The 57,226-nt window shown below is 70.2% G+C and carries 51 protein-coding genes and 1 tRNA gene (2 of these 52 only partly in view); 18 read left to right on the forward strand and 34 right to left on the reverse strand.

What is annotated here, in order from left to right; all coding sequences use genetic code 11:
* Positions 1-1,045, reverse strand: partial view of an FAD-binding oxidoreductase gene (locus PV734_RS13600; protein ID WP_319289619.1) — the 5' portion only. The gene continues 362 nt to the left of window position 1, outside the view; 1,045 of the gene's 1,407 nt are visible here — the first part of the coding sequence; the start codon lies at positions 1,043-1,045; its stop codon lies off the left edge, out of view.
* Between the two features lie 92 nt (positions 1,046-1,137).
* On the opposite strand from PV734_RS13600, the gene PV734_RS13605 reads away from it, so the two are divergent.
* A complete protein-coding gene (locus PV734_RS13605) occupies positions 1,138-2,547 on the forward strand; it encodes a tetratricopeptide repeat protein (protein ID WP_319289621.1) in 1,410 nt (469 codons plus the stop codon).
* Positions 2,548-2,564: 17 nt separating this feature from the next.
* Here the strand turns inward: PV734_RS13605 and hppD are convergent, their stop codons facing one another.
* Complete coding sequence (gene hppD, locus PV734_RS13610) at positions 2,565-3,710, reverse strand: 4-hydroxyphenylpyruvate dioxygenase (protein ID WP_319289623.1); 1,146 nt, start codon at positions 3,708-3,710, stop codon at positions 2,565-2,567.
* Between the two features lie 147 nt (positions 3,711-3,857).
* Here hppD and PV734_RS13615 point away from each other — a divergent pair, with 147 nt between their 5' ends.
* From PV734_RS13615 to PV734_RS13625, 3 genes are all read left to right on the forward strand, one after another.
* A complete protein-coding gene (locus tag PV734_RS13615; protein ID WP_319090692.1) occupies positions 3,858-4,334 on the forward strand; it encodes an Lrp/AsnC family transcriptional regulator in 477 nt (158 codons plus the stop codon).
* Between the two features lie 70 nt (positions 4,335-4,404).
* Entirely contained in the window at positions 4,405-4,992 is a 588-nt protein-coding gene (locus tag PV734_RS13620) for an ArsR/SmtB family transcription factor (RefSeq protein ID WP_319090347.1), read from the forward strand.
* A 74-nt stretch (positions 4,993-5,066) separates the two neighbouring features.
* Positions 5,067-5,255, forward strand: a complete 189-nt coding sequence (locus PV734_RS13625; protein ID WP_319090348.1) for a hypothetical protein — start codon at positions 5,067-5,069, stop codon at positions 5,253-5,255.
* A 345-nt stretch (positions 5,256-5,600) separates the two neighbouring features.
* Here the strand turns inward: PV734_RS13625 and PV734_RS13630 are convergent, their stop codons facing one another.
* Positions 5,601-6,647, reverse strand: coding sequence for a LacI family DNA-binding transcriptional regulator (locus PV734_RS13630; RefSeq protein WP_319289625.1), 1,047 nt, complete (start codon positions 6,645-6,647; stop codon positions 5,601-5,603).
* 202 nt (positions 6,648-6,849) lie between these two features.
* On the opposite strand from PV734_RS13630, the gene PV734_RS13635 reads away from it, so the two are divergent.
* Complete coding sequence (locus tag PV734_RS13635) at positions 6,850-8,667, forward strand: RICIN domain-containing protein (RefSeq protein ID WP_319090350.1); 1,818 nt, start codon at positions 6,850-6,852, stop codon at positions 8,665-8,667.
* A gap of 66 nt (positions 8,668-8,733) precedes the next feature.
* Here the strand turns inward: PV734_RS13635 and PV734_RS13640 are convergent, their stop codons facing one another.
* The 6 genes from PV734_RS13640 to PV734_RS13665 all read right to left on the reverse strand — a co-directional run bounded on the left by PV734_RS13640 (position 8,734) and on the right by PV734_RS13665 (position 14,622).
* Positions 8,734-9,525, reverse strand: a complete 792-nt coding sequence (locus PV734_RS13640) for a S16 family serine protease (protein ID WP_319090351.1) — start codon at positions 9,523-9,525, stop codon at positions 8,734-8,736.
* Between the two features lie 100 nt (positions 9,526-9,625).
* Positions 9,626-10,267, reverse strand: a complete 642-nt coding sequence (locus PV734_RS13645; RefSeq protein WP_319090352.1) for an IclR family transcriptional regulator — start codon at positions 10,265-10,267, stop codon at positions 9,626-9,628.
* A gap of 327 nt (positions 10,268-10,594) precedes the next feature.
* On the reverse strand, positions 10,595-12,400 hold the full coding sequence (locus PV734_RS13650) for a DEAD/DEAH box helicase (protein WP_319090353.1): 1,806 nt from the start codon (positions 12,398-12,400) through the stop codon (positions 10,595-10,597).
* A gap of 125 nt (positions 12,401-12,525) precedes the next feature.
* On the reverse strand, positions 12,526-12,915 hold the full coding sequence (locus tag PV734_RS13655; RefSeq protein ID WP_319289627.1) for a type II toxin-antitoxin system death-on-curing family toxin: 390 nt from the start codon (positions 12,913-12,915) through the stop codon (positions 12,526-12,528).
* Entirely contained in the window at positions 12,912-13,112 is a 201-nt protein-coding gene (locus PV734_RS13660; RefSeq protein ID WP_415924200.1) for a CopG family transcriptional regulator, read from the reverse strand. The genes PV734_RS13655 and PV734_RS13660 overlap by 4 nt, the downstream gene beginning before the upstream one ends.
* Before the next feature lie 40 nt (positions 13,113-13,152).
* Positions 13,153-14,622: an MFS transporter gene (locus PV734_RS13665; protein ID WP_319289629.1), complete on the reverse strand. Its 1,470-nt coding sequence runs from the start codon at positions 14,620-14,622 to the stop codon at positions 13,153-13,155.
* A 246-nt stretch (positions 14,623-14,868) separates the two neighbouring features.
* Here PV734_RS13665 and PV734_RS13670 point away from each other — a divergent pair.
* A tRNA-Cys gene (locus tag PV734_RS13670) sits at positions 14,869-14,940 on the forward strand.
* 68 nt (positions 14,941-15,008) lie between these two features.
* Here the strand turns inward: PV734_RS13670 and PV734_RS13675 are convergent.
* Positions 15,009-15,602, reverse strand: coding sequence for a hypothetical protein (locus tag PV734_RS13675; RefSeq protein ID WP_319289630.1), 594 nt, complete (start codon positions 15,600-15,602; stop codon positions 15,009-15,011).
* 342 nt (positions 15,603-15,944) lie between these two features.
* On the opposite strand from PV734_RS13675, the gene PV734_RS13680 reads away from it, so the two are divergent.
* From PV734_RS13680 to PV734_RS13695, 4 genes are all read left to right on the forward strand, one after another.
* The gene (locus PV734_RS13680; RefSeq protein WP_319289631.1) at positions 15,945-16,211 is read left to right on the forward strand and encodes a hypothetical protein; all 267 of its coding nucleotides are present in this window, start codon (positions 15,945-15,947) and stop codon (positions 16,209-16,211) included.
* Positions 16,192-16,710, forward strand: coding sequence for a DUF6879 family protein (locus tag PV734_RS13685; RefSeq protein ID WP_415924201.1), 519 nt, complete (start codon positions 16,192-16,194; stop codon positions 16,708-16,710). Before PV734_RS13680 ends, PV734_RS13685 begins: the two co-directional genes overlap by 20 nt.
* A 12-nt stretch (positions 16,711-16,722) precedes the next feature.
* On the forward strand, positions 16,723-17,571 hold the full coding sequence (locus PV734_RS13690) for a helix-turn-helix transcriptional regulator (protein ID WP_319289633.1): 849 nt from the start codon (positions 16,723-16,725) through the stop codon (positions 17,569-17,571).
* An 89-nt stretch (positions 17,572-17,660) separates the two neighbouring features.
* Complete coding sequence (locus tag PV734_RS13695) at positions 17,661-17,858, forward strand: hypothetical protein (RefSeq protein WP_319289634.1); 198 nt, start codon at positions 17,661-17,663, stop codon at positions 17,856-17,858.
* Between the two features lie 15 nt (positions 17,859-17,873).
* On the opposite strand, the gene PV734_RS13700 is transcribed toward PV734_RS13695, so the two are convergent.
* Positions 17,874-18,104, reverse strand: a complete 231-nt coding sequence (locus PV734_RS13700) for a GntR family transcriptional regulator (RefSeq protein ID WP_319289636.1) — start codon at positions 18,102-18,104, stop codon at positions 17,874-17,876.
* Positions 18,105-18,606: 502 nt separating this feature from the next.
* On the opposite strand from PV734_RS13700, the gene PV734_RS13705 reads away from it, so the two are divergent.
* The 5 genes from PV734_RS13705 (at position 18,607) to PV734_RS13725 (ending at position 21,837) form a co-directional block, all read left to right on the forward strand.
* Positions 18,607-18,834, forward strand: a complete 228-nt coding sequence (locus PV734_RS13705) for a hypothetical protein (RefSeq protein ID WP_319289638.1) — start codon at positions 18,607-18,609, stop codon at positions 18,832-18,834.
* Complete coding sequence (locus PV734_RS13710; RefSeq protein ID WP_319289640.1) at positions 18,831-19,088, forward strand: hypothetical protein; 258 nt, start codon at positions 18,831-18,833, stop codon at positions 19,086-19,088. Before PV734_RS13705 ends, PV734_RS13710 begins: the two co-directional genes overlap by 4 nt.
* A 264-nt stretch (positions 19,089-19,352) precedes the next feature.
* Entirely contained in the window at positions 19,353-20,645 is a 1,293-nt protein-coding gene (locus tag PV734_RS13715) for a hypothetical protein (RefSeq protein WP_319289641.1), read from the forward strand.
* A 92-nt stretch (positions 20,646-20,737) separates the two neighbouring features.
* Positions 20,738-21,151: an SgcJ/EcaC family oxidoreductase gene (locus PV734_RS13720; protein WP_319289643.1), complete on the forward strand. Its 414-nt coding sequence runs from the start codon at positions 20,738-20,740 to the stop codon at positions 21,149-21,151.
* Between the two features lie 152 nt (positions 21,152-21,303).
* Positions 21,304-21,837, forward strand: coding sequence for a VOC family protein (locus PV734_RS13725; RefSeq protein WP_319289645.1), 534 nt, complete (start codon positions 21,304-21,306; stop codon positions 21,835-21,837).
* A gap of 39 nt (positions 21,838-21,876) precedes the next feature.
* Here the strand turns inward: PV734_RS13725 and PV734_RS13730 are convergent, their stop codons facing one another.
* The 11 genes from PV734_RS13730 to PV734_RS13780 form a co-directional block, all read right to left on the reverse strand.
* Complete coding sequence (locus PV734_RS13730; RefSeq protein ID WP_415924202.1) at positions 21,877-22,749, reverse strand: SUKH-4 family immunity protein; 873 nt, start codon at positions 22,747-22,749, stop codon at positions 21,877-21,879.
* Between the two features lie 138 nt (positions 22,750-22,887).
* The gene (locus PV734_RS13735; RefSeq protein ID WP_319090356.1) at positions 22,888-23,031 is read right to left on the reverse strand and encodes a hypothetical protein; all 144 of its coding nucleotides are present in this window, start codon (positions 23,029-23,031) and stop codon (positions 22,888-22,890) included.
* Positions 23,028-25,337 carry a xanthine dehydrogenase family protein molybdopterin-binding subunit gene (locus PV734_RS13740; protein WP_319090357.1) on the reverse strand — a complete coding sequence of 770 codons (2,310 nt, stop codon included), beginning with the start codon at positions 25,335-25,337 and terminating at the stop codon, positions 23,028-23,030. Before PV734_RS13740 ends, PV734_RS13735 begins: the two co-directional genes overlap by 4 nt.
* Complete coding sequence (locus PV734_RS13745) at positions 25,334-27,073, reverse strand: 2Fe-2S iron-sulfur cluster-binding protein (RefSeq protein WP_415924203.1); 1,740 nt, start codon at positions 27,071-27,073, stop codon at positions 25,334-25,336. The genes PV734_RS13740 and PV734_RS13745 overlap by 4 nt, the downstream gene beginning before the upstream one ends.
* Complete coding sequence (locus PV734_RS13750) at positions 27,070-27,963, reverse strand: FAD binding domain-containing protein (protein ID WP_044471667.1); 894 nt, start codon at positions 27,961-27,963, stop codon at positions 27,070-27,072. Before PV734_RS13750 ends, PV734_RS13745 begins: the two co-directional genes overlap by 4 nt.
* Before the next feature lie 291 nt (positions 27,964-28,254).
* Entirely contained in the window at positions 28,255-29,925 is a 1,671-nt protein-coding gene (locus PV734_RS13755; protein WP_319289647.1) for a beta-N-acetylhexosaminidase, read from the reverse strand.
* Position 29,926: 1 nt separating this feature from the next.
* Positions 29,927-30,733: a carbohydrate ABC transporter permease gene (locus PV734_RS13760; protein ID WP_319090695.1), complete on the reverse strand. Its 807-nt coding sequence runs from the start codon at positions 30,731-30,733 to the stop codon at positions 29,927-29,929.
* Positions 30,734-30,810: 77 nt separating this feature from the next.
* Entirely contained in the window at positions 30,811-31,728 is a 918-nt protein-coding gene (locus PV734_RS13765; protein ID WP_319090359.1) for a sugar ABC transporter permease, read from the reverse strand.
* 47 nt (positions 31,729-31,775) lie between these two features.
* Positions 31,776-33,092, reverse strand: a complete 1,317-nt coding sequence (locus tag PV734_RS13770) for an extracellular solute-binding protein (RefSeq protein WP_319289649.1) — start codon at positions 33,090-33,092, stop codon at positions 31,776-31,778.
* A gap of 282 nt (positions 33,093-33,374) precedes the next feature.
* Positions 33,375-33,671: a DUF3039 domain-containing protein gene (locus tag PV734_RS13775; protein ID WP_319090361.1), complete on the reverse strand. Its 297-nt coding sequence runs from the start codon at positions 33,669-33,671 to the stop codon at positions 33,375-33,377.
* Between the two features lie 29 nt (positions 33,672-33,700).
* A complete protein-coding gene (locus tag PV734_RS13780) occupies positions 33,701-34,276 on the reverse strand; it encodes a YqgE/AlgH family protein (RefSeq protein ID WP_319289651.1) in 576 nt (191 codons plus the stop codon).
* Positions 34,277-34,579: 303 nt separating this feature from the next.
* Here PV734_RS13780 and murA point away from each other — a divergent pair, with 303 nt between their 5' ends.
* Positions 34,580-35,926: a UDP-N-acetylglucosamine 1-carboxyvinyltransferase gene (gene murA / locus PV734_RS13785; protein ID WP_319090696.1), complete on the forward strand. Its 1,347-nt coding sequence runs from the start codon at positions 34,580-34,582 to the stop codon at positions 35,924-35,926.
* Positions 35,927-36,236: 310 nt separating this feature from the next.
* Here murA and PV734_RS13790 read toward each other — a convergent pair whose 3' ends face one another.
* The 8 genes from PV734_RS13790 to PV734_RS13825 all read right to left on the reverse strand — a co-directional run bounded on the left by PV734_RS13790 (position 36,237) and on the right by PV734_RS13825 (position 46,692).
* On the reverse strand, positions 36,237-36,518 hold the full coding sequence (locus tag PV734_RS13790) for an HU family DNA-binding protein (RefSeq protein ID WP_006374476.1): 282 nt from the start codon (positions 36,516-36,518) through the stop codon (positions 36,237-36,239).
* A 358-nt stretch (positions 36,519-36,876) separates the two neighbouring features.
* The gene (locus PV734_RS13795) at positions 36,877-38,292 is read right to left on the reverse strand and encodes an NAD-dependent malic enzyme (RefSeq protein WP_319090363.1); all 1,416 of its coding nucleotides are present in this window, start codon (positions 38,290-38,292) and stop codon (positions 36,877-36,879) included.
* Between the two features lie 361 nt (positions 38,293-38,653).
* Positions 38,654-40,975 (reverse strand): HelD family protein, encoded by a 2,322-nt coding sequence (locus PV734_RS13800; protein WP_319289652.1) that lies wholly within the window; start codon positions 40,973-40,975, stop codon positions 38,654-38,656.
* A 179-nt stretch (positions 40,976-41,154) separates the two neighbouring features.
* A complete protein-coding gene (locus PV734_RS13805) occupies positions 41,155-41,937 on the reverse strand; it encodes a zf-HC2 domain-containing protein (protein ID WP_319090365.1) in 783 nt (260 codons plus the stop codon).
* A gap of 47 nt (positions 41,938-41,984) precedes the next feature.
* Positions 41,985-42,506 (reverse strand): sigma-70 family RNA polymerase sigma factor, encoded by a 522-nt coding sequence (locus tag PV734_RS13810; protein ID WP_044471680.1) that lies wholly within the window; start codon positions 42,504-42,506, stop codon positions 41,985-41,987.
* 359 nt (positions 42,507-42,865) lie between these two features.
* Positions 42,866-43,465, reverse strand: a complete 600-nt coding sequence (locus PV734_RS13815) for a CGNR zinc finger domain-containing protein (protein ID WP_319090366.1) — start codon at positions 43,463-43,465, stop codon at positions 42,866-42,868.
* 548 nt (positions 43,466-44,013) lie between these two features.
* Positions 44,014-45,186, reverse strand: a complete 1,173-nt coding sequence (locus PV734_RS13820) for a uroporphyrinogen-III synthase (RefSeq protein WP_319289653.1) — start codon at positions 45,184-45,186, stop codon at positions 44,014-44,016.
* 123 nt (positions 45,187-45,309) lie between these two features.
* Positions 45,310-46,692 carry a nitrate/nitrite transporter gene (locus tag PV734_RS13825; protein ID WP_319090368.1) on the reverse strand — a complete coding sequence of 461 codons (1,383 nt, stop codon included), beginning with the start codon at positions 46,690-46,692 and terminating at the stop codon, positions 45,310-45,312.
* 559 nt (positions 46,693-47,251) lie between these two features.
* On the opposite strand from PV734_RS13825, the gene PV734_RS13830 reads away from it, so the two are divergent.
* Together PV734_RS13830 and PV734_RS13835 are read left to right on the forward strand one after the other, a co-directional pair.
* On the forward strand, positions 47,252-51,013 hold the full coding sequence (locus tag PV734_RS13830; RefSeq protein WP_319289655.1) for a hypothetical protein: 3,762 nt from the start codon (positions 47,252-47,254) through the stop codon (positions 51,011-51,013).
* Entirely contained in the window at positions 51,003-51,422 is a 420-nt protein-coding gene (locus PV734_RS13835) for a hypothetical protein (protein ID WP_319289657.1), read from the forward strand. Before PV734_RS13830 ends, PV734_RS13835 begins: the two co-directional genes overlap by 11 nt.
* Positions 51,423-51,526: 104 nt before the next feature.
* On the opposite strand, the gene PV734_RS13840 is transcribed toward PV734_RS13835, so the two are convergent.
* The 4 genes from PV734_RS13840 to PV734_RS13855 form a co-directional block, all read right to left on the reverse strand.
* The gene (locus PV734_RS13840; protein WP_319289658.1) at positions 51,527-52,798 is read right to left on the reverse strand and encodes an acyltransferase; all 1,272 of its coding nucleotides are present in this window, start codon (positions 52,796-52,798) and stop codon (positions 51,527-51,529) included.
* A complete protein-coding gene (locus tag PV734_RS13845; protein WP_319289659.1) occupies positions 52,795-54,993 on the reverse strand; it encodes a polysaccharide deacetylase family protein in 2,199 nt (732 codons plus the stop codon). The genes PV734_RS13840 and PV734_RS13845 overlap by 4 nt, the downstream gene beginning before the upstream one ends.
* Before the next feature lie 246 nt (positions 54,994-55,239).
* The gene (locus tag PV734_RS13850) at positions 55,240-56,199 is read right to left on the reverse strand and encodes a hypothetical protein (RefSeq protein ID WP_319289660.1); all 960 of its coding nucleotides are present in this window, start codon (positions 56,197-56,199) and stop codon (positions 55,240-55,242) included.
* 305 nt (positions 56,200-56,504) lie between these two features.
* Positions 56,505-57,226, reverse strand: the 3' portion of a protein-coding gene (locus tag PV734_RS13855) for a LysR family transcriptional regulator (protein ID WP_319090374.1). It continues 250 nt past the right edge of the window; 722 of the gene's 972 nt are visible here — the last part of the coding sequence; the start codon falls outside the window, past its right edge; its stop codon occupies positions 56,505-56,507.

Genomic DNA, 57,226 nt, shown 5'->3' on the forward strand with positions numbered 1-57,226 from the left:
TCATCGTCGTGCCCTTGACCGCTTCGAGCGCGACGAGGCACAACCGCCTTGCCTGGAGGAGCAGTTCGGACTCGGCGGCGTCGTCGGCGGGAACCACCTGCGTGGCCCCGGCCGCCTCGCAGATCACACCGACGGCGGCCAGGTCGGCGGCGGGCTCGTGGGTGTCGAAGGCGCAGAGCAGCAGGGCCTCGGTGGTCTCCGGGAGCCCCATGTTCGCCAGGTCGTTGACGGCCTTGACCGTCGTACGGTCCATCAGTTCGAGGAGGGACGGGACGTGACCGCCCTCCATGATCCGGCACACCGCGTCGCAGGCGGCGGCAGCCGAGGCGAACTCGGCGGCCAGTACGAGCTGTTGGGGCGGCTGCGGCCTGAGCGCCAGCACCGCCCGTACGACGATGCCGAGCGAGCCCTCCGAGCCCACGAACAGCCGGGTGAGGTCGTAGCCGGCGACACCCTTCGCGGTCCGCCGCCCGGTGGACATGAGCCGCCCGTCGGCCAGCACCACGTCCAGCCCCAGAACGTACTCGGCGGTGACGCCGTACTTCACGCAGCACAGCCCGCCGGACGCGGTGCCGATGTTGCCGCCGATCGTGCACATCTCCCAGCTGGAGGGGTCCGGGGGGTAGTACAGGCCGTGTTCGTTGACCGCGCGGGAGAGCGTGGCGTTGACGACGCCGGGCTCGACGACGGCGATGCGGTCGACCGGGTTGATCTCCAGGATGCGGTCCATCTTCACGAGCGACAGCACGACGCAGCCCTCGGAGGCGTTGGCCGCGCCCGACAGTCCGGTACGGGCACCCTGGGGAACGACCGGGACGCGCAGTTCGGTGGCGACGCGCATGACGTGCTGGACCTGTTCGACGGTACGTGGCAGGACCACGACGGCCGGGGTGCCCGCCTCGCAGAAGCTCGCCATGTCGTTGGCGTAGGCGGCGGTGACGTCCGGATCGGTGAGCACGGCCTCGGCCGGCAGCTCCGCGAGCAGCCGGTCCGTGAGGTTGCCCTGGGCTTCGTCGGGTGCGGCTTGGATACGGCTCATGATCACAGCGTCGCATCCGGGGCCATCGGTGTGAACCCCGGCCGCGAGGCGCTTTCGGTACGGGAATCCGGTCGTCGTATTGACGCACAGTGAGCGCCATGGAGATGGAGAGAGTCCGTGGCCGTGGTCGTGTACGTGTCCTCCCGCGCCCGTTGATCGCCGCACTCGCGGGGTGTGCGGTACTCGGCGGCGCCCTGATGACGCTGCCCCCGGACCGTCCGTCCGCAGTGTCCGCGCCGGGTCCGGCGGGCCGGGCGGAACGGGCGGTGACCGGCGGGGTGCCCGCGGCGCTGCCCGACCTGCGGGTGCTCATCGGCGACCGCGAGGCGTACGTCCGCACGCACGCGCGAGACGGACAGGCCTGGGCGCAGCTCGGCTCGGCCTATGTGGAGCGCGGGCTGCGGACGTCGGACGCCGCCGACTTCCCGAGGGCGGAACGGGCGCTGCGTACGTCGATGAGGGTGCGCCCGGGCGGGAATGCGGAGGGGCTCGTGGGCCTGGCCGCGCTGGCGAACGCGCGCCGTGACTTCCCGGCCGCCCGGAAGTGGGGCGAGGAGGCGCTGCGCCAGTCGCCGAAGCGCTGGACGTCGTACCCGGCGCTGCTGGACGCGTACACGGGCCTCGGCGACTACAAGGAGGTCCGGGGGACGCTGGAGCGGCTGCGGGGCCTGCGTTCGGGGGCGACGACGTCGGCGGTGCTGGCGCGGACGGCGGGCGTGTACCGGGACCAGGGCCGCCGCGAGGACGCGCAGGCCGCCCTGGCCGACGCGGCGGCGCGGGCCACGAGCCCGGCCGAGGAGGCCGAATGGCAGTACCGGGCGGGCGAGTTGGCCTGGGAACGCGGCGAACCAGCCGACGCGCTACGGCATTTCAGGGCGGCCGTGCGTCTCGATCCCGGGCTGGGTTCCGCCCGGGCGGGCGAGGGGCGGGCGTTGGCCGCCCTGGACCGGCCGACGGAGGCTCTCGTCGCCTACCGGGCGGCCCTCGCCGAGCAGCCGTCGCCGCAATACGCGCTGGAGCTGGGCGAGTTGTACGACTCGCTGGGCCGGCCGGAGGAGGCGCGGGCGCAGTACGCGGTACTGCGGGCGCGGGTCGCGAAGGAGCGACTGGGCGGTGTCGACGGGGAGTTGCTGCTCGGCCGGTTCGAGGCGGATCACGGGGACGCGGAGTCGGCGGTACGGCGGCTGCGGGCGGAGTGGGCGCGGCAGCCGGGGCTCGACGTCTCGGACGCGCTGGGCTGGGCGTTGCACCGGGCGGGGAGGAGCGAGTTGGCGCTCGGCTGGGCCCGGCGGGTGACGGACAAGGAGCACGGCGGCGAGGTGCGCAGCGCGCTGTACGCGTACCACCGGGGCATGATCGAGCGGGAGTTGGGACTGACAGGCCCCGCGCGTCGGCATCTGGCGGAGGCGTTGCGGATCAACCCGTACTTCTCGCCGGTCGGTGCGCCGGTAGCGAGGGAGACACTGACGGCGCTGGGCGAGCCCGAGGCGTCGGGCCCGCCCAACTGACCACCGACAGCCGCTGGTTACAGGTTGCCGCGCTTGTCCTGTTCCCGTTCGATCGCCTCGAAGAGGGCTTTGAAGTTGCCCTTGCCGAAGCCCATGGAACCGTGCCGTTCGATGATCTCGAAGAAGACGGTCGGACGGTCCTGGACCGGCTTGGTGAAGATCTGCAGCAGATAGCCGTCCTCGTCGCGGTCGACGAGGATCTTCAGCTCGCGGAGGGTCTCGACGGGGACGCGGGTGTCGCCGGCCCACTCCCCCAGGGTGTCGTAGTACGAATCGGGTGTGTCGAGGAACTGGACCCCGGCCGCCCGCATGGTCCGTACGGTCTCGACGATGTCGCCCGAGTTGAGGGCGATGTGCTGGACGCCCGCGCCGCCGTAGAACTCCAGGTACTCGTCGATCTGGGACTTCTTCTTGGCGATGGCCGGCTCGTTGATGGGGAACTTGACCTTGAGGGTGCCGTCGGCGACGACCTTCGACATCAGCGCGCTGTACTCGGTGGCGATGTCGTCGCCCACGAACTCCTTCATGTTCGTGAAGCCCATGACCTTGTTGTAGAAGCCGACCCATTCGTTCATGTGGCCGAGTTCGACGTTGCCCACGCAGTGGTCGATCGCCTGGAAGGTGCGCCGGGCGGGCGGTTCGACGAGCGGGGCGGCGGCGGCGAACCCCGGGAGGTACGGGCCGTCGTAGCCCGTGCGTTCGACGAGGGTGTGGCGGGTCTGGCCGTAGGTGGCGATCACGGCGAGGACGACCGTGCCGTGCTCGTCCTTCAGCTCGTACGGCTCGGCCAGCGAGCGGGCGCCGTGTTCGACGGCGTACGCGTGCGCGGCGCGGGCGTCCGGGACCTCGATGGCGAGGTCGACGACGCCGTCGCCGTGCTCGGCGACATGGCCGGCCAGGAAGTGGCCCCAGGTGGTGGCGGGCTTGACGACCGAGGTGAACACGAACCGGGCGGAGCCGTTCTCCAGGACGTACGACGCGGTCTCGCGGCTGCCCGTCTCCGGTCCGGAGTAGGCGACGAGCCGCATGCCGAAGGCCGTGGAGTAGTAGTGCGCCGCCTGTTTGGCGTTGCCCACGGCGAAGACGACGGCGTCCATTCCCTTGACCGGGAAGGGATCTGCCTGCCGGGCGGTGTCGGGAGTGTGGTGTGTGGTCTGCGTCATGGGTGAAGGGTCGCGCCGGGTTTGCAAGGTGCGCAATAGTTTGCGTGCCGACTGGGCATTTTGTTCAGGAGAGTGCGGGTGCGGGCGGTCTTTCTGTACAGGATGACCATCCGCACCGAGGACACGAGAGGGCTCAGGGAGGCCGCTGTGGCGATCGACGAGCTGGACGGGCGGATCATCGTGCTGCTGGCGCGGGAGCCTCGGATCGGCGTACTGGAGATGTCCCGGCGGCTCGGAGTGGCCCGGGGGACGGCGCAGGCGCGCCTCGACCGGCTCCAGTCGAACGGCGTGATCCGGGGGTTCGGGCCCCAGGTTGACCCGGCGGCCCTCGGCTACCCGGTCACCGCCTTCGCGACGCTCCAGATCCGACAGGGGCAGGGGCAGGACGTACGGGCCCACCTGGCGTCCGTGCCGGAGGTGCTGGAGCTGCTCACGACCACCGGCAACGGGGACATGCTGTGCCGGCTGGTGGCCCGCTCGAACGCCGATCTCCAGCGGGTGATCGACCGGGTCGTCGGTTTCGACGGCATCGTCCGGGCGGCCACGGCGATCGTGATGGAGAACCCGGTTCCGCTGCGGATCATCCCGCTGGTGGAGCAGGCGGCGGCGGAGCACGGCGACTGACGGGAGTTCCAAAGAAGTAGTTGCAAAGAAACCCTTGCAAGACTTTCTTTGCAACGCTATCTTTGTACTCATGCCGGAGCAGCCCGAAGAACTCACACCCCACGTACTCGACGCCCGCTCACTGCGCGGTCTCGCCCATCCCCTGCGGATGCAGCTCCTGACCGCGCTCCGCCGCGGCGGTCCCGCGACCGCCTCTCAACTGGCCGCGAAACTGGGCGAGTCGAGCGGGGCGACCAGCTACCACCTGCGTCAGCTCGCCGCGCACGGCTTCGTCGAGGACGCGCCCGAGCACGGCAAGGGGCGGGAGCGCTGGTGGCGGGCCGCCCACGAAGGTGTGCAGTTCGACGACGCCCTGCTCAAGGACCCCGACCCGGCCGTCCGCGGTGCCGCCGACCTGTTCATCCACGAGGTCGCGAACAGCCACACCCGGGAGATCTCGACCTGGCTCGGCAACCCGAACGACTGGTCGGACGCGTGGAAGCGCTCCTCCGACATGAGCGACATGACGCTACGGCTGACGCCCGAGGCGGCCCTCGAACTGATCCACCGGATGCACGAGCTCGTCGACAGCTACCGCGCCCAGGCCCCGGCCGAAGGCACCCCGGAGGCCGAGACGGTCCGCGTCCACACCCACGTCTTCCCGACCCACACGAGCTGACCCGACCCGCCCTGCCCTGACTCGCGCCAACTCGCACCGCACCGACTCACCCCGACCTGAGAGGCTGAAGCCCGATGAACCCCGAGTCCTACGTCGCCCCGCACACCCTCCACGCCGCCGACCTCCGCGCAGAGGCGGACGCCCACCGTCTCGCCCTCGCCGCCAAGCGCCCCCCGCGCGACCTGCGCACCCGCATCGGCTGGACCCTCGTAGAGGTCGGCCTGCGCCTGACCTCCACCCCGCCGAAGCCGCAGCTCGCCTGAAACGGGGGCCTGACCGAGACCAGAGCCGAACGATCCAGGGCCTGACCGAAACCCTGGCGCGACCGCAACCTGGGCCCATCCGACCCAAGCCCGTCTGACCCAGGGCCGACCGACCCAGGCTCCACCGAAACCGGGGCCCGACCCACCAACGGCCCGACTAGAACCGGGGCGTGACCGACACCAGGGCCGCCCGGTCCAGGGCCTACCGGTACCGGGGCTCGACCGACCCACGGCCCGACCAAAACCAGGGCCCACCGATACCGGGACCCAACCGGTCCAAGCCCCACCGAAACCGGGACCGACCGATACCGGGACCCAACCGGTCCAGGACCCGACCGAAAAAACCTAGCCCCTCCCCGGCGGAGGCCCGCTGGACTCCCGTACCACCAGCGGCGGATCCACCTCGTGCAGGACGCGTTCCGTCGAGCCGGGGTTCGTGATCTCGTCGACCAGGAAGTCGATGCCCTCGGTCGCCACCGAGTCGAAGTCCTGCGCCACCGTGGTCAGCGCGGGCCGCTGGAAGCGGGCGGCGGGAATGTCGTCCATCCCGACGACGCTCACCTCGTCCGGGACCCGGCGCCCCCGCTCGTGCAACGCCCTGACCAGGCCGATCGCCATGTCGTCGTTCGCCACGAAGACTGCGGTCATCGCCTCGTCGTCCGCCAGCCGCAGGCCCGCCTCGTAACCGCTCGCGCACGACCAGTCCCCCGCGACGGGCTCGGCCACCGGGAGGCCCGCCTCGGTCAGCGCCGAGCGCCAGCCGTCCGCGCGGTCACGGGACGCCCACCACTGACCCGGCCCCGACACATGCCGGATCTCGGTGTGCCCCAGGTCGATGAGGTGCCGGGTCGCCACATACCCACTGCGGTCCGACTTCTCCGCCGAGCGGATCCGCCGAGCGGCGACCAGACCGGGAAAGCGGCCGATGGTCAGGATGGGGACGTCCAGCCAGACCTTGACGGGGCTCCCCTCGTCGATCGCCTCCGACAGCACGATGCCGTCGACGCCCTGTTCCAGCAGGCTGTCGATGGCCTCGGCGATGCTGTGCTCGTCGTCCTCGGTGGTGTGGGCGACGCTGACCGAGTAGCCGAGCCGGCGCGCCGAGCGCTCTATCGCGACGAGCATGGTCATGGGTCCGTAGAGACGGGCCCCGAGGGAGATCACGCCGAGCCTGCGGCTCCGGCCCGAAGTGAGGCTGCGCGCCGCGCCGTTGGGGCGGTACCCGAGTTGCTGGGCCGCCCGCAGAACACGCTCCCGGAGCTCCTCACGGACGTACGGCTCGTTGTTCATGACCCGCGAGACCGTCTTCTGGGAGACGCCGGCGAGCCGTGCGACATCGGTGCTCGTCGCAGGCGGCCGGGAGACTCCGTCACGACCCTGGGTGCCCGCCACCGAAGCTCCCTCTCGTCAGGACTGCGCTGTCAGAAAACCGTCGAGAACAGTGTGCGTCCCGACCCTCGGAATCGTCAATCGAAGCCGTAATCCGCAGGAAACAGCTGTGACACAAGTATTGACGGCGGCTTGATCCGGGCCACAGAATCCGGCCTGACTACGCAGTCAAGTGTGCAGTCGGGGCCCAGTGATCGGAGCGGTGATGCGGAGAACGCAGAGTAGAGGAAAGCTGGCGAAGGCGCTGGGGAGTCTCGTCGCGGCGGGTGCGCTGCTGGCGGTGCCCATGGCCACCGCGCAGGCCTACAACCCGACCGGCGGAATCCTCTACCAGCTCGGCGGCGAGCCGTGTCTGAAGGGCCGGGGCAACTGCGCGGTCTACCCGAAGTCGGCGGAACTGCCCGGCGGGCGGCTGGTCGCGTCGTTCGAGAAGTCCACCGTCGTGACGAAGTCGGGAAGCGCCGACGGCCAGACCCTCCCGGTCTACAAGAGCGACGACGACGGTACGAGCTGGCAGCCGCTGTCCGAGGTCAAGGCTCCGGCGTACCTCTCCACGGACCCCAGGTACGCCAAGTACACGAGCAACTGGACCAACCCGTATCTCTACGTCCTTCCGCAGAAGGTCGGGGCGCTCAAGAAGGGCACCCTGCTGCTGGCCAGTGTGGTGTCGGGCGACGACTACTACTACAAGGAGCACAAGGCCGCCGACCCGAGCTGGACGCCGAACAACGACGGTGACCGCAAGGACCTCGCGATCGCCCTGTACTCCAGCGTCGACGAGGGCAGGAGCTGGAAGGTCGTCAACGTCATCGCGAGCGCCGGCTGGCAGGGCGGGAGCGCGGGCGCGGTCGGCCGGAACATCGCGGCGGCGAACACGAACAATCAGGTGGACCCCCTCTGGGAGCCGTACCTGATGGTCTACGACGGCAAGCTGGTCTGCTTCTACTCCGACGAGAACGACTACACGGGCTTCGACCCGGTCACCGGCGTCCCGACCCTCGACCCCGCCAACGACACGGCCACCGACTCGCACGGCCAGATCCTCGCCCACAGGACGTGGGACGGCAGCGGCACCGCGTGGAGTGCCCCGGTCGTCGACGTCGCCGGGTCCAGGCAGGACATGGGCGGTGGCAAGACGGAGATCGGTGGTGGACGACCGGGCATGACCAACGTCGTCGCCACGTCGGACGGGAGATGGCTGCTCACGTTCGAGTACTGGGGCGGCGGGGCCAACACCCGGTATGTGATCGCCGACAGCCCGCTGAAGTTCTTCCGCGGGAGCCAGACCGGCATGTCCGTCGGCACGCTGCCGGTCGTCGCCGGTTCCCGGCCCCTCTCGCAGGGCGGCAGCCCGGTCCTCATCCGGATCCCCGACGGACGCCTGGTCTACAACGCCTCGAACAGCGGCGACGTGTGGGTCAACGAGAGCGGGCGCAGCGACGGGGCGTGGACGGAGTACCAGACGACCTCTCCGGCCGGCTACAGCCGCAACCTCCAGTACGTCGACTCCACCGGACGCGTCGCGATCCTCAACAACCAGGGCACCTCCACGATCGCCTACGCCGAGGTCGACCTGGGCTACACGTCCGGCACCTACTACCAGTTGGTGAACCGGAGGACCGGTCAGGTGATCGGCACCGGGAACAAGAGCAACGACGCCAACCTCGGCAACGGGAACGTGCCCGACGTGGCCCTTGAGGACGCCGGGGCGGCGGCGAATCCCGACACCCAGTTCTGGCACGTGGTGACCGAGCCGAACGGCGGTACGACGCTGCTGAACAGGTCGGGCGGTCGTGCGGCGGCCATCTGGACCGGCAACGCCACGGTCGGCCAGCGCATCGGCCAGTGGGTCGACGACAGCTCCACGGGCAGCTGGAACCTGGTCGACGCGGCCGACGGCTACTACCGGCTCCAGTCGGTCAAGAACCCGAACGTCTACCTGACCGGGGCATCCACCGACGCCCCGCTGACCCTGCAGAACGCGACGACGGACGGCTCCCAGGACTGGAAGCTGGTCAAGTGACGTGACCTGAGGCGAGGTGGGGTGAGACGGGGGTCAGGGTGAGTCGGGGCGAGGGGATGTGCGGGGCTAACAGCTCGGCACATCCCCTCGCCCTGTCTCCAGTGCCACCAGCGCCCCGACCGCGCCCTTGAGGGTCGTCACCGGGATCAGTCGCAGTCCCTCGGGAAGCTCCGACTCCGCGTCCGAGCACTCGGCCTTCGGCACCAGGAAGACGGTGGCCCCGTCGCGCCGCGCGGCCTGCGTCTTCAACGCGACGCCCCCCACCGCGCCGACCGTCCCGTCCGCGTCGATCGTCCCCGTACCGGCGACGGTCCGACCGCCGGTGAGGTCTCCGCCCTTGCCGTCGCCGTCCAGCTTGTCGACGATGCCGAGGGAGAAGAGGAGCCCGGCGCTGGGGCCGCCGACGTCGGCGAGCTTCAGGGTGACCTTGATCTTTCCGGAGTCCTCGTCCAGGTACTTCAGGGCCGCCTCGGCCGCCGCGTCCTGCGACTGCTTCATCTCGGCGGTGTTGTGCTCCTCGATCTCCTTGGTGCTGTTCCCGCTCGGGTAGACCGAGTCACGCGGCATCACGGCCTGGTCGGTACGGAACCAGCCGTCGAGTACGTCACCGAGGCTCACGTGGGTGTCCGGGCCGGTCGCCTCGATGGTCGTCATCCGCAGCTCGCCGCGGGGCTCGCGGGGTGTCCCGCCGGTGATCGTGATGATCGGGTCGCCCTTGTTCTCGCCCAGGACGTTCGCCGTCAGGCCGGGCTGCGCCAGGGTGAACGGCAACGGCGCGAACACGGCCGTGGCGAGCAGGGCCACGACGGGCAGGGCACAGACGGCGACGGCCCAGGGGCGCGTGAGGCGAGAGAGCACGAGGTCAATCTAACGCGGGGACCTTTTCCGGCCGGGGGCGGCTGCCCTGGCCCACGCGGGCGGAAGGCCCGCTGAAGGAGGCCCGCTGGGGATCTGCCGGTCAGCGCAGCGCCTCGGACACTTCCCGGGCCGCGTCCATGACCCGCGGCCCCACCCGCTCGGGCACGGCGTCGGCGAGCATCACGACCCCGACGCTCCCCTCGACGCCGGTCACGCCGATCAGCGGGGCCGCGGCCCCGCTCGCGCCGGCCTCCAGCTCGCCGTGCGTCAGGGTGTATCCGGGGTCGATGGGAGGCTGCTGCCGGGCGGCGAGGATGGCCTTGCCGGCCGCGCCGCGCTCCAGGGGGTGGCGGAAACCGGCCCGGTAGGCCACGTGGTAGTCGGTCCAGGTCGGCTCGACGACGGCGACGGCGAGCGCCTCCGTCCCGTCGACCAGGGTCAGGTGGGCGGTGGCGCCTATGTCCTCGGCCAGCGATCTGAGCGCGGGCAGCGCGGCCTCCCGTACGAGGGGATGCACGTGGCTGCCGAGTCGCAGCACCCCCAGCCCGACGCGGGCCCGGCCGCCCAGATCACGCCGTACGAGCGCGTGCTGTTCCAGGGTGGCCAGCAGGCGGTACACGACGGTCCGGTTCACGCCGAGCCGGGTCGACAGTTCGGTGACCGTCAGACCGTGGTCGGTTTCGGCGAGCAGCTTGAGGACGCGCAGTCCCCGGTCGAGCGTCTGGGAGGTCTCCGCGGTCACGACGCCCACTCCTTACGTGGTGAGGTCGGCAGCTCCCTGGCGGCGGATGCGTCGCCGGTCCCGTGGGCGACGCGCGTCAGAGGCGGCCGATCGGCGGCGGCCCGGGCTCTCCCGGGCGCTGTCGCTTCACGACTGCGCTCCGCGGCGTCGCTGCCACGGGGCGTGTGCGTTGCGGGGACAGTAGCGAAGGCGGTTCGCTCAGCGGAAGGCTACGTCCAGAATCCGGTCACTCCGCGGTACGGACTGCCGCCCTTCCTCCCGATATGCACGGCGTGTGCACAGCCGCACACGCCCCTCACCGGACACCCCGGGGAGCCGGTGCGGCCGTCACCGCATCCGGGTGGCCCACTCCTGCACTTTGGTGATGCGCTGTCGCAACTGTCCCGCGGTCGCCTCCGCGCTCGGCGGCCCGCCGCAGGCGCGGCGCAGCTCGGTGTGGATCACCCCGTGCGGCTTGCCCGTCTGGTGGACGTACGCGCCGACCATGGTGTTGAGCTGCTTGCGCAGCTCCAGCATCTCCTTGTGGGAGACCACGGGCCGCCGCTCGGCGGGCAGTTCGAGGAGGTCGGCCTCGTCGTCGGGCTTCTTGCGGCTGTGCGCGATCTGCCGGGCCTGCCGCTTCTGCAGCAGCAACTGCACCTGGTCGGGCTCCAGCAGCCCCGGGATCCCGAGGTAGTCCTGCTCCTCCTCGCTGCCCGGGTGTGCCTGCATGCCGAACTCGGCGCCGTCGTAGAGCACCCGGTCGAAGACGGCGTCGGACTCCAGCGCCTCGAAGGAGAACTGCTCCTGCTCGCCGGTGTCCTCGTCCTCCTCCCGGTTCGCCTCCTCCATCTCCTTCTCGGATTCGGCGTACGGGTCCTCCTCGCCCTCCTTCTTGGGCTTGTCGAGGGCGTGGTCGCGCTCGACCTCCATCTCGTTGGCGAAGGTGAGGAGGTCGGGGACGGTCGGCAGGAACACGGAGGCCGTCTCGCCGCGCCGCCGGGAGCGCACGAAGCGCCCGACGGCCTGGGCGAAGAAGAGGGGGGTGGAGATGGTCGTGGCGTACACCCCGACGGCGAGCCGAGGCACGTCCACCCCCTCGGACACCATGCGGACGGCGACCATCCAGCGGGAGTCGTTGTTGGCGAACTCGTCGATGCGGTTGGAGGCGCCGGTGTCGTCGGAGAGGACGACGGTGGCCCTGGTTCCCGTGATGTCGCGGATCAGCTTGGCGTAGGCGCGGGCGGACTCCTGGTCGGAGGCGATGACGAGCGCCCCGGCGTCCGGGATGCCCTTGCGCACCTCGGTCAGCCGTTTGTCGGCGGCACGCAGCACGCTGGGCATCCACTCGCCGCGCGGGTCGAGGGCCGTACGCCAGGCCTGCGAGACGGCGTCCTTGGTCATCGGCTCACCGAGCCGGGCGGCGATTTCATCCCCCGCCTTCGTCCGCCACCGCATCTGCCCGCTGTAGGAGAGGAAGATGACGGGCCGCACGACGTGGTCGGCCAGCGCGTTCCCGTAGCCGTAGGTGTAGTCGGCGGAGGACCGCCGGATCCCGTCGTTCCCTTCCTCGTACGTGACGAAGGGGATGGGGTTGGTGTCGGAGCGGAACGGCGTACCGGTGAGCGCGAGACGCCGCGTGGCGGGCTCGAAGGCCTCCAGACAGGCCTCGCCCCAGGATTTCGAGTCCCCCGCGTGATGGATCTCGTCGAGGATGACGAGCGTCTTGCGCTGCTCGCAGCGATTGCGGTGCAGCATGGGCCGCACACCGACACCGGCGTACGTCACGGCGACGCCCTGGTACTCCTTGCTGAGCGGCCCGGCGCTGTACTCGGGGTCGAGCTTGATCCCTATCCGCGCCGCCGCCTCGGCCCACTGCTTCTTCAGGTGCTCGGTGGGCGCGACGACGGTCACCTGCTGCACGACATGGTGGTGCAGCAGCCAGGAGGCGAGCGTCAGCGCGAACGTCGTCTTGCCGGCGCCGGGGGTGGCGACGGCGAGGAAGTCACGCGGCTGCTCCTTGAGATACCTCTCCATCGCCCCCTGCTGCCAGGCACGCAGCTTGCTGGCGGTACCCCAGGGGGCACGGCCGGGGAAGGCGGGCGAGAGGTGATGATTGGCTGCGGTACCGGCGGAAGCGGCGGTGGTAGTCACGGTCTCCGGGGTGGTCGAACGGGAGCCGAGGGCTCGGGCTACGTATGACAACCGGGCCACCCTACCGGCGGCCCGGGGCTGTCAACGTGCGTACGACGCGGGGGGACCCGGGGATGGGACTCAGCTCACACCGACGGCTCGGCCAGATCTCGCAGGACCTCGGAGATGGCCTTGACCTCGTCCACGCTGCCGCTCGCCACCGCGATCACCAGACGCTCGGCGGCGTCGATGTCCGGCCGCAGCTGTACGTCGTTCAGCGCCAGGAAGACGACGCAGGAGGTCCACGCGGTGCGCCTGTTTCCGATATCGAAGGGGCGGTCGACCAGGAGCGACTGCAGGAAGGCTGCCGCCTTGTCGAACAGGCCGGTGTAGGCCTCCTGCCCGAGCGGTGAGGCCGAGGGCCGATGCGCGGCTGCCGCCACCAGACCCACGTCCCGAACGACAAAGCGCCGGTCCTCGACAGCGAAGCCCGCGATGCCCAGAACGTCCTCACCCGACAGATAGACGTACGTCACTTGAGCCGCTCCAGCAGTTCAGCCCACTTGACGGTCTGCTCCTTGGCTGTCCTACGAACCAGCGCCTCGTGAGCGGTTCTGGCCAAGTAGTCGTCCACAGCCCGCAGCACGATGGCGTGCATGCTCACGCCTTCCTCCTCGGCACGCAGCTTCAGAGCTTCCGTCTGATCGTCGCGGAGACGCAGGTTCATAGCCACGACGAAAAGGTACCGCCCAATAGGGTTAGACCAGCACCAATCAGGCAGAAGTTACGCGCACCCGCGTAGTAACCCAGGCCCCCACCAACGCCACCCCCGCCATCGGCAGAAACACGACGACGAAGGCGCCCGGATGGGAGCCGCCCGCCGACACGGCGGAGGCGTGAGCAGCCACCGACCCCCCGCCCAGCGCAGCGAACGCCGCACCCCCGCCGGACAGCAGCACCACGTTGGAGAGCCCGTCGGAGATCTGCAGCGAGGCGGAGTTGGCACCGGCCTCCTCGGGCGCGGAGAGCTGGAGCAGCAGCACGCTGGTACTGGCGATGACGAGCCCCATCCCGAAGCACCCGAACGCCCACACCACCGCGAGGGTCCACACCGGCACGGCGTCGATCAGCACGGCGGGCGCCGCGGCGATGGAGAGAGCGACCACCACCATCCCGTACGTCATCAGCCGCTCCCGGTACGGCTCCATCCGTGCCCGCGCCTGCACCCACGACCCCACGGCCCACGTCACCCCGCCCGCCGCGAGCGAGAACCCGGCCATCGTCGGCGACAGCCCCCGCTGCGTGACGAGCATCAGGGGGATGAAGGACTCGGCGGCGATGAAAGACCCCGCGGCCACTCCACGCAACAGGACGACGGACGGCAGCCCGCGCGCGGCCCGATAGGTCCCCCGGGGAAGCAGCCCGCGCACGGCGGGCACGAGCAACGAGACTCCGAGGAGCCCTGGAACGACCGAGACCCACCGCAGATCCTGGGCGGCGTACTGAAGCAGCCCGGCGCCGAACGAGATCCCGAAGGCCAGCCGAATCCGGCGCCGGTCCCCCCGCTCGTCCCGCGCCCCCGCCTTCACGGCCCCGCCGGCCAGCCGCCGTATCTGAGGCAGTGCGAGGGCGAGCGGAAAAACCACAAGCACTGGTATCCCCACGAACACCCACCGCCAGCCGAGCTGCTCGGTGACGGCACCGGCGGCAAGCGGCCCGACGACGGAGGGCACCACCCAACTGGCGGCGAACGCGGCCATGATGGACGCCCGCAACCGCTCCGGATAGGCCCGCCCGACGACGACGTACAGGGAGACGATCACCAGCCCACCCCCGAGCCCCTGCACGGCCCGCCCGGCGATGAACAGCCACATGACCCCGGCGGTCCCGGACAGCAGCAACCCGGCGGCGAAGGCGGCGATCCCTGTGGTCAACGGCCCGAGCGGCCCCTTCCGATCCGACCACTGCCCGGCAAGCACCATCCCGAAGAGACTGGTCGTGAAGTACCCGGAGAAGGCGAACGCGTACAGCGACACCCCGTCCAGCTCCCGCGCCGCCACGGGCATGGCCGTCCCCACGGCCGTCGCCTCGAAGGCGATCAGCAGCACGACGGACACGATCCCGATACTGAGCGCCCGATAGGGACGCCCCAGCACCCCCTCACCGGGTACGGCGGCCGGAGCGGTGCCCGTGTCGGCAGGGTCGGTGGCGACGCCGGTGTCACCCGGTTCCAGGGAGGTCATGCAGGCCAGCGTAAGGGTCGTCACCGACATTGACCCCTGTCGGAGGTAGGGGCCCGTCTGCGACCTTGGTCGTACTCCCGCAGGCGCCGACCCCACCCCTGTTCATGAACGGCGTATGGCAGTCCCATTGCAGGACGCCCGGTTCGCTTGATCCCCCGGGTTCCCCGCCCCTACGGTCAAGTCACGAAGTTCGGAACGGACAAGGTAACGGCCACAAGGACCGCTCCTCAGCTCCGCTTCCAGCATGGCCGTGTGCCCGAGTGGTTCAGGGATTCGCCTGCAAAGCGAATTACGCGGGTTCGATTCCCGCCACGGCCTCAAGTGCGTGACCAGGCAAAACGAAAGGGCGGCACCCTGGAAGGGTGCCGCCCTTTTGCTCCTCCGGTTCAGTCGGGGAGCGAAAGGGCATCGTTGCCCTGCAACGACGCGCTCACAGCATCAATCAGGTCGCTGTGTGCGCCTCCGAGTGCGTACCTCTGCTGCTCCTCGCGAGACCGCCACTCAGCCCTTGTTTCTTCGGTCGCCGTCGTGATGCCGTCGGCCCACTCCTGGATCTCCTCGTTGTACTGCTCGATCAAGCGCCAGAACTCACGTGCCGCCTGATGTACCCGAACAGGTCCGAGGAGACGGAGGGGAAAGTAGGCCCTCCGAATCTCGTTCATGCTTGAGTTGTAGGCGCTCCAGACATCCGGTGATGCCTCGATCTCCAGGTCGAACATGCGCGTGACGTTGGATGCGGCAATAGTGAACCTGTCATACGCCTCAAGCATGAGGACCGCCGCGCGCTTTCTTTCATCCCGCAACCAGTGGTCGTGCTGGGCCCGTTCCTGGGTTCGTGCCTGTTCAATCGTCGCGCGCGCCGTGGTCTCTGCCCCCATACGCGCCCCACGGACCGCAGCCAGTCCGCCCATAGCTGCTCCGCCAAGTGCACCGACCAGCCCGACGCCCGCCGTCACCAACGCCACAAGTCCTTCGCCCATGACGGCAGGATGTCGCGGCCAGGCACCGGATGTGCACAGGTTTCGGCAGGTTGGGCCGCACGTCTCATATCAAGGAACTGCGGCCTTCAGCGGCCCCTTACCGGGCCGCACGCGCTTCCCAGCGGCCCCATCGTCATCGTCCGGTCGGGCCGTCTTCGGGCTTCCAGATCAAGCCGTCCAGCTGCTTCGCGATGTCCGTCCGCACGGCGTCAACCATGTGTGGAACGACCATCACCACATTCCGCATCCGCTGCGCCGTCAGCTGTGCGCTCTTGACGACCCTCAGCCATGCGGGCGACGCTCGTGCACACCCGTGCAACCCCCTCGGTGAAGGAGCGCGCAATGGCCCTACAGTTCCTGGGGATCTGGCCCAACACCCCGGACGACGGCTCGCCAACCATCTGGCTGGACGACACGACGGGGGACCTGATCATCCAGTCGTGGAAGGCAGATGCGGCAACCATCCAGCAGGCGGCGGAAGTTGGCTCGGTCCCCGGGCACTCGACCGACGTGCCCGACCACGAGACCGTGATCCGTCTCCCTGCCAACATGCTCCAGTTCATCCCGCGCCCGGACAGTGAGGTCAACGGTGGCAACAGCAGTACGTGAGGAGCTGGCGAAAGCTCAGCGCTCCGCGATGCACCTGGAGATGCGGGACAGCTACATGCGGGACGACCCGGAGTTCATCCGCTGGCAGGAAGGGCACCGCTACGACCCGGACGACCGCGAGTCGTGGTGGCGGTCATGGCTGGACATCGTCGCCGAGACGACCAGCCGGGGTGTGGTCATGCGTCGGCTGCGCGTCGTCTCCGAGCCGTTGAGTGACTACGTCCGATACGAGTACGACGGTACGTTCACCAACGTGGCAGCGGGTGAGGATGTGCGCTGGCTGCCTCGCTCTCGCGCCCGTGGCCTTCTGCTGCCCGCGCTGGACGGCTGGGTCATGGACGAACAGACCGTGATCCTGCACCACTTCAGTGGGGACGGTCAGTGGACTGACCCACGCATGGAAGTCCTCTCGGATCCCACGTTGGCCAAGCAGTACGCGGCGGCGTACGAAGCGGCCTGGGAACGAGCCATCCCGCACGAGGAGTACCGGCCGGTCTGATCCACACCCACCATGGCACTTTCCGCATCATCAAGTGTCCAGCAGGCCCGGCAGGTTCTCGCCGATCGTCTCGGTGAGATCCGCCGGGATGCCGGGCTCACCGGGCGCGACATCGCCCGTATCTGTGGCTGGCACGCCTCCAAGTCGTCGCGCATCGAGAACGCCCGTACGCCTCCCTCGGCCGACGACATCCGGGCATGGTGCGCAGCGTGCGGCGTGGAGGATCAGGCGGAAGACCTGGTTGCCTCCCTCCGCGCGGTCGAGGGCACATGGATCGAGTGGCGGCGCATGGAACGCGCGGGCCTGCGCCAAGCCCAGGAAGCCAGGTTGCCGCTGTACGAGCGCACCCGCCGGTTCCGCTCCTACTCGTCGTGGCTCGTGCCAGGCATGATCCAGACGCATGCGTACACCACGGCAGCGCTGCGAGCGATCCAGCAGAGGCGCGGCCTCGTAGACGATGTGGAGGATGCCGTGGAGGCCCGCATGGAGCGTCAGCGGGTTCTCTACGAGGCGGGACGACAGTTCGCGTTCCTGGTCGAGGAGTCGGTCCTACGATCCGGCATCGGCGGGTCAGAGGTCATGGTCGGGCAGCTCGGCCATCTGATCACCATCGGCTCACTTCCCAACGTGAGCATGGGAGTTGTGCCGATGCGGCCAGATCGTGCCCGCTGGCCTGTAGAGGGCTTCTGGCTGTACGACGCGGCACAGGTCAACGTCGAGTTGGTCTCGGGTTACCTGACGATCACGCAACCGAGCGAAGTATCCATGTACGCCGAAACGTTCGCCGAGCTGGCTGAGTTGGCCGTCTACGGAGCGGACGCCCGCGCCTTGATAACAGGGGCCATGAACTCTCTCGGGTGAACCCCCGTGCAATCTCGTAGAACCTGCTTCCAGTTGGGGCCGCCGCGTTCCTAGCGTTGTCGCGATACGGACGACGCGAAGGGGTCGGCATGACCGAACCAAAGCGATACCCGAGCGCACCGGTGGTTCTGCCGGACCGCACGGAGCGACTGGAGCCCACTCCCGTTGAAGGCTGCGCCGGATGCCTGGAGTTGGCGAAGGTACGGAGCCGGGCAAAAGCCAGCGGTGACGGCACCACGGTGACCGACTGCAACGTCCTCTTGGCCAGGCATCCCGACGGCCACTGATGACGACCGCTCCGCCTACTCGTCATCCTTCACGAACGAGCCTTGCCCGAGCACGGTGTAGAGCCGCCCTTCCTCACGAAGAGCGGCCACGGCTTTCTGCACCGTGGACGGTGCTACATCCATCTCGGCGGCCAGCTCGTTCACGGCGGGGAAGCGTTCGCCGGACGGGTACTGCCCAGCGTCGAGGCGGCGGCGCAGTTCCGTCGCCACCTGGGGCCATACCGGCTTGCTGCGGTCAAGATCCATGGTTCTCAGCGTCCGCGTATTTGCGAGATCACGCGACCGCGTATACTCGTATACGCGTATTCTCAATGTCGCAAAACCTTGACAGCACGACCAGCAGCACCCCAAAGGAAGACCCCGGCGGCGGAGGCAACCGTCCCGGGGCATGGCCGATCACACAAGGAGTGATTGACGTGCGAAGCCTACTGGCAGTCCTTCTCTCGTGGCTCATGCCATCGACCGGCAAGCGCCGCGCCCCTCTCGCGCCGACACAGCACCCACTCACGGACGAGCCAGCACAGACGCTGGTTGTGGTGTGCCCTGCTCCCCGCCCGACCGGGCCGCCCCTGTCGGCCCAGGGTCAAGATCGCTTCGGCGTGATTGTGGCCGACAGCTCATCGCTCGTCCGGACCTACGTGATCCAGCACGAGCAGGAGCGAGAGCGCCAGCGGCAGAGGGATCGGCGCACCGCTCTCGCCGCTCTCACTCTGGCAACCATCGGTATCCACTTCCACGGAGCGACGGTATGAACGACGCCGAACTTCCCCAGCCGGGCGCCCTGGTACGAGACACGGTCAGGAACCGTGTCGGCGAGTTCATGGGCAAGGTTGGCCCCTACTTCATGCTGCGCCCGCTCGGCGGCGGTCTTGAATGGGAGGCAGACCCTCGCGCCACCGAGTCGTTGGCCCCGGAAGAGGCGCTGTCGGTGAAGGTCAAAGTGGCCAACGCGCAGAGCTCTGGAGCCGTGCTGTGACCCGAGCCATGTACCGCTTCGTTGACCACACGATCAGTCACACACCCGAGGGTGGGTACGCCTTCGAGATCTTCTGTACCGCGCACGAGTGCGGTGAGGACTCCGGCCCGCAGGGTGAGCAGAACGACGCCCAGGACTGGGCCCTCCGCCACACGGGACGGACGGGTCACGACCGCTTCCGCCGCGTCGTCACCGACCACGCGAGGGTGACGCGAGCCGACCAAGGTGAGCGCATCCCTGGCCGCACGGCGTAGCAACACCGGACGGCACGCACGAGGTTGGATGTGGGACATCTGCCGTTCCACACCACCCCGCGTGCACGAGAGCGCCCGGCAACCCATAGGGAGTGCCGGGTCCCTCTGTGGCGGTCGATTCCCGCCGCAGGCCTCCGCTTGTCCGACTCAGGTCGAGCAGCGGACTCGAACGCGGCGCCCGACTAGGTTGGGCGCATGACAAGCCTCGACCATCCGCGACTGTCCGGGCTCGCAAGGAACCCAGCAGCCCCTCAGGACGTCCTGGTGCGTCTGGCCGCGCACAAGGCCGGCCGAGGTGGGATGCCACAGCGTCGGGGGCGGCTGGAGGACGCGGTTGTCGAGGCTCTGCTGGCCCACGGCGACGACGGGACCGCCGTACACCTTCACGGGGACCGGATCTCTCCGGCGATGCGCCGAAGGATCGCGGAGCATACCGATCCGGCGATCCGTGACGCGCACATGAACTTCGTCCATGACACGGTGGATCGCGGTGGGCGGATCAGTATCGAAGGTCTGGAAGAAGCCTACGGTCGGCCTCGGACCGCCCTGGTCGGCGCGCCCGATGCGAAACTGCGCGCCGCAGTCGCGCGGGCCTGGGACAGCCGGCCCCTCGCCGTGCAGGTGGGACTGCTCGCCGATCCGGACCCAGAGGTCCGTGCGGCCGCCACCGTACAGAGGCAGCCGGGTGTTCCTCCGGAATGGAGGGACCGGTGCTTCGCTGATCCTGCTACGCGGGTCAACGTGGCGTTCCATACGCCGCTCACACTGGACCAGTTCGCACAGCTCTTGCGGAGCGACGACGAGGACGTCCATCAGTCCGTCGCCGCCAACCCGCATCTGTCGGCGGAGATGGTCGTCCGACTGCTGGACATCGACAACCCGTACGTGCGGGTCGCGGTGGCGCAAAGTCGCCACGTGGACGCCGAAACCCGTGACCGGCTGTACGCGCTCGTAGAAGCCGAACGCGCGGGCGGAAGTACTGCGGCCGACATTGCCCTGACGTGGAACTTCAGCGAACCGACATGGTTCTATGACGCCCCTCTCGACGAGCGAATGACATACCTGGACTGCGAGTACCCGATATTCCGGCGGATGTTGGCCTCCTGCCGTGACCTTCCTGCCGCCGCATGGCATCGGCTGGACAACGACCCTGATCTCGCGGTTCGCCGTGCCGCCGCCCGTCGGCCGGACACGCCCTCGGACGTCCTGGAACGGCTGCTCCGCGGCCATGGCGACGTGTCCCACATCCGGCCTCGACTCGTCGACCACCCCAACTTCCCCCGTCACACGCTGCGCACGTTCGTCGACGAACCGCTTCCGAACGCGCGCTACCTCGCCCTGCAAGACCCGGAACTACCCGTGCCGGCCCTTCAGCGACTCGCCACGTCGACCGAGCCCTTCCTGCGCCGTGGTGTCGCCCGTCACCCCAACATCACGGAATCGCTGCTGGACCAGCTGCTGTCGGACCCGGACCCTCAAGTCGCCGACGATGCCGCTGCCAACTCCGCTTTGCGGCAGGCCCGGATGTATCGAATCCTCACCGCTGCCGGCCTGTGACGCCAAAAGCAGCCCGCGAACCCATGTGCTCAACGGCCAGTGATCCACCGTCTCTTGACCTCAACCGTGCTTGAGCCAGCACCGTGGTTCGCATGACCACAGAATTCACGGCGCACGCAGCAGACACCGAAGCCATCCACGCCATCGAGCAGGTCGTAGCCACCGTCGAGCACTCACAGCGGTACAAGGACCCCGATGAGTTCCTCGCCCTCTTCCACCCCGACGCGGTCTGGACGACGAGCGGCGGCAAGGTACTCATAGGACTCGACGCGATCTCGGAGTTCACCCGCAAGGTCCTCCCTGCGGCGGACTGGGACGGCAAGGTCACCTACGAGGTGGTCCATGTGTTCTTCATTCGCCCGGACGTCGCGGCGGTCAAGGTTCGTCAGCTCTACCTGGCCCCGGGCGACCAGAGCGAGGGCGCCCCGCTGTATGTGATGTCCAAGCAGGACGACGGCCGCTGGTTGCTGACCGCCTGCCAGAACACGGGGGTCGACGCCGACTGATCGGTTCCAGGGGTCGGCTGTACGCATGGGACGAGGGCGCGGCAGAGCCAGTTGGCCTTGGCGAGACCTCCGATCGACCGTCTAGGACAGAACAAGGCCTATATCTCTCCTAGCGTCCTCGCCCACAGTCCGACATCCATGAGAGGTATCCCATGCCACAGCAGACCAGCCCCACCCCGGACGGCTACACCACCGTCGCGCCCTGGGTCGTCACCGACGACACCGGGGCGTTCCTCGACTTCGTCACCCAGGCGTTCGACGGCGAGGAGTTGGGACGGGTGCTGACGGAGCACGGCTCCGTCGGACACGGTGAGATCCGGGTCGGCGACACCGTCGTCCTGGCCTTCGACCGGAGTGCCGACTGGCCCGTCATGCCGAGTCTGCTGCGTGTGTTCGTCGCCGACGCGGACAAGGCGTTCTCACAGGCCCTGGCCGCCGGTGGCAAGGTCGTCACCGCTGTGGCGACCCACGCCTTCGGCCAGCGCGGGGGCCGCGTCAAGGACCCGTTCGGCAATATCTGGTGGGTGGTCAGCCGCGTCGAGGAAGTCTCCGAGGAGGAGATGTGGAAGCGGCTGCGGGACCCTGTGTACGCCGAGGCCATGCGCTTGTCCCAGGAGACGTTCGACGCCGAGCTCAGCGGTCGCCGGCACGGGCGCAGCAGTACGCCCGTGAGGCCAACCGGCTGACCTGAGAGGCGGGTTCGCGGCCGCGAGCACCACCCCACCTCAGAGCACCCGCCCCGCCTCCCCGTCGAAGTCGATCGTCTTCGCCCGGTGCATCAGCCACAAGGTGAAGGCGAGGGTCGAGACGTCCGTGTTCAGGCGGTGCACGGTGGCATCTGCCTCGTCCCAGACGAGGACCGCGCCCGTTCTCCCGTCCAGCACCAGGCTGTTGCCCTCGGACAGGTGCCCCAGGCGGATCAAGTCCCCCGCATCCGAAGGGGGTTCGGTGGCCGTCTCCTCGTCCGCGCAGTACTCCGCGAGGGTCGGCAGCGGTATGTCGGTGTCCGGGTCGAAGTGGGCACCGTCCTCCGGGAGTCCCGTGCCGCTCAGGAAGCGACGGGTCGGCTCATGGGTGAGCGGGGCCGGGAAGTCGACGTCCTCGAAGCGGGCCACCTTGGCGTGGCCGAACTCCTGCTCAAGGAGCCGGGCGGGCAGGTCGAGGGCGAGGCCCGACTCCGCGCCGGAGGCGGCGATCCGGGCCAGCGGGCGGATCAGGGCGGCCATCTTCCAGTACGGCAGCACATCGCCGCCGGAGCCCTGGGCGAACACCATCAGCAGGCGCCGGGAGGTCTCCGCCAGCGTCCGCGGGCCGAAGCTGTCGGCGGAGAAGGCCAGTTGACCTCGCGCGGTCGCCATCTCCTCGGTCGCCGCCGCGAACCGCCGCAGGACTTCCAGCGGGGAACCCGGCAAGCGCCGGTCCAGCGGGGCGGGGCGGTCGGGTGCCGGGTCCGCCACCGTACGCAGGGCTCCGGTACGCACCGCACCGCTTCGTACGGCCTCGGTGCGCAGTGCGCCGAACCTCACCTGGCCCCTGCCGGCCGGCAGGCCCACGCGCGTCAGCGGCTCGCCCCTGGACAGAGTGATCGTCGTGCTCATGGTTTCCCCCGCGCATGGTTGCTCACGGTCCCCCGGACGCGACGTCGAAAACGTCCGCTGCCCGGCAGGCCCTCCCACTGCCCAGAACACTACGCGGCACCACTGACAACAGCCTCTGACCTGCGATCAAACCCGGTCTCAGCCGAAGTACACGCCGCCCACGACCACGACGACCGCCGCCACCAGGAACAGCAGCACCCACGCCAGCACCTTGCCGGGCGTCGGCCCCGGCTCGTAGCGCGGCTCCCCTTCCGGAGAGGGTGTCGGCGTCGGATTCGTCACGGTGTCGTCACCACCGCTGCCTGCGGACGGATCGGCAGGCGGTTCACCGGGCGGCCCGTCGCCGCGCGTACCGCCGACGCGATGGCCGCCGGGGACGTCACCACCGGTACCGCGCTCGCCGCCTTCGCGCCGAAGGGGGCGACCACGTCCCGCTCCTCGACCAGCTTGACGATGCGGATGTCCGGGACGTCCAGCGCGGTCGGCAGGGCGTAGCCCGTGAGGTCGGGGTGGCGGATCAGCCCGCGCGCGGAGCGCAGGTTCTCGGTGAGGGCGATGCCCACGCCCTGGGTGACGCCCGCCTCGATACGGGCCGCCAGTTGCGCCGGGTTGAGGACGCGGCCGACGTCCTGGGCGAGCGCCAGTTCCACGACGCGTACCGAGCCGAGTTCGATGTCGACGTCCACCACCGCGCGGATCGCGCAGAAGGCGAGGCCCACGTAGGCGTCGCCCTGGCCCGCCTCGTCGAGGGGTTCCGTGGGGTGCGGGCGGCACTGTGCCGTGGCCCACAGTTCCTTGCCGTCCAGCGCCTCCGTCACCGTGGTCGACAGGACACCGTCGTAGGAGGTGATCTTGCCGTCGGTGATCTGGAGCAGCTCCGTGGACATGCCGAACTTGTGCGCCAGGGGCTGGAGGAGCTGGGTGCGGACCATTTTCGCGGCCCGTTCCACCGCGCCGCCCGACACCCAGGTGTGACGGCCCCGGGCGCCCGGGCCGGCCGGGGGCTGGTCGGTGTCGACGGGAGCCACCTGGACCTCGTCGATGCCCAGCGTCTCCTGGACGATCTGGCGGGCCAGGGTGGTGAAGCCCTGGCCTGTCTCCACGGCGGCGCACAGGACCGTGGCGATGCCGTCGTGGACCTTGACGGTGGCCGTCGAGACCTCGTCCGCGCCCTCGGCGCCGAGCATGTGGACCATGCCCAGGCCGTAGCCGACGCCCCTGCGGACCGCGCCCGGTTCACCCGCGCCCTCGGGGCCGCCCGGGAGCAGCCACTCGTCCTCGGGGGTGTCCTTGGGGAGCGCCGGGAGCGGGAAGTCCCGTACCGCCTGGAGGAGTTCGGCGACAGGGGCGGGGCAGGTGACGGACTGGCCGGTCGGGAGTACGTCTCCGGTGGCCATCGCGTTGCGCAGGCGCAGCTCGGCCGGGTCGGCGCCCAGTTTCTTCGCCAGCTTGTCCATCTGGGCCTCGTAGGCCGCGCAGACCTGCATGGCGCCCTCGCCGCGCACATGGCCCGAGGGGGGGTTGTTGGTGCGCACCGCCCAGCCCTCGATGAAGGCGTTGGGGACGACGTACGGGCCGCAGGCGAAGGACACGGCCGCCGCGAGGGCCTCCCCGGAGGTGTCCGCGTACGCGCCCGCGTCGAGCAGGATCTGTGCCTCGACCTTGACGAGCTTGCCGTCGGTGTCCGCGTGGTGGCGGTAGCGCAGGAGGGTGGGGTGTCTGTGGACGTGGCCCAGGAAGGACTCCTCGCGGGTCGCCGTCAGTTTCACCGGGCAGCCCGTTTTGAGCGCCAGCAGGCCGAGCGGGAGCTGGAAGCCCTGGTCCTCGCGGTCGGCGGTGGCGCCGGGGACTCCCGTGACGACCACTTTCACCCGCTCCGGTTCGAGGCCGTAGCAGGCGGCGGCGGCGTCGCGGTCCGCGTGCGGGTCCGTGGAGGCGAGGTACAGCTCCACACCGCCGTCCGGGCGCGGTACCGCGAGGCCCGCCTCGGCGCCGATGGGGGCCGGGTCCTGGCGGCCGATCCGGTAGAGGCCCTCCACGACGATCTCGCCGATCGCGTCCGGGTCGCCGTGCCGCAGCGGGATGTGCCGGATCAGGTTGCCGTCGGGGTGCAGCGCTTCGGCCTCGAAGGCCTGCTCGGGGTCGGTCACCGGGTCGAGTACTTCGTACTCGACGATGACGGCCGCCGCCGCCATGCGCGCGGTGTCCGGGTGGTCGGCCGCGACCGCGGCGATGGGTTCCCCGTGATGGCGTACGACCTCCGAGGCGAACATCGGGCGGTCGGCTCTGCCGCGGCCGTGCAGTTCGGCCCCGGGCACGTCCTCGTGCGTCACGACGGCCCGTACGCCGGGCATCTCGCGCGCGTGGGTCGTGTCGATGGAGAGGATGCGCGCGTGCGGGTGCGGTGAGCGCAGTACGGCGGCCCACAGCAGGCCCTCGGCCCACAGGTCGGCCGCGTACGGGAACGTGCCCTCCGTCTTGGCGCGCGCGTCGGCGGCCGGAAGGGACACGCCGAGGCCGTGCGGGAGTGCCTCCGCGTCGGGGGCGGACTCCGCGGCCGTGGTGGCGGTGGCGGCTTCGTTGCTCACGTCTCGCCTCCGTCCTGGCCGTGAGCCTGGTCGTACGCGTGGGCGTCGTGGTTCCGGGCGGGTTCGAAGCCGGGGGCGTCGAACGCGGAGGGGTTGACCCCGCCTCCGCCCGGTCCGGCCTGGTGCGGGATGCGGGCCTCGCCGTCGTCCCCGTCGGCTTCGGCGGCGTGCGCCTCGCGTTCGGCGACGACCTCGCGGACGGCCTCCAGGACGCCCCGGTAGCCGGAGCAGCGGCACAGGTTGCCGCACAGGGCCTGGCGCGTCTCCAGGTCGGTCGGGGCGGGGTTGCCCTCCAGGAGGTCGTGCACGGTCATCGCCATCCCGGGGATGCAGAAACCGCACTGCACGGCACCGCACTTGGCGAGCGCCCGCTGCACGTCCGAGGGGCGGCCCTCGGTGGCGAGGCCCTCCACGGTGCGCACCTCGCTGCCGGCGGCGGTGACCGCGGGCACCAGGCAGGAGGCGACGAGCCGTCCGTCCACCTGGACGTTGCAGGCCCCGCACTCGCCCTGGGAGCAGCCGTCCTTGGCGCCGGCGAGGCCGAGGCGCTCGCGCAGTACGTAGAGCAGCGACTCGCCGATCCAGGCGTCGGTGACGGGCCGGTCGGAGCCGTTGACGCGCAGCACGTAGGAGGCGAGGGGGTGTTCCTCGCCGGGAAGTCCGGGGGCCGCGTCGGCTCCGTCGGGCTCCGTGGCGGGCTCTGTGACGGGCTTTTCGTCGGTCGCCGTGGCACCGGATGCCTCGGTGTCCGCGTCCGGCTCGCCCGCCACGGCCTCCTCAGCGGCCTCCGGCGAGCTTTCCGGCCCGGGAGCAGGCGCGAGCTCCACGGCGGCTTCTGCGGGGCCGTCAGGCGCTTCAGCGGGGTCGTGCGGGACCTCGGCGGGGCCATGATCCTCGTCGACGGCCGCGTGACCGGCGTCGGCACCTGCGTGATCGTCTTCGGTGCCGGCGTGACCGGATGCGTCGACCGGGCGACCGATCCCGTCCGTCGTACGACCGGGGCCGTCCGTTCGGCGCTCCGTGTCGTGCCCGGTTTCGGGCGCGTACGTCGTCCCCGCGCCCATCGTGCCGTCGGATCCCGGCTCGGTGTCGAGTCCGGCCGCCCAGGGCTGGCCCGCCCCCTCCGTGGCCCAGGGCGCGGGCGCGCCGCCGGGGAGCGTGGCGGGCGGCGTGCCGCCCCACTGCTCGACCAGTGCCGAGGTGCTGAACTCGCCCGATTCGTCCGGAAGGTCACCCCCGGCGACGGGGATCCGCCACTCTCCGGTGACCTCGCGGCCCGCGACTCCGGGAGCCGCGGCGTCCGGCGCACCGGCTCCCTGGTCGAAGGCCCACTGGCCGGTGGAACTCTGGTCGTAGCTGAACCCGTCCTGCCGCGCGGCCTCCTGGGGCACGGCGTTCGGGTCCGGCCACTGGGGGTGCGCGGGTGGCGGGCCCCACGCGCCGGGCGCGCCCGGGGAGCCGTCCTCGGCCCCGGGCGCCACAGCGATCTGCGGGGGTACGTAGCCGTGGCCGGGCGCGGCGAGCGGGCTGTCCACGGAGGCCAGGAACGCGTCGATGCCCCCTTCGGGGAGCTTCACGAAGGCGGTGGCACCGTCGTCGTAGTCACCCTGGGGCAGCGGGTCCCAGCGGCCCCCGCCCCGGGGAGCGCCTTCCGCGCGCTGATCCCCGGGCTGCTCCCGCTGTTGACTCCCGCGCCGGTCGCCGTACTGGTCGTCGCCGTACTGGTCGTCGGTCACGACAGTGCCCTCCCCAGTGCTCGTCGGGCCAGCGCTGCGACGGTGCGCCGCAGATGCAGGACCGCGGGCGGAAGCGGTGGTACGGAGCCGTCCTCGGCCGGAACCGGGTCGGGAATGCAGGCCGCCGCGACGTACTCGCCGAAGGCACCCAGTGCCTCCGGGACGATCGTGCGGTTGTTGTCCCAGTCGATGAGCCGGGCGACCCACTGCTCGGCGTCCAGGGGCCGCAGCGGCATCGGCGCTATGGCGCCGACGGCGCACCTGACTCCGCGCCGGGCGGGGTCGAGGACGAGTGCGACGGACGCGAGGGCGCGGCCGGGGCCGGTGCGTCCGGTGGCCTTCAGGAAGACCTGGGGCGCGTGCAGCAGGGGCACGCGCACGAAGCCGATGAGTTCACCGGCCCGCAACAGTTCGACGCCCGCCAGCAGGTGCGACACCGGGATCTCCCGACGGGCGCCACCGGGGCCCGCGATGATCAGCGTCGCCTCCAGGGCGGCCAGTACGGGAAGCGCGTCCCCCGTGGGGGCGGCCGTCGCGATGTTGCCGCCGAGGGTGCCGGCGTTACGGATCTGCGGCGGGCCCGCGGCACGCGCGGAGGCGGCCAGGGCCGGGATCAGGGCGGCGAAGTCGGGGCGGCCCATCCGCGCGTGGGTGAGTCCGGCGCCGAGCAGGGCGTGGCCGTCCTGGTACTGCCAGCCGCGGATCTCGCTGATCCGGCCGAGGCCGACGAGCGCGGCCGGCCTGAGCTGTCCGGAGTTGACGGTGGCCATGAGGTCGGTACCGCCCGCCACGGGGACGGCCGTCGGCATGGCGGCGAGCGCCGCGACGGCCTCGTCCAACGAGGCGGGCAGCGTCACGGCCTGCGCCGCCTGCGGTGCGTGCGTGGTCAAACCGGCTGCCCCTTCCCGCTGCCCCACCTGGTCCCACCTGTGTTGCCGTACGGTACGTGCTGACAGGGCGGACGTGGCAACTCTGGCACATTCTCGCGAGACCCGAACGCGGGGGTCCGCCAGGAGGCATTAGCCCCTCCCGTCAGAGGGATGGTCCGTTTTCGCACGGCATCACCGATCAGTTCCGATTGTGCTCTTCGATGCCCGTTGTGTGCGTTTCTCCTCTCAGGGGGACGGGTTTTCGAAGTCCCGGTGCCCCGCGTACGGCGACACACCGCTTCCCCGGCCGCCTCACACGTTCGGGGGCGTTCCCTCGATCGGGCGTCCGAGAACGCCGGGCCGCTGTTGCCACGGACGCGGCCCGGTCGGCGGCCGGTAACCGACGCCGAGGGCGTCAAGTCGCCCGTAATGGGCGGTCATCCGGCGTTCGAAGTCGGCGAAGTCCCGTTCGGCGGGCGCGGGCAGGGCGCTCCAGGCGACCTCGGCGAAGGCGGCCAGCCGAGGAAAGGCCTGGTAGTCCACGCGCCCCGCGTCCTCCATCACCTCGGTCCACAGGTTGGCCTGGGTGCCCAGGACGTGGAGCGCCTCCTGGGGGCCCAACTCCGGGGGAACCGGCTCGAAACGGAAGACATCCTCAAGTGTGCGGACGTACCCGATGGGGACGGGTTCGTCGGGGCCGTCGTGCTGACGGTGGTCCAAGTACACCTGCTGCTCGGGGCACATGACGACGTCGTGACCCGCGCGCGCGGCGGTGATGCCGCCCGCGTATCCGCGCCAGGAGGAGACGGCTGCGCCCGGTGCGAGACCGCCCTCCAGGATCTCGTCCCAGCCGATGAGCCGACGCCCGCGCGCGGTGAGCCACTTGTCGAGGTGTCCGATGAACCACGACTGCAACGCGTCCTCGCCCGCGAGGCCGAGTTCACGGACCCGGGCCTGCGCGGTGGGCGACTGCCGCCACTGGTCCTTGGGGCACTCGTCGCCGCCGACGTGGACGAACTCCCCCGGGAACAGTCCGAGGACTTCCTCGAAGACGCCCTCGAAGAAGCGCAGGGTGTTGTCAGTGGGGGCGAGTACGTTTTTGTTGATGCCCCAGGTGTCCCAGACGGAGAGGGAGGTCGTGTCGATGACGTCCGTGTTGCCGAGTTCCGGATACGCGGCGATCGCGGCCTGCGAGTGCCCCGGTACGTCGATTTCGGGGACCACGCGGATATGCCGCTCGGCGGCGTAGGCGACGATCTCGCGGATGTCGTCCTGGGTGTAGTAGCCCCCGTGCGGCTTCTCCTCCCACAGCGGTGAGGCGCGGTGGCCGAATTTGGTCCGGGCCCGCCAGGAACCGACCTCCGTCAGCCTCGGGTACCTCTTGATCTCGACGCGCCATCCCTGGTCGTCCGTCAGATGGAAGTGGAGGACGTTGAGTTTGTGCGCCGCCATCAGGTCCAGGTAGCGCAGGACGCCTTCCTTGGGCATGAAGTGCCGGGCGACGTCGAGCATGAGTCCGCGCCAGCGGAAGCGGGGGGTGTCCTCGACGAATGTGCCGGGGACGAGCCACTGCCGGCCGGGGGTGACCGGAGCACGCCGGTAGGCGTCGGGGCCGAGCAGTTGACGGAGTGTCTGCGCGCCCCAGAACACACCGGCCGGTCCACCGCCGTGGATGGTGATGTCGTCCCCGCTGACGTACAGCTTGTAGCCCTCCGGGCCGAGATGGCCGGCGTCCTCGGGCAGAACCCGCAGCCTGACGGTCTCGCCGTCGTCCCCCGCGCCGGGTGGCAGCGCGAGCCCGGTCGCCGCCCCGAGGACGTTACGCAGCCAGCGGGCCGTCGCCTCGGTGCCGGGCCCGGCGTCGATCACCGTGTTCTCGTCGAACACGAAGCCGCCCGCGGAACGGACGTCCCGCACGGTCCCGGGCGCCGGAATCACTTCAGCCCGATCAGTCGGATCAGCCAGCTCAGTCACGTCAGTCACGTCAGTCCTTAACCGCTCCACCGAGCCCCGACACCAGTCGGCGCTGCACGAGTACGAAGAAGACCAGCACCGGAATCGTCATGACCGTGGAGGCTGCCATCACGCCTCCCCAGTCCGGGTCGTCGGGCTTGTAGAAGACCAGCAGGGCCATCGGCAGCGTCGACTGGGAGGTGTCACTGATGATGAACGACTTGGCGAACAGGAAGTCGTTCCAGGCCGAGATGAACGAGAACACGCTGGTGGCAACCAGCCCCGGGAAGACCAGTGGGAAAAGGATCTGCCACAGGAATCGCGACCGGCTCGCCCCGTCGATGTAGGCGGCCTCCTCCAGCGCCTCCGGAACCGCCTTCACGAAACCCCGCAGCATCCAGATCGCGAAGGGCAGGGAGAAGGCGATGTGGGGCAGGATCAGGGCGCCCAGAGTGTTCAACTGCCCGAAATCCCGCATGAGGAAGAACAGCGGGATGGTGAGCGCCTCCACGGGCACCATCTGGGCCACCAGGAACATGATCAGCAGGGTGGTCCGGAAACGGAACCGGAATCGGGTCACGGCGGTCGCCGCGAGAAAGGCGATCAGCGCCGAGACGACGACCACGGAGCAGGCGACCACCAGGCTGTTGAGAAAGTACCGGCCGAATTCCTGCTGCCCGAAGACCCGCCGGAAGGAGTCCAGGGAAGGGTCCGTCGTCCAGGGTCTCGGCTCGGTCGACTCGATCTCGCCGGCCGGTTTGAAGGCGCTGAGCACCATCCAGTAGAGGGGGAAGGCGACGACGGCCGCGATCAACAGCGCCGACGCCTCGGCGGCCAGCCGCCAGGGCCGCCGTACGAAGCGGTGAACACCCCGGACCCCTCGACCGCCCCCACCCTGGACAACGTTGCCGTGCGTCACAGTTCCTCCCCCTGCCTGCGCAGCAGCCGCAGGTACACGAGGGTCACTGCGAGCAGGATCAGCAGCATCACGATCCCGATCGCCGAGCCGAGGCTGTACTGGGAGGAGGCGAAGGCCTGTTGGTAGGCGTAGACGTTGAGGGTGAGGTTCTGGCCGGCGATGCCGCCCCCGTTCGTCATCACGTAGATCTGGGTGAAGACCTTGAAGTCCCAGATGACCGACTGGATGGTGACGACCACCAGGATGGGCCGGAGCATCGGCGCCAGCACCGAACGCCAGACGCGCAGTTGGGAGGCGCCGTCCAGGGCCGCGGCCTCCAGCACCTCGGCCGGTACGGCGCGGATGCCGGCGTACACCGTGACCATCACGAACGGGAAGGAGCACCACACCACTTCGAGCAGGACGAGGAGGAAGGCGCTGAGCCGTCCGTACGTCCATGAGTGGTCGCCGAGGCCCAACACCCGGTTGACCGGGCCGAAGTCGGGGTCGAAGAGCAGCAGCCAGACCGTGGAGCCGGTGACCGCGGGGGTCGCCCACGCGCCGAGCGCCGCCAGCATCAACGCGAGGCGGGGCAGGGCGCGAACGCGGGTGAGCAGGACGGCGAGGGCGCAGCCGACGGAGAGCGTGGAGACCACACAGGCCGCCGCGAAGACGACCGTCGCCAGCAGCACCTGCCAGAACTGGGAGTCCGAGAAGATCTCCCGGTAGTTGCCGAACCCCTCGAAGGTGGTCGGCGCACCACCGCTGACCTGCGCCTGGGTGTAGTGGAAGAAGGAGATCAGCCCGAGCTGATAGACGGGGTAGAGGAGCAGCCCGCCAAGGACCACCAGAGCGGGCGCGAGATAGAGCCAAGGGGCGCTGGACCCACCCAAGGGGCGCGAGGAACTGCGCGACAAGCCACCGACCACCCGCACCCGCCAACGCGCCCCAGCCCCCGACCCACCAGGCGCTGTCACCCGCCTCACCCGGCGGAGCCAAACACGTCGTCCATCTTCTTCGCCGCCTCCGCCGAGGCCGCCGCGACATCCTTCTTGCCGCTGACGATCTCCTGGAACATCGTCGGCAGGACCAGCGAGGAGTCGATCTGGGACCAGGCGGGCGACGCCGGCACGAACTTGGTGCCCGCGGCGAGGGTCTTCACGAAGGGCGCGACGTACGGCTGCTTCCTCGCGACCGCGTCGCGTGTGTCGGCGAACGTCGGCAGGAAGCCCATGGCGTCGAAGAGTTCGGACTGTGTCCGCTTCGAGGCGAGCTGTTCCATCAGGGCCACGGCGAGCGTGCGGTGCGAAGTGCTGTTCAGCACACCGAGGTTGTTCCCGCCCGCGAACGCCGGTGCCACCGAGCCGGCCGTGACGCCCGGCAGCGGTACGACCGCGTAGTCACCCTTGACCTTGCCCGCCTCGACGGCCGTGTGGTTGAAGTCGCCGCCGATCGCCATGCCGGCCTTGCCCGCGGCGAACGCGGTGATGGTGTCGTTGCCGCCCATGCCGGCGCACTTGGCGGCCGGGCAGTTGTCGTCGCCGAAGAGGGAGGTGTAGGCCTTGATGCCCTTCTGGGCGGCGGTGCTGTCGATGGCGGAGGCGTACGAACCGCCCCGGCCCGTGGCGAGTTCGCCGCCGTTGGCCCAGATGAAGGGCATCGCGCCGTAGGTGAAGGCGCCGCCGACCGCGAGTCCGTACAGGTCGGGCTTCGCCGCCCGGATCGCGTGCGCGGTGGTCGTCAACTCGGCCATGGTCTTCGGGACCTTGAGGCCGAGTTCCCTGAAGATGTCGGTGCGGTAGTACAGGGCGCGGACGCCCACGAAGAAGGGGGCGCCGTAGACCTTGCCGTCGACGGTGACGGACTGACGGGCGGTCGGGTCGGTGTCCTTCGCCTCGCCCCAGGCCGCGAACTCCTTGCTCACGTCGAGGAGTCCGCCGTCGGCGACGTAACCGGCGGTGTCCGTGTTGCCGTACTCGATGACGTCGGGGGCGCTCTTCGGGTCGTTGAAGGCGGCCTTGATGCGCTGGGCGCGGGTCTCGACGGGGATGTACTCGACCTTGACGTCAGCGCCCTTGTGGGCCTTCTCGAAGGCGTCGACGACCGACGTGACGACCTTCTCCTTCGGGGTGTTGCCGACCTCCTGGAAGAGCCACACGCGCAGGGTGCCGGTCTGCTCGTCCTTGCCGGAGGAGGTGTTGTCGGCGGCCTGGGGGGCACAAGCGGTCGCGGTGAGCCCGGCGAGGGTGAGGGCGGCCACGGAGGCGGCCAGTCGGGCAGATCTGACAGAGAGGTTCATCTGACGTTTCCTCCGGTGAAAGCGTTGCAACATACGCAATGGATGTTTCGCTCTGCACAACACCACGGAGGCTAGAGACTTCGGGGACACGGCCACAAGAGGTCTTGACCACCTCTCCACCACTCTGTGACCGGGCGACGCGTTCCGTGCAACGACAGACAGCACAAAGGTCCCCAGGGCGCGCCAAAACGCACCCTGAGGACCTCGGACCACCACGCGACCGAACCACCGGCCTACAGACCTGTCGAGCAGCCGACCTATCGAACGGCCGCCGGTACGGCCCTAGTTCTTGCCGTCGCCCTTGCCCTCGTCGCCGCCGGCGCCCATGGACTCGTAGATCTCCTTGCACATGGGACAGACCGGGTACTTCTTCGGGTCGCGCCCCGGTACCCACACCTTGCCGCACAGCGCCACGACGGGAGTCCCGTCGAGGGCGCTCGCCATGATCTTGTCCTTCTGGACGTAGTGGGCGAAGCGCTCGTGGTCGCCGTCGCCGTGCGAGGTCTGCGGCGCGGGCTCGACGAGGGTCCCCGTACCAGTCCCGCGCTGGGGCTGGGTCTCAGGCTCAAGAGTGCTCATAAACGCAAGGGTACTGAAGGTCACACCCGTCAGTTGAGCGAAGGGTCGTCCGCGTAGGTGGCGACCATCGCCAGCTCGCTGCGCTGGCGTCTGAGAACCTCGCGCCACAGGCGTTCCGGCGCCGGTGAGGAGACGTCTCCGGGCTCCGACTCGACGACGTACCAGGCGCCGTCCGCCAGCTCGTCCTCCAGCTGTCCGGGACCCCAGCCCGAGTACCCGGCGAAGATACGCAGCGACCCGAGTGCCTTCGCGAGCAGCTCCGGCGGCGCTTCCAGGTCGACGACGCCGATCGCGCCGTGCACGCGCCGCCAGCCGAGCGGGGTTCGCTCGCCGGATCCGCCGCCGCCGGGGATGACCGCGACACCGAGCGCCGAGTCGAGGGAGACCGGGCCGCCCTGGAAGACGACCCCCGGTTCACCCGCGAGTTCGGCCCAGCCCTCCAGGATGTCGCCGACGTCCACCGGCGTCGGGCGGTTGAGGACTACGCCGACGGAACCCTTCTCGTCGTGGTCGAGAAGAAGCACCACCGCGCGGTCGAAGTTCGGGTCCGCCAGGGCGGGCGTTGCCACGAGCAGTCGCCCTGTGAGCGAGGACACCTCGGTCATGCCAGACATGATCTCGCATCTTCCCTCCGCGCGGGGAGCCAATCGGGGTACCGGGAGCAAGGCAGGTCAGGGGGTACGGAAGCGGGACGGGGCGCGCGCCCACACCGGTGACCGCATGTGCCCGGCGGCGAACGGTTCGTGTTGTGGCAAACCTATGACACGGCTGAGCGGCGCTTGGGCTTACGGAAGGGGGGTGTGCGGCGATTACCCTTGCTCTTCGGCTCCGGCGCGTGCCTGTACGACCGCGTCCTGCACGACGGGCCCGCCAACACCCCCCGCCCAACTCACCGGAACGCGAGATACATGACGGTCAACGGCACAGACGACGTACTGATTGTCCACGGCGGCACCCCGCTGGAGGGCGAGATCCGTGTCCGCGGTGCGAAGAACCTCGTACCGAAGGCCATGGTCGCCGCCCTGCTGGGCAGCGGGCCAAGTCGACTGCGCAACGTCCCCGACATCCGTGACGTCCGGGTCGTACGAGGGCTGCTGCAGCTGCACGGGGTGACGGTCCGTCCGGGCGAGGAGCCCGGCGAGCTGATCATGGACCCGTCGCACGTGGAGAGCGCCAACGTCGCCGACATCGACGCGCACGCGGGTTCGAGCCGGATCCCGATCCTGCTCTGCGGCCCCCTTCTGCATCGCCTCGGACACGCGTTCATCCCGGGTCTCGGCGGCTGCGACATCGGCGGCCGGCCGATCGACTTCCACTTCGAGGTGCTGCGGAAGTTCGGCGCGACGATCGAGAAGCGCGCGGACGGGCAGTACCTGGAGGCTCCGCAGCGGCTGCGCGGTACGAAGATCCAGCTGCCGTACCCGTCCGTGGGCGCGACCGAGCAGGTGCTGCTGACGGCCGTACTGGCGGAGGGCGTCACCGAGCTGTCCAACGCGGCCGTGGAGCCCGAGATCGAGGACCTCATCTGCGTACTGCAGAAGATGGGCGCGATCATCGCCATGGACACGGACCGCACCATCCGTGTCACCGGGGTCGACAAGCTCGACGGCTACAACCACGCGGCTCTCCCGGACCGCCTGGAGGCCGCGTCGTGGGCGTCGGCGGCGCTGGCGACCGAGGGCAACATCTATGTCCGCGGCGCCCAGCAGCGGTCGATGATGACGTTCCTGAACACCTACCGGAAGGTGGGCGGTGCCTTCGAGATCGACGACGAGGGCATCCGCTTCTGGCACCCCGGCGGCCAGTTGAAGTCGATCGCCCTGGAGACGGACGTACACCCCGGATTCCAGACGGACTGGCAGCAGCCGCTGGTCGTCGCGTTGACGCAGGCCACCGGCCTGTCCATCGTCCACGAGACGGTGTACGAGTCGCGCCTCGGCTTCACCTCCGCGCTCAACCAGATGGGTGCGCACATCCAGCTCTACCGCGAGTGCCTCGGCGGCTCGCACTGCCGCTTCGGCCAGCGCAACTTCCTCCACTCGGCGGTCGTGTCGGGCCCCACGCGCCTCCAGGGCGCCGACCTGGTCATCCCGGACCTCCGGGGCGGCTTCTCGTACCTCATCGCCGCCCTGGCCGCCCAGGGGACGTCCAGGGTGCACGGCATCGACCTGATCAACCGGGGCTACGAGAACTTCATGGAGAAGCTCGTCGAACTGGGCGCGAAGGTGGAGCTGCCGGGCAAGGCCCTCGGATAGCCGTCCTCCCGCTCCTCCCACCCCCGCCCTGGCCCGCTCCGGGTCTCGGCTGGGGGTCCGGGGGTCATCCCCCGGGAAGGCACAGCATGGAGAAGCTCGTCGAACTGGGCGCGAAGGTGGAGCTGCCGGGCAAGGCCCTCGGATAACCGCAGCGGTCGCACGAACGCCGATGGGGCGGTCACCCGGACTCGGGTGACCGCCCCATCGGCGTCAGCTGAAGCGCCCCGAAGGGGCGCGGGGAACTGCGCGACCAGCCACTACGGGCCGGCAGTCGCCCGTGGCACCAAGCCACAACGGCGAACAGGCGCCCTTACTTGCCCTTGGCTGCTTCCTTGAGCTTGGAGCCCGCGGAAACCTTGACGCTGTAGCCGGCGGGGATGTCGATCGGGTCGCCGGTCTGCGGGTTGCGCGCGGTGCGAGCGGCACGGTGGGTGCGCTCGAAGGTCAGGAAGCCGGGGATGGTGACCTTCTCGTCGCCCTTGGCGACGATCTCACCGACGGTCTCGGCGAACGCGGCCAGAACGGCGTCGGCGTCCTTGCGGGTGACCTCGGCGCGGTCGGCCAGAGCGGCCACCAGCTCACTGCGGTTCATGTTGTTACTCCCGTGTTCTTCTTGCTGTTGAGGCGTGCCCCGCGGTGGAACCGCATGGGGGGCACAGCGAAGCCGATGCTGCCAGGGTCCTCGGTGGGTCCCCGGACCCGGGTCCGCCGTCGGACCCTCACGCCCGAAGACGCATCCTGCCCCCACCTGCGGCGGGAAAGCCAATCCGGCACCCCTGGGAGTCACACGAACACCCTTGGGAGTCGGACGGAAAGCGTCAGCGGCCGGGGCCGACAGGCTGAACCTGGCCGCCACCCTAGAGGCGCCCGGGGGCCTGGCGCCCCCGACGCGCCGGTACGGGGGCCCGTGGCAACCGTCACACATGGGGCGCGTCGCCCCGTGCGGGCCCCTACTCGGTGGCGGCCGCCGCCTTCGCGGCGTCCCGCACCGCGCCGGCCACCGCGCCCGCGACCTTGTCGTTGAAGACGCTCGGCACGATGTAGTTCGGGTTCAGCTCGTCCTCGGAGACGACGTTCGCGAGTGCGGTCGCCGCCGCGAGCATCATCTCGGTGTTGACCGTGCGGGACTGCGCGTCCAGGAGACCGCGGAAGACACCCGGGAAGACCAGCACGTTGTTGATCTGGTTCGGGAAGTCCGAGCGGCCGGTGGCCACGACCGCGGCCGTCTGGCGGGCGATGGCCGGGTCGACCTCGGGGTCGGGATTCGCGAGCGCGAACACGATCGAGCCGTCGGCCATCGCGGCCACGTCGTCGCCGTCGAGGACGTTCGGGGCCGAGACGCCGATGAAGACGTCGGCGCCGCGCACGGCCTCCTTGAGGGTGCCGGTGAGGCCGTCGAGGTTGGTGTTGTCGGCGATCCAGCGCAGCGGGGAGTCGGGCGCGGCGTTCACCAGGTCCGCGCGGCCCGCGTGGACGACGCCCTGGATGTCGGCGACGACCGCCTGCTTGACGCCGGCGGCGATCAGCAGCTTGAGGATGGCCGTACCGGCCGCGCCGGCGCCGGACATGACGACCCGGATGTCACCGATCGACTTGTTCGTGACGCGCAGGGCGTTGGTGAGGGCGGCCAGGACGACGATCGCGGTGCCGTGCTGGTCGTCGTGGAAGACAGGGATGTCGAGGGCCTCGCGCAGCCGGGCCTCGATCTCGAAGCAGCGCGGCGCCGAGATGTCCTCCAGGTTGATGCCGGCGAAGCCCGGGGCGATCGCCTTGACGATCGCGACGATCTCGTCCGTGTCCTGGGTGTCCAGGCACAGCGGCCAGGCGTCGATGTCGGCGAAGCGCTTGAAGAGGGCCGCCTTGCCCTCCATGACCGGCATGGCGGCCATCGGGCCGATGTTGCCGAGGCCCAGCACCGCCGAGCCGTCCGTCACGACCGCGACGGTGTTGCGCTTGATGGTGAGGCGGCGGGCGTCCTCGGGGTTCTCGGCGATCGCCATGCACACGCGGGCCACGCCCGGGGTGTAGATCATCGAGAGGTCGTCACGGTTGCGGATCGGATGCTTGGACTGCATCTCGATCTTGCCGCCGAGGTGCATGAGGAACGTACGGTCGGAGACCTTGCCGAGGCTGACGCCCTCGATGCCGCGGAGCTTCTGCACGATCTCGTCGGCGTGCGCGGTCGAGGTCGCCGCGATCGTGACGTCGATCCGGAGCAGTTCGTGGCCGGAAGCGGTGACGTCGAGGCCGGTCACCGAGCCTCCGGAGGACTCCACGGCGGTGGTGATCTGGGAGACCGCGGTTCCGCTCGCGGGCACCTCCAACCGGACCGTGATCGAGTAGGAGACGCTGGGCGCCGTTGCCATGGCCGACTTCCTTCTGCTTTCACCCTGATGCTTGGTTTGCCGTCCGATCGTCGCACCTACCGCGGAGTAGCTGGTAGCGGGGCCTCGATTGCGAACGTTTTGTTCTCAATAAGTTCTTCGACACGAACGTCAACACGAACGTCAACACAAAGAGGCCCACGCCACGTGGTGGCATGGACCTCTTGATGTTCAGTGGCACCGACCCGCCATGCTCGCCTCGCGGCAAGTGGTCGCTCGTAGCGACGAAGGTTGGGCCCGGGGGCTTGGATCGAGCCGGTGCCACGTCAACGGTAACAAACGATCCCCGTAAGGCAATTCCCTACGGGCTCTGTCTTTGCCGGTCGCGGTGTCGGTGTCGGCCTCAGTCTCGGAGAAGGTCCGGCACCCCTTGCGCGTCGGGCTCGTCGCGGTCGGCCGAGACGACCGTGAGCTGCTGGGTGGCCCGGGTCAGGGCGACGTAGAGAACCCGCAGGCCGGCGGGGCTCTCGTCGGCGATCTCCGCCGGGGAGACGACCACTGTGGCGTCGTACTCCAGGCCCTTGGCCTCCAGGCTGCCGAGGGCCACCACGCGGTCTCCGAGGCCCGCCAGCCAGCGCGCCGCCTCCTCGCGGCGGTTCATGGCCACGACGACGCCGACCGTGCCGTCCACGAGGTCCAGGAGGCGGGCGGCCTCCTCGCGGGTCGACTGGGCCAGCGAGTCCCGTACAGCCACGAAACGAGGTTCCACGCCCGTCGAGCGCACCGCCCTCGGGGATTCCGAGCCCGGCATGGCGAGGGCGAGGACCTTGGCCGCCAGTTCGGCGATCTCGGCCGGGTTGCGGTAGTTGACGGTGAGGGTGAAGCGGCGGCGCGGGCGGGTGCCCAGAGCCTCGTCACGGGCCTGGGCCGCCTCGTCGGGGTCGGACCAGGAGGACTGGGCCGGGTCGCCGACGACCGTCCAGGTGGCGTGCCGGCCGCGCCGGCCGACCATGCGCCACTGCATCGGGGTGAGGTCCTGGGCCTCGTCGACGATGACGTGGGCGTACTCGGTGCGCTCCTGGGCGAGTCGCTCGGCGCGTTCGCGCTGCGTCTCCTCCCGTACCGGCATCAGCTCCTCAAGGCCGCTGAGCTGGTCCAGGGGGTCCCGGTCGCGCTTCTTTCGAGGGCGGGCCGGGGTGCCGAGGATCGCGTTGAGCTCGTCCAGCATGGCCACGTCGTGGACCGAGAGGCCGTCGCGCTTGAGGGCGCGGGCGACCCGGCGGACCTCGCCCGGGTTCAGGATGCGGCGGGCCCAGCGGCCGAGGCGGCGTTCGTCGGACATGGCGGCGAGGACCGACGCGGGGGTCAGTTCCGGCCACCAGGCGTCCAGGAACGCGATGAAGTCGTCCTCGGTCGTGACGTCCTCGTCGAAGGAGGAGCGCAGTTCCGCGGCCAGTTCCGGGTCCGTGTGGCGGCTCTGCGAACCCGAGCGGGCCCACAGGGCGTCCAGGAGCAGTTTGCGGGCGCGGGGACGCAGCAGGTTGACGGGGGCCGTGCCGCTGAGCGCCGACTCGCGGATGCGGGCCAGCTCGGGAGCTTCGAGTTCGATACGGCGTCCGAAGACGACGACCCTCAGACGGCTGGTGTCCGTCGGCGACTCGTACTGCTCCAGGGCGCCCCGCGCGGCCTTCCGGAGCACCGCGAGCATGCGGTACGAACCCTTGGCGCGGGCCACGGCCGGGGCGTCGTACAGGGTGGCCTCGGCGCCGTCGACGAGGGAGCCGATGGCCCGGATGGCGACCTGGCCCTCCTCGCCGAGGGAGGGCAGGACACCCTCGGTGTACGCCACGAGCAGGGGCGTGGGCGAGACGATCAGAATGCCGCCCGCGTACCGGCGCCGGTCCTGGTAGAGGAGGTAGGCGGCGCGGTGCAGGGCGACGGCCGTCTTGCCGGTGCCCGGGCCTCCCTCGACATACGTCACGGAGGCGGCGGGGGCGCGGATCACCAGGTCCTGTTCGGCCTGGATGGACGACACGATGTCCCGCATGGTGTGGCTGCGGGCCTGGCCGAGGGCCGCCATCAGGGCGCCGTCGCCGATCACCGCGAGCTCCTGGCCGTCCAGGGACGCCGTCAGCTCGGGGCGCATCAGGTCGTCCTCGACGCCGAGGACCCGTCGGCCCTTGGAGCGGATGACACGGCGCCTGACCACCCGGCCCGGGTCGACCGGGGTCGAGCGGTAGAAGGGCGCGGCGGCCGGGGCGCGCCAGTCGATGACGAGGGGCGAGTAGCTCTCGTCGAGGACGCCGATACGGCCGATGTGGAGGGTCTCGGCGATGTCGGCGGTGCCGTCGGGGCGTACGGCCCCCTCCGCGGGCTCCACGGCCGTGTAGGCCCCGTCCGGGCCCTTCTTGCCGTCCATGCCGGCCAGCAGGTCGATACGGCCGAAGAGGAAGTCCTCGAACTCGTTGTTCAGCCTGTTGAGGTGGATACCGGCGCGGAACACCTGGGCGTCCCGTTCGGCGAGCGCGCCGGGGGTGCCGACCTGGCCGCGTTTGGCGGCGTCGTGCATGAGGAACTCGGCCTCGTCGATCTTCTCCTCGAGACGCCGGTACACCCGGTCCAGGTGTTCCTGTTCGACGCTGATCTCGCGGTCGCGGACGGAGTCCTGTACTGAGGAGTCCTCGACCGGTACGAGCGCCGTTTCCTGCTGAGCCTGAGCGGCCACCGGGCCCCCTTCTTACATGCTGGGCAGCCGTCAACCGTACGCGAAAAAGAGGCCGTCATGCTACGCGACCGCCCCAGGACACCGTACGAGTCTTCGTACGAGGTGTCCTGGGGCGGTCGCTGAGCGGCTGTGGGGCTGCCGAGGGAGTGCCTCGGCAGTGGTGGGGACGGGAGACGGGATCAGGCGTCGACCTCGACGAGCTGCTTGCCGGCGGAGGTGACGACCTCGAAGTGGTCGATCTCGTCGGCGCCGAACGCGGTTCCGCCGTGGATGTAGAGCGGGTTGCGGGCCGTTTCCGTCGTGGCGTCCTTGATCCCGTAGCCGGGCGTCGGGACGGACCAGTTGGACATGGTCTCGCGCGAGCCGTCCTTGCCGACGACGATCAGGGAGCACTTCAGCGGCCCCTTGACGCCGCCCAGCTCCAGGACCGCGCTGACACCCCAGGCCTTCGGCTCCATCGCCACGGTCGCGGTGACCTTGGTGGTGGGGTCGGTGGCGGAGACCTTGTCGCTCATGAGACCGAAGGCCTCCTTGGCGGAGCCGGTGCTCTTCGGCGTGGCCGTCGGCGAGGGGCTCGCCACGCTGGACGTGTCGTTGCTCGTCGTCGCGAACACCGCGGTCGGGCCGCCGATGATGAGGGCCGCCGCGGCGGCCACCATGTAGAAGCTGCGCCGACGCCTGCTCGCTCGCCGGTTCGCGACCTCGTCGACCAGCCGCGTGGCGAGCTGTGGACTCGGACGGGCGGAGAGCGACTCGCCGATGGCGGGCGTTCCCTGGGCACCGGGCAGGTCCGCGAGGGCGGCCAGCATCGGTTCCATCCCGGCCAGCTCGTCGAGCTGCTGGGCGCACCACTCGCAGCCCGCGAGGTGTGCCTCGAAGGCCGTGGCCTCCGCGTCGTCGAGGATGCCCAGGGCGTAGGCGCCCACGGTCTCGTGTTCGTTCGGGCCCTGGGAACCCTGCATTCCTCGCATGGAACCAGGACTACCCGCTCCGAAACCCCCGTAAATGCTCATGCCGTCACCCCCCGCTCCTCAAGTGCGAGTTTCATCGAACGCAAGGCGTAGAAGACACGTGAGCGCACCGTTCCGCTGGGTATGCCCAGCGTTTCGGCGGCTTCGTTCACCGTACGCCCCTTGAAATAGGTCTCGACCAGGACCTCCCGGTGGGCGGGGGTCAGGTCGTCGAGCGCGTCCGACAACGTCATCAGCCACAACGCCTTGTCGATCTCGTCCTCCGCGGGGATGACCTCCAGCGGCGACGGGTCCACCTCCTGCGGCCGGGCCTGCCGGCTGCGGTGCCCGTCGATGACGATGCGCCGGGCGACCGTCACCAGCCAGGGGCGTACCGAACCGGTTGCTCGATTGAGCTGACCGGCGTTCTTCCAGGCACGGATAAGCGTTTCCTGCACGACGTCCTCGGCTCGCTGCCGATCACCGGCGACCAGCCGGAGGACGTACGCCAGAAGGGGCCCTGCGTGCTCTCGGTACAGCGCACGCATCAGGTCCTCGTCGGGCTCCGAGGGCTGGGACATGCGATGTCGGGCCCTCGGTCCTTGTTCATTGGCCACGACGGAATCCTTACGCACGCCCACCTCCGCTGTCCCGGGTTCCCCCGGTCGGTCGCTCCCCCCGAGGTACGGAAGGGGACCGTGGGATGTTCAACGCGCGACCACAACTTTCTTTATCCGCCCCCGACGTGAGGGACAAGGGAGCACATTCCTGCCGCAAGTGCTTTACATTTCCGCCACATTGGCAAGTTCGGGGCGATGCCCGCAACCAATAGACGGGAAACACACGTGTAACCAACGTCACTGGAACCCGCGAGAGTTGATAGGCCCGATTCCGCACCACTTGCCCGCTATGGGTGATGTATGGAAGGGTCGGGGACGGTCTACGCACGTGCCAGGGCGACTCGCCGCCGATGTCTCGCGACCCGCTCGCGGTTGCCGCAGATCTCGCTGGAGCACCATCTGCGCCGTCGGCCCCGGGACGTGTCGAGGTAGACGATCGGGCAGCTGTCCCCCTCGCACTGGCGCAGACAGGCGCGCGCCAGGGGGTCGGTGAGCAGGTCCACGGCGTCCCGGGCGACCGCCCCGAGCAGGGCCGCGCAGTCGGGCGGCCCGTGCAACTCCCGTACGAGCGTGCCGTCGTCGCCACGGACCGCGCGCGGGGCCGGGGGCGCCGGGCGGGCCAGCTCGTTGACGCGGGCCAGGACGTGGTCGAGGCGGCGGGGGTCGGCGGCCGGTGGACTGTGCACCAACCGGCCGATCAGGTCCCGCAGTTCACGGAAGCGCGCCGCCCAGGAGACGTCGGCGTGCCGCAGGGGCGTGCCCGCCGGGACCAGTCCGGACGCGGCGATCCAGGCGCGGAGCGGTTCCGCTGCGCCGAGCCGTTCGCATGGGTGGGTGGTGGCCAGCAGGTCCAGGCAGATCCGCCCGGCGTCGAAACGCAGCTCGTACGAGGCTGTGGCCACGGTTGTCTCCGATGCCATGTGCCTGTCACCGCCTAGGAGTCGCCACCGTGCGAGGCGGAGTGGATGCCGATGAGCGCCGGTGGGATGCCAGTGAGGGGGTATGGGGAACCGTTCCCTCTACCTACAGTGCCTGCCCACCCTCCCGGCCGGAACCCCCCGTACGGGACGCTCCGCGGGATGGGCGGTTCGTTTGGGCGCGGGTTGGTTACGGGGCTCGCTCTGCGGGGCGCGGGGTTCGTTCGGCGCGAGCCGGTGGGGGCGCTGGGGCGATACGCGGTTCGTCCGCGCACGGGCGCGTGGGGGCTCGCTCCGCAGGGCACACCGAATCGTTCGGCGCCAGTCGACGGGGGCTCGCTCCGCAGCGCGTGTGGTTCGTTCGGTGCGGGTCTGTGGGGGCTGGGCGCGCAGTTCCTCGCGCCCCTGTGGGGCGGCCGGAGACCGGCCTGGGGGCTCGGGGCGGTCGGGGGCCGGGCTCGGGTGGGCCCGGAGTGGGGCGTGGGGCGGTCGGGCCGTCGGTGAACGGCCCCGGGCCACCCGGCCCCTTGCCCCCGCCCCGAGCGGAGCGACTACGCGTCGGCGTACTTGGCGTCGGCGGCCGGGTCCAGGGCGAGGCGGTAGCCGCGTTTGACTACCGTCTGGATCAGTTTGGGGGCGCCGAGGGCGGTGCGGAGACGGGCCATCGCCGTCTCCACCGCGTGCTCGTCGCGGCCGGCGCCCGGCAGTGCGCGCAGCAGGTCGGCGCGGGCGACGACCCAGCCGGGCCGCCGGGACAGCGCGCGCATCAGGGACATGCCGGCCGGCGGTACGGGGCGCAGGGCGCCGTCGACGAGGACGGCGTGCCCGCGGATCTCGACCCGGTGCCCGGCGATGGGCAACGCCCGCGCGCGGGACGGGAGTTCCTGGCAGAGGAGCTGTACGAGGGGGCCGAGCCGGAAGCGTTCGGGGGACACCGTGTCGACGCCGTGGGCCTGGAGCGGCAGCGCGGTGACCGGGCCGACACAGGCGGGCAGGACGTCGTGGTTCAGGGCGGCGAGGAGTTCCGGGAGCAGTCCCCGTTCCTCGGCGCGGGAGAGGAGGGAGGCGGCGGCCGGGGCGCTGGTGAAGGTGAGCGCGTCCAGGCCGCGCGAGACGGTGGCGTCGAGGAGCCGGTCGACGGGGCCGATGTCCTCCGGCGGCATCCACCGGTAGACGGGCACCCCGACGACCTCGGCGCCCGCCGCACGCAGCGACTCGACGAAGCCGGGCAGGGGCTCTCCGTGCAGCTGGATGGCGATACGGCGCCCCTCGACGCCCTCCTCCAGGAGCCGGTCGAGCACCTCGGCCATGGACTCGGAGGACGGTGACCAGTCCTCCGTGAGCCCGGCGGCCCGGACGGACCCCTTGACCTTGGGCCCGCGGGCCAGCAGTTCCACCCCGCCGAGGCAGGCGAGCAGGTCGGCGCCGAGCCCCCAGCCGTCGGCGGCCTCGATCCAGCCGCGGAAGCCGATGGCGGTGGTGGCGATGACGATGTCCGGGGCCTGGGCGATCAGCTGCTTGGTGGCCGCGAGCAGTTCGCTGTCGTCGGCGAGCTGCACGATCCGCAGAGCGGGGGCGTGGACGACGACAGCGCCCCGCCGCTGGAGAAGGGCCCCGAGTTCGTCGGCCCGACGCGCGGCCGTGACGCCCACGGTGAACCCCGCGAGGGGGCCGTGGTCCGGCGGGCCGTGCTCCGGTCGTTCCGGTCGCTGCTGTTCGTACATGGCTCTCGTCCCGCAGTCGGGTCACATCTGCACAAGCGTGCCGAACCGAGCCTGTCAACAGCGCGTGACAGGCTCGGTTCGGCTTCATGTCGCTGGTGTTACTTAAGCCGCTTCGGCCCAAGGTCACACCTCGGCGTAGCTGAGCTGCGGCTTCGCTTCGGAGGCCGTGGTTTCCGTGGCCTGTGCACCCTCCGGGCGGCGAAGGTATACGGCCCAGGTGACCAGGAAGCAGACCCCGTAGAAGGCGAGGAAGGCGACGAAGGCACCGGTGCCGGACCCCACCGAGAGGAAGGACTGGCGCAGGGCCAGGTTGATACCGAGGCCGCCGAGGGCGCCCACCGCGCCGATGATTCCCATGGAAGCGCCGGAGAGCCTGCGGCCGTACGCGGCGGCCTCCTCACCCTCCAGCCCCTTGGCGAAGGCCTTGGCCTGGAAGATGCCCGGGATCATCTTGAACGTCGACCCGTTGCCGAGGCCACTGAGCATGAACAGGACGATGAAGGCCGTGGTGAACAGCGGCAGCGACTTCTGCATCGACGCGACGACGATGAAGGCGGTCGCGCCGGCCATGGCGACGTAGTTCCACAGGGAGATCTTCGCCCCGCCGAAACGGTCGGCGAGCGCACCGCCCACGGGCCGGATCAGGGAGCCCAGCAGCGGACCGATGAAGGTGACGTACGCGGCCTGCAGCGGCGTACGGCCGAACTGGGTCTGCAAGACCAGGCCGAACGCGAAGCCGTAGCCGATGAACGAGCCGAACGTCCCGATGTAGAGGAAGGACATGATCCAGGTGTGCGCGTCCTTGACGGCGTCCTTGGCTGCGCCGGTGTCGTTCTTCAGGGACGAGATGTTGTCCATGTAGACCGCGGCGAGGACGGCGGCGATGAGGATGAGCGGGATGTAGATGCCCAGGAGCACCCGGGGCCCGCCGCTCGCCCCGATGACGGCGAGACCGATGAGCTGCACGACCGGGACACCGATGTTGCCGCCGCCGGCGTTGAGCCCGAGAGCCCACCCCTTCTTCCTGAGCGGGAAGAAGGCGTTGATGTTGGTCATGCTGGAGGCGAAGTTGCCGCCGCCGATTCCGGCGAGCATGGCGCAGGCGAGGAACGTGTTGAAGGACGTCCCCGGTTCCATGACGATGAACGCCGCGATCGTCGGGATGAGCAGGAGCGACGCGGAGACGATGGTCCAGTTCCGGCCACCGAAGAGGGCGACGGCGAAGGTGTAGGGGACGCGGACGACCGCGCCGACGGCCGTGGCCATCGACACGATGAAGAACTTGTCGGCCGGGGTGAGCCCGTACTCCGGTCCCATGAACAGCACCATCACGGACCACAGCGTCCAGATGGAGAAGCCGATGTGCTCGGAGAGCACGGAGAAGAACAGGTTGCGGCGGGCGACCTTCTCGCCGGTCGCGTTCCAGAAGGCCTCGTCCTCGGGATCCCAGTGCTCGATCCAGCGGCCTCCCCTGCCGGGTGCGGGGGCTGAACTAGGGGCTGTCATGACGCCTCCACGGTGGTCCGGGGCTCGGGTGGTTCTTTTGCGGGGTGCTGAGCGGTGATGAGTCCCGAAGGTAGAGAGAGCGCGTTTCCACGCTGTGGCTGTGGGTGACCGGAAGGGAACTTTGCTCTCACCCCGCGAGGAGGTGGGATGAGAGGTTGAGCAACGGGAGGTCACGACAAGCGTGCCGGACGGCACGCGGTCGGAGGGGCACAGGTGTGCGACGTCACGGCCCCCACACCCCTTTCGAGAATCTGTTCTATGTGTGACGATCTCCGTGCCCACGGGGGAAGTGGGGCAGGGAGCGTCGTGCCCGACCAGCACGACGGATGCTCCCGGCCCACGTCCGGGCACTGTTGTCCTCGCGTCGGTGTTCTCCGGCGCGCCAGCGATTCCTTTTGCCGTGCGACGCGTTCGCCGCTTCCCCTCCTGGGCCGATCCTTCGACCTCCGACGAGAAGACGGGAAGCGAAGTGCGCAGAGAGTTAGTTTCACGGGGCGGTTTCCGGAGGAGATCCCACGGTCCGCGCAAGGGACCGGCCGGCCTCGCGCTGGCGACGGCGGTGTCCGTACTGACCGGCCTGGTGTACGTCGTACCGGCGAACGCGAGTGCCACCGCCGAACCACTGCCGGACACCGGCGGTAATCGGATCTCCTTCGGCCAGGACGTCCGCCAGGACCGCTGTGAGGCCGGATTCGGGCTGCACGTCGGCGGGCCCGCGCTGAAGGCGGCGGCTTCGAAGGCCCTCGCCGGCACCGACGCCGAACTGGCCGCGGCGCTCTACCGCAAGAGCAACATCTACCCCAGCCTGCTGGACGACGCGGTGCGCGACGACGTGGCAGGCATCTCCGACTACGTCACCGCCTCCAACGCGAGCACCACCCGCTGGGAGGCCGCCAACAGGGTGTACGCCCTGTCGTACTGGGGCGGTGACGGTGCCGTCACCCTGCACGCCCCCGAGTTCGACGCGAACATCCTGGCCTTCACGATCGGCCCGCAGAAACGGCTGTACGACCGCTTCGGGGAGGACGGCCGCAGCGTCCCCGGCGCCGCCGCCATCGACAGCGCCAAGAAGCTGAACGCCTCGATCACCGGCAAGGACCCGCTCGGCGACGACCGGATCGCCGACCAGATGCTGTCCAGCAGCAGCCTCGGTGCGCCGTACAACGGCACCACCTCCAGCGACATCGAGCGCTATCTGCGCCAGGGCGGCTTCCCCCGGCAGGCGCCGGTGGAGGACAGCGCCGAGTACCGGATGGAGGTGGAGCAGCTCAAGATCGCCTGGGGCGACTGCGACAGCTGGAACCCCATCGACCCGCGCCGCGTGCTCGCCTCGGTGACCGCCACCGCCTACGCCGAGTGGGAGTCGGAGTACGCGTCCCAGGCCAAACCCAGGGCCGACATCATGGCCGCCGAGGTGACCGCCGCCGCGCAGGTGCACAAGGCGACCGACGCGATGATCGAGGGGATCGCCCAGGCCTGGCTCGCCGAGCAGATCCTGGTCTGGCAGAAGTACTGGGCCGGACAGCCCAAGGACGACATCCTCCGACCCAAGGCCGCTGTCTTCACCCAGGCCAACACCGACCTGGCCAGCGCCCGCACCCGGGTCTCCGCCCAGCTCACCCTGGCCAACCAGGCGGTGACCGCCGCCAAGGCCGCCGCCGACAAGGCGGCCACCGCCCAGACCAGTGCCTACGCCATCGCGGACTCGGCCAAGACGCCGCGCGGGCGTGGCCTGTTGTACGCCCAGCAGTCCGCGCAGGTCGTGAAGGCCTCGTATGCGGCGGCCCAGGCAGCCGCCAAGGCCACCCAGACCGCGGTGAACGCCGCCAAGGCCACCGTCGCCGACGCGAAGGCGCAGTTCGCGCTGGCGCAGACCCAGGCGCACGCGCTGAACACCGAGTTCCGCCGGGCCGCCGCCGAGGAGGCCGCGGCCCAGGCGAAGGCCGCCGCGACGGCGGCGGACGTACAGGCCAAGGAAGCCGCCGCCAACGCCACCAAGGCGAAGAACGCGCAGGCCACCGCCGAGGCCGCCGAGAAGACCGCGAAGACGGGTGCCGCCACGGCCGCCGCCCGACGCGCCGAGGCGGAGGCGGCCCGCGACACCGCGACGGCCGAACACGCCACCGCCACCCGCGAACGTGCCAAGGCGCAGGACGCCGAGACCCGCGCCAAGGCGGACGCGGCGACGGCAGCCACCGCGCGCGGAGCCGCCGAGACGGCCGGGGGCACCGCTTCCGCACGCAACGACGCGGCCCTCGATGCCCAGCAGGAGGCGTACGAGGCACGGGACAGGGCCCGGGACGCCGAGGAGACCAAGCAGGCCGCGCTGTCCAGGGCCGCCGCGCTCGAAGCGGCCGCCGCGGCAGCCGCCGGTACCGACGCGGCCGCCGAGGCCCGGACCGCGGCGACGGAGGCGAGGGCCGCCGCGAACACCGCGACGGCCGCGGCCACCAGCGCCCAGCAGAACGCCGCCGTGGCCACCACCGCGGCGGTCAACGCGCGCGCCGCCGCCACCCGGGCCGACGCTGCCGCCTCCCGGTCCCAGGCCGCGGCCGACGGCGCCACCGCCGCCGCGCTCACCACCCATGCCGCCGCCGTCACCGCACACGCCGCCGCCGCTACGGCGATCAGCGCGGCGGCAACGGCACAGAAGAACGCCGAGAACGCCGAGGCCGAGGCCAAGAAGGCGGCAGCGGCCGCGGTCACCGCCCGGCAGCAGGCGACAGCCGCCCGCGAGGAGTCGCTGAAGACGGCGCAGTGGGCGGCGGTCACAGCCGGCCAGGCCTATGCGGCGAGCGAGGCCGCGAGCGCGGCCCGTGACTCGGCGGCCGAGGTGATCAAGCCCGCCAATGACGCCATCAACATCGGCACCCCGTACAAGGAGACCGACTCCGCCGCGGCCTACGCCGTCCTCACCGGTCAGACCTCGCTGACCCTCGCCGAGCAGCAGGCAGCGGCGGCCAAGGCCAAGGCCGACGACGCGGCGAAGGCCGCGGCGACCGCGAAGGCCCTGGCCGACAAGGCCGCGGCCGACGCCAAGGCAGCCGCCACGGCGGCGGCCAACGCCGCCGCCGACGCCGCGAAGGCCGCCACCTCGGTGGCAGCCGCCCGCGCCTCCGCCGCCGAAGCCGCCAAGGCGGCGGAGGCGGCCAAGAAGGCCGACAACAACGCACAGGCGTACGACGCGCAGGCGAGTTCCGACGCCGCCTACGCCCAGACCGCGGCCTACACCGCCAAGAGCGAGGCCACCGCCGCGAACAACGAGGCCACCGAGGCGGAGCGCGACGCGGCCGGTGCCCACGCGGCGGCCGACGCCGCCACCGCGGACGCCACGTCCGCCCGGAGCACCGCGACCCGGGCGGAGAAGGACGCCACCGAGGCCGAGAACGCCGCGAAGAACGCCGACGGCGCGGCCAAGGACGCCGACGCGGCGGCGGACAGCGCCGCCGTGGAAGAACGCAAGGCGGTTCAGGAGCAGCGCGCCGCCAACGCCGTCGGCGACCCCGACAGCGGCCCCGGCCTGTCCGCGAGCGACGAGGCGCTGCTGCTCAAGGAGTGCGGCCAGAGCTGCGTGGACGACTACAGGGCGGCCAAGGCACTCGCGTCCCTGGATGTCATCGACTGGGTCAAGGAGAACGGCGCCGAGATCCTGCTGGAAGTCGTCGGCGTCAACAACCTCAAGCGCTGCTTCGGCAGCGGCGACGTCGAGAGCTGCCTGTGGTCGCTGGTCGACGTGGGCAGCCTGGCCCTGGCAGTCGGCAAGCTCCCCGCGGTCACCAAGGCGATCGTCAAGGTGACCAGGGGCATCGGCAAGTTCCTGGACGACGTGGCCCAGGCCAAGCACACCCTGGACCGGCTCCGGAAGCTGCTGGAGACCCTGCGCAGGGGCAGCGCGCCGGCGAAGTGCCTGCTGAGCCTCGCGGAGGACGCCCTCGGGGCGACCGCCTCCCTGGCCCCGGCCGCCCGCACCTCGTCACTGGCCGCCTCACCTGCCATCGCGTCGGCCGCCGCCGCGAAGATGTGCATGACCTCGTCCATCGGCAAGGACTCGGTCCTCACCAGGCTGGCCCGGAAGGCGACCCAGAACGCCGATGTCCAGGCGGACCTGGACAGCATGTTCAAGCAGCTGGCCAACGGCAACATGGAGCCGGGCATGTACAACAAGTACGACAAGGCGACGGGCATCACTTACGCCCGTGCCAAAAACGGCGGTCGCCTGTTCTTCCGTGTGCTGGGCGACACGGTCGAGGTCGTCGCCAAGTCGGACAAGAGGTGGGAGGACCAGGTGTTCAAGAGGTTGAAGAAGCTCTATGGAAAGTAATCTCCCCTTCCCTGAACACCGGACCGTCCGGAACGTCGGGGCCTCGGACCTGGAGATCCGCTTCTTCCTCGGCGACGGGGACGACCCGGCCTCCGTCGACAACGTGGACGCTGTGATCACCGCCCCCGACGGGATGCGGTGGAGCGCGACGCTGCTGACCCGGTCCGCGATCGACTCGGTCATGGACCGCTGGGCGACCACCGGCGAGTGTCTGGGCGGGCAGTACTTCCAGGTACGGGATCTCGTCCTCGTCCGGGAGCCCGGGCTGGACTCCATGGCACGGGCGCTGGGGGACATCTTCGACGAGTACGGCCTGGACACGAACGTACTCCCGAAGCTCGGCCCGGCCGATGACGAAGAGGAAGAGGAAGAGGAAGAAGGGGAGGGGGAAGCGGAAGAGGACGGCTGACGCGACAGAGGACGGCCCGGCACCCGGCAGGCATCGAGGTGCCGGGCCGTCCTGTTGCCGTCTCCCGTTCCCGTCTCCCGCCCCCGCCTTCTCACCCTCGGCTCTCACCCCCGGCGTCGGACGCCCACCCGCTTCGCCCCGTCCGGCCACAGCCGTGGGCTTCGTTTCGCCGCGACGTCCTCGATCCAGCCCAGGGCCAGGATCGTCAGGCCGATCAGGGGCCAGACCAGGACGAACATCCAGAGGTTGTACGTCGTGTCCAGCGCGGACACCATTCCGTCGGACATGAACGGGAGGTCGTACAGGCGGTCGATCAGGGGGACCGTGGCCATGATCAGCAGGTTGTGCCAGAGATAGATCGTCACCGCTCGGTTGTTGGAGAGGGTGATCAGCCTGTCCCACCTGGCCAGGCGGCCCGGCAGTTCCTGCCACGACGGGGAGTACTGGAGCAGGATCACCACGAACCCGAACGACCAGGTCGCCTGGGCCAGCGGAATGTCGTTCAGGTCCCAGCCGTCGGGGCCCTGGTGCCCCGAGGCCCACCAGATGCCGAAGGCCATGAGGAGGGCCGAGCAGGACACGGCGACATAGCGCGGGATCTGCTTCAGCAGGCCCTCGTGGTGGGCGAAGCCCAGTACCCAGCAGCCGCCGTACACCGCGAAGTCGGACACCGCGTTGCCCGTCTCGCCGGGGATCGTCACCAGGCCGGTGCCGACGACCGCCGTCAGGGCCAGCGGGGCGAGCAGCGTCGGCCACGGGAACCGGCGGAAGGCCCACAGCAGCAGCGGTGAGGCGATCACGAACCACAGGTAGGCCCGCAGGTACCAGAGGGGGCCCGCGGCCTGGACCGCCCAGGTGTTCTCCAGGATCCCGGACTTGGAGCCGATGCTCCACGGGTAGGGAGGGGCGCCGAGCGGGATGACGTAGTTGAGGAGTTCGACCAGGCCCCAGGTGCCGCCGTGGTCGGGATCCTTGCCCAGGTCCCAGCCGCCCAGGAACATCAGCGTCAGCGCCAGCGCGCTGAACGCCCACAGCGGGGGCAGCAGGCGCCGGATCCGGCCCCGGATCACCCCGAGCGCCGGGCGCTTCAGGGAACGGGCCATCAGGGAGCCCGCCAGGGCGAACATCACTCCCATGGACGGGAACAGCACGGTCAGCCACGCCCAGCCGAACAGGTGGTACACCACGACCCGGACCAGGGCGATGCTGCGGAGCAGGTCGAGATAGCGGTCCCGGCCCGGCTTCGCCGCCCTGGGTTCGGCGGGTTCGGTGGGTGCTGCGGGCGGCTCGTCGGTGGCCGGCTGCCGCGGGACGCCGTACGCGGGTGTCGTCGTCAGGTCGGCCGGCGTCGTGTCGGCCGTAGGTCGCTGGGTCATCCGACGGGCCTCCGGTTGTCGCTGCCGCTCGTCCGGGCGGCCGGTACGGCTTCCGGCGCCGAGCCGACGACTCCGGTGCGCCGGAGTTTCTGCCAGCGCAGCCTGCCGCCGGTGAGCGCGGTGATCCAGGACTGCAGCAGCACGACGTACATGAGCTGGCGGTAGAGGACCTGTTGCAGGGGCAGCGAGATCAGGTGGGTCATCTTCTCGCGGTCGAGACGGAACGCGTAGGCCGCGCAGATCAGCTGGATGGCGAGGACGCCCAGCCAGGCGAGGACGGTCTTCTCGGTCGGGCCGAACACCAGACCGTAGAGCAGGAACACGTCGATCAGGGGGGCGAGGAGCGGCGCCACCACCATGAACAGCGACACGAAGGGCAGGCCGACACGGCCGAAGCGGCCCGACGGACCCCGTTCGATCACCGAGCGGCGGTGCTTCCAGATCGCCTGCATGGTGCCGTACGACCAGCGGTAGCGCTGGGACCACAGCTGCTGGACGGACTCCGGGGCCTCGGTCCAGGCGCGGGCGTTCTCCGCGTACACGACCTTCCAGCCGTCGCGGTGCAGCGCCATCGTGATGTCGGTGTCCTCGGCGAGCGTGTCGTCGCTCATCCCGCCGACCCGCTTCAGGGCACTGCGGCGGAAGGCGCCCACCGCGCCGGGGATCGTCGGCATGCAGCCCAGGACGTCGTACATACGGCGGTCCAGGTTGAAGCCCATCACGTACTCGATGTGCTGCCAGGCGCCGATCAGGGAGTCCTTGTTGCCGACCTTGGCGTTGCCGGCGACGGCTCCCACGCGCGCGTCACCGAAGGGCTGGACGAGTTCGCGGACGGTGCCCGGCTCGAAGACGGTGTCGCCGTCCATCATGACGATCAGGTTGTAACGGGCGTTCACCACACCCCTGTTGAGGGCGGCGGGTTTGCCCGCGTTGAGCTGGCGCACGACGCGTACGTTCGGCAGGCCCATGTCCTCGACGATGCGGGCCGTGCCGTCGCTCGACCCGTCGTCGATGACGATCACCTCGATGGGATGCTCGCTCCGCATCAGTGACCGCACGGTGGCCTCGATGCACTTGGCCTCGTTGTACGCCGGGACGAGCACCGACACCGGTTCGGTGATCGGCGGGCCCCAGCTGAAGTCGGGGCGCCGGGTGCGGCGGGCGTGGAGGACGGAGAGCAGCAGCATCAGGCCGAACCGGGTGAACACCAGGACGCCGATGATCGCGAGAGCGACGACCAGTACGTCGGTGATGTTGTCGGAGGCCTGGACCAGGAACGTCCACGCCTTGCCCTTCGCCAGTTCGACGCCGGCGACCGGTGTGTGCGCGCTGGGCGCGTCCAGGGCCTCGGTGAGGTTCTGGAACCGGTACCCCTGGTTCTTCATGTCGGGCAGGAAGCGGTCGAGTGCCTGGACGGTCTGGTGGCGGTCGCCGCCGGAGTCGTGCATGAGGACGATCGCGCCCTTGCCGCCCTTGGGGGTGGCCTCGCGGATGATCGCGTCGACGCCCGGCTTGCGCCAGTCCTCGCTGTCCGTGTTGTTGACGACGGTGATGTAGCCGCGCTTGCCGATGTACTCCGTGACCGGCCACGACTTGTTGTCCATGGCGTCGGCGAAGGAGGAGTACGGCGGCCGGAACAGCGACGTACGGATGCCCGCCGCACCGGCGAGAGCCAGCTGGTTCTGGGACAGCTCCCAGTCGATCCGGGCCTTCGACTGGAAGGAGAGGTCGGGGTGGTTGAAGGTGTGCAGCCCCACCTCGTGGCCCTCGGCCACCATGCGCCGTACGAGTTCCGGGTAGCGCGAGGCATTGGTGCCGGTGACGAAGAAGACCGCGTGTGCGTGGTGCTTCTTGAGGACGTCGAGGACCTTGGGGGTCCACTCGGGGTCCGGGCCGTCGTCGAACGTGAGGACGAGTCGGCGGTCGGGCACGTTCAGGCTGGTGGTCTGGCCGCTTCTGGTGTCGATGACCGGGCCGCCCTCCAGGATCTTCTCCGGCACCCGGTCGGTGGATGCCTCGGGCTGGATGCGGTGGTCGGCGAGTATTTCGCTGTGCACGTACCCGCGCAGCATCAGCATCGCCATCAGGGCGACCAGGATGAGCGAGGGAAGCAGCAGGCGCATGGGCAGCCGTCGGCGCCGGGCGGCGCCCCCGGCGCCGTTCGGGGCGCCGTGGCGGCGGGTGCGGGATGCCATCAGAGGTTGTTCTCCGGGGACGAGGAGATCAGAACGGAGTCGGCGGAGTGCGGTCGACGGATGTTCTGCTGAGCGGTACGAGCGGGATGAGCGGTTCTGGAGCGGGCCGAGCGGGTCAGGAGCAGGACGAGAGCGAGTCGAGAGCAGGTCGAGAGGGATGAGCGGGCCGGCCACGGACACGGCCGCGGCGACCGGCGCCGCGAGGTGCCTCGGCCGGCTCTACGCCGTAACGCCTCCGACACGCCGTCACGCCGTCACGCCGGGCGACGTCGGCGGCGAGACCGGGTCACCGGTGGCGCTCGGTTCGGCCGCGCCCTCGGCGATCGGGGTCGGGTCGCTCGGACCGCCGGCGACCGTGCCGCCGTCACCGGTCGGGGTCGGAGTCGGGTCGGGTGAGGTAGCGACGCTCTCCGACGGGCTCGGCGCGGGCGAGTTGGACACCGACACCGAGGGCTCGGGGTCCGGGCCGGGCGTGCTGGTCCCCGGGTCGGGCTTGCCGACGCTGGCCGAGGGCCTGGCCGAGACGGACGGACCCGGGTTCTGCGAGGCGCTGGCCGAGGCGTCCGGCGTGACGGCGGCGGCAGCCCCCCGCGACGGAGTGACTCCCGCGCTCACCGACGCCCCCGGGGCCGGTGTGACCCCGGCCGCGTCCGACGGCAGCACCGACTCGGCGGGCAGCGGCGAGGTGTCGACCTTGCCCGCCGGCTGCTCGTCCGCCTGGCCCGGTACCGGCAGCCAGGGCGCGTCCGAGTTGCCGGAGAGGAGGGTGGCGACGATGACGACGGCGTACACGGCGCAGGCGGTGCCGACGACCATGCCGATCCGGCGGTATCGGCGGCTGCGGCGTCCGGTCTCGTCGACGAAGACGGGGCCGTCACCGGCACCGGCGTCCGCGCCCTCCTTGGCCTGCCGTACGAGGAGTTCCTCCACCTGGCGGCCCACTCCGTCGAGCTGGACCGTCACCTCGTGCGGGTCGTGCGTGTGACCGAACTCCGCCGCGTTCTCCCACGGACCGCCGGAGAACGTCCCGGCCGAGCCGGTGGATCCGGCCGCTCCGACCGCTCCGGTCGGTCCGGCAGATCTCGCCGATCCGGTCGCCGCGTTGGCCGCGGCCGATCCGGTGATCGCGGTTGATCCAGGCGCTCCCGTTCCGCTCGGGCGCGACTGGGCGTGCGCGCCTCTGCCTCCGGATCGCCCGGGCCGCACCGGCGCTCCGGCGTGCCTCTGGCGGGGCACAGGACCGGTGCCGCCTGGGGTAACTCCGGGTAGCTGCTGGGTCCCCGACACGGTCACGTCTTCGGCGTCGGACCGATTCGGTTGGGCGTCTTCGCGCCACTTCTTCACACGCACGTACATCCCCCCACGGGAGCCTTTCGGGCGCATGTACGATTTCCGGATTTTCGTACTACCGCTGTTCGAATCGGACCCCCACCCGACCCGAGCGCCCCATTTATCACACTGCATCCGGGCCACGAATGTAGCGCACATGGAGGACTCGTGTTTGCCATGTGCTACTTGTGAACCTGAATGATGCCGTTGTCCCTGGCCGGAATCCACGCCTCCGCAGGCCCCCGAAGCCACCCCTCCTCCTCCGTGAGCTGGGCCGCGGCCTGTCGCAGAGCGTTAAATCCCGGGTGTGTCAGCCCCCGCCGCCACACCAGGGACACGGGCGACAGCGGTACGGGATCGACCAGCGGTCGCACCACCGTCCCCGGCAGGGCCGGGAAATCCACCACGGCGAGGACCGGGGTCCGCAGCTTGGCCATGAGCCGCTGGAACTCCTCGTCGCCCACGGCGAGTGGCGCGGGCGGCGCGATCCCGATGCCGCGCCCCTCGAACAGCTGACGTGCGAGGTCGGTCCACTCCGGGGTCCGGGGATTGCCCGCACCGGCGTACACGCTCTCCCCCGCCAGAGCCGCCAACGGCACCTCGGGCAGCGCGGCCAGCCGATGGTCCTCGGGCAGGACGACCGCCATCGGCTCGTAGCGCACGAGCTGTTGATCCAGCCGGGCCCGCACCCCCGGGTCCAGGCCCGCGAACCGCCCGAACGACACGTCGAGCCGGCCCGCGAGCATCTCGTCGGCGGCGAAGGTGAGTCCGCTCTCGAACCGCGCCATCAGCTCGCACTCCGGGGCGAGTTCACGCGCCCGGTGCAGCACCCGCCGTCCGGTCGAGAGCCCCGGCGAGTTCAGGTCCACCAGCAGCGGCCGTATCTCTCCGAACGCGGCGAGCA

The sequence above is a fragment of the Streptomyces sp. AK08-02 genome, from assembly GCF_033795085.1.
Classification (GTDB): domain Bacteria; phylum Actinomycetota; class Actinomycetes; order Streptomycetales; family Streptomycetaceae; genus Streptomyces; species Streptomyces echiniscabiei.

What these genes read in the sequence shown, in the direction of transcription:
- PV734_RS13690 (WP_319289633.1), top strand. Translation starts at nt 16,723, where the DNA reads ATGGCACTTTCCGCATCATCAAGTGTCCAGCAGGCCCGGCAGGTTCTC.
- PV734_RS13795 (WP_319090363.1), bottom strand. Translation starts at nt 38,292, where the DNA reads ATGGCAACGGCGCCCAGCGTCTCCTACTCGATCACGGTCCGGTTGGAG.
- PV734_RS13780 (WP_319289651.1), bottom strand. Translation starts at nt 34,276, where the DNA reads ATGACCGAGGTGTCCTCGCTCACAGGGCGACTGCTCGTGGCAACGCCC.
- PV734_RS13840 (WP_319289658.1), bottom strand. Translation starts at nt 52,798, where the DNA reads ATGACCCAGCGACCTACGGCCGACACGACGCCGGCCGACCTGACGACG.
- PV734_RS13790 (WP_006374476.1), bottom strand. Translation starts at nt 36,518, where the DNA reads ATGAACCGCAGTGAGCTGGTGGCCGCTCTGGCCGACCGCGCCGAGGTC.
- PV734_RS13820 (WP_319289653.1), bottom strand. Translation starts at nt 45,186, where the DNA reads ATGTACGAACAGCAGCGACCGGAACGACCGGAGCACGGCCCGCCGGAC.
- PV734_RS13620 (WP_319090347.1), top strand. Translation starts at nt 4,405, where the DNA reads ATGCCGGAGCAGCCCGAAGAACTCACACCCCACGTACTCGACGCCCGC.
- murA (WP_319090696.1), top strand. Translation starts at nt 34,580, where the DNA reads ATGACGGTCAACGGCACAGACGACGTACTGATTGTCCACGGCGGCACC.
- PV734_RS13700 (WP_319289636.1), bottom strand. Translation starts at nt 18,104, where the DNA reads ATGGATCTTGACCGCAGCAAGCCGGTATGGCCCCAGGTGGCGACGGAA.
- PV734_RS13775 (WP_319090361.1), bottom strand. Translation starts at nt 33,671, where the DNA reads ATGAGCACTCTTGAGCCTGAGACCCAGCCCCAGCGCGGGACTGGTACG.
- PV734_RS13680 (WP_319289631.1), top strand. Translation starts at nt 15,945, where the DNA reads ATGGCCCTACAGTTCCTGGGGATCTGGCCCAACACCCCGGACGACGGC.
- PV734_RS13675 (WP_319289630.1), bottom strand. Translation starts at nt 15,602, where the DNA reads ATGGGCGAAGGACTTGTGGCGTTGGTGACGGCGGGCGTCGGGCTGGTC.
- PV734_RS13805 (WP_319090365.1), bottom strand. Translation starts at nt 41,937, where the DNA reads ATGCAGGGTTCCCAGGGCCCGAACGAACACGAGACCGTGGGCGCCTAC.
- PV734_RS13835 (WP_319289657.1), top strand. Translation starts at nt 51,003, where the DNA reads ATGGAAAGTAATCTCCCCTTCCCTGAACACCGGACCGTCCGGAACGTC.
- PV734_RS13625 (WP_319090348.1), top strand. Translation starts at nt 5,067, where the DNA reads ATGAACCCCGAGTCCTACGTCGCCCCGCACACCCTCCACGCCGCCGAC.
- PV734_RS13845 (WP_319289659.1), bottom strand. Translation starts at nt 54,993, where the DNA reads ATGGCATCCCGCACCCGCCGCCACGGCGCCCCGAACGGCGCCGGGGGC.
- PV734_RS13665 (WP_319289629.1), bottom strand. Translation starts at nt 14,622, where the DNA reads ATGACCTCCCTGGAACCGGGTGACACCGGCGTCGCCACCGACCCTGCC.
- hppD (WP_319289623.1), bottom strand. Translation starts at nt 3,710, where the DNA reads ATGACGCAGACCACACACCACACTCCCGACACCGCCCGGCAGGCAGAT.
- PV734_RS13730 (WP_415924202.1), bottom strand. Translation starts at nt 22,749, where the DNA reads ATGAGCACGACGATCACTCTGTCCAGGGGCGAGCCGCTGACGCGCGTG.
- PV734_RS13635 (WP_319090350.1), top strand. Translation starts at nt 6,850, where the DNA reads ATGCGGAGAACGCAGAGTAGAGGAAAGCTGGCGAAGGCGCTGGGGAGT.
- PV734_RS13695 (WP_319289634.1), top strand. Translation starts at nt 17,661, where the DNA reads ATGACCGAACCAAAGCGATACCCGAGCGCACCGGTGGTTCTGCCGGAC.
- PV734_RS13815 (WP_319090366.1), bottom strand. Translation starts at nt 43,465, where the DNA reads ATGGCATCGGAGACAACCGTGGCCACAGCCTCGTACGAGCTGCGTTTC.
- PV734_RS13725 (WP_319289645.1), top strand. Translation starts at nt 21,304, where the DNA reads ATGCCACAGCAGACCAGCCCCACCCCGGACGGCTACACCACCGTCGCG.
- PV734_RS13770 (WP_319289649.1), bottom strand. Translation starts at nt 33,092, where the DNA reads ATGAACCTCTCTGTCAGATCTGCCCGACTGGCCGCCTCCGTGGCCGCC.
- PV734_RS13825 (WP_319090368.1), bottom strand. Translation starts at nt 46,692, where the DNA reads ATGACAGCCCCTAGTTCAGCCCCCGCACCCGGCAGGGGAGGCCGCTGG.
- PV734_RS13720 (WP_319289643.1), top strand. Translation starts at nt 20,738, where the DNA reads ATGACCACAGAATTCACGGCGCACGCAGCAGACACCGAAGCCATCCAC.
- PV734_RS13705 (WP_319289638.1), top strand. Translation starts at nt 18,607, where the DNA reads ATGAACGACGCCGAACTTCCCCAGCCGGGCGCCCTGGTACGAGACACG.
- PV734_RS13605 (WP_319289621.1), top strand. Translation starts at nt 1,138, where the DNA reads ATGGAGATGGAGAGAGTCCGTGGCCGTGGTCGTGTACGTGTCCTCCCG.
- PV734_RS13810 (WP_044471680.1), bottom strand. Translation starts at nt 42,506, where the DNA reads ATGTCCCAGCCCTCGGAGCCCGACGAGGACCTGATGCGTGCGCTGTAC.